We start from the raw sequence: 55,774 nt of genomic DNA, 5'->3' as shown, positions 1-55,774 counted from the left end.
CACACTGACTGTATATACAGATGATAGCACCTGCTGTATATACAGAACAACCCCAAAAGCACAGCAACAGAACCACACCCAGGAAGTAGACGACACCGATGGCATGGGAGAACAACCGCGGCAGGAGCGGCGGCTACGTATCGCCAAAAGTCAAAGAGACGGTGCGCAAGCGCGACAAGCGCTGTGTGCTCGCCTATCCGGGCTGCGCTGGCGCCATCGAAGAGTTTCACCATCCGACCGGGCTCGCCGAGAGCGGGCGCCGCGGATCAGTGCTCGACGGGAAGCAAGTGGTCGGAGTCTGATCGAGCTGTCACACCATCGAAACCCGGAAACAGATCAGCGCCAACCGCAACGCGTGGAAGCGCAAACCAGAACGACACCCCGGACTCAAATGGTGACCACCGGCCGGGCGACACCGACCGCCGCCGCCGACGCGCGCGCGAACGCCGAGCATCTACCGCGGCACGCGGTTTTAACCTGCCAGAGAAGCGGTACTCAATGAGTTCCATCTCGCACGGGCACGCGCATCAAGGGGCGACGTCATGCGCAACAGCACGAATGACCGGCACACCCACCATAGCGATAGTCACAACCGAAAAGCGCCAGACGAAATTCTGTGCGAAGTTGCTGAAACAATCCATCGCGCACAACTGGCGCGCTCCCGGTCCACAGAGGTGCGCATCGTCGCCAACCATCGCGTCGTCGAAGCAAAAGCACTACGAAAGCGTGCAAGCGTACTTCGGCGAACAGCCGAGACACACCGAATACAGCTTTAAACCTCGACGCGCCGCCGGTGGAAGCGCGCCGGCGCCCATCGCCCGAGCCGACGCGCAGCGCTGGCTGACGTCAACCATGCGACCATCGTCGCAGGTCAAAGCGTCGACACCCAGGGGTGGCACCCGTCGCCCCGGGCCGTGCCGGCCACCGGGACGCGCTGTGGCTAGCGTTCTGAGCACGCTCGACGCTGGCTCGCTGTCACGGTTTCGCGGCCCGCGCGGAACCCTTCTCGAGGACGAAACGCGTTGGATGGAGCACTGATGGGCGCGGCCAAGAAAAAGTGTGCAAGCTGCGGAGATGGCTTCATCGGTCGCTCTAATGCGTCGTACTGTTCGCAGACGTGTCGGCAGCGCGCGCACCGCGGAAACCGTGACAGTAACCGTGACACTTCGGGTGTCACGGTTTTGCAGACTAAGAGCCGACGGCAGCGCAGGAGGTCGAGTTCGGCTGAGGCGGAAGCGGTGCTGCGCTCGCTTGACGAACAGTTGGCGTTGGTGGGGGAAGAGCGCGGCGAGGCGTTGGAGTGGTCGCCGCAGGAGCGGTTCCAGTTGGACTTGCTGGCCGCTGAGATCGATCGAACTGTCGACCTGGCGGCGATGTACGAGCAGTGCGGCGATGACGTAAAGCTGCGGGTCAAGCTCTCAGCCGAGTTGCGGCTGCTGCGGCAGTCGACGTCGCGGATGGTGCAGGCGATCCGGACCGAACTGCCGGAGCGTCCTTCGCCGACAACGAGGAAGGCGCGGCGGGCCGCGCATGCTCGTTGGGGCCGCAGGGGTGATCCAGATGCCGCAAGTTAAGCGGGGCAGTCGGGGCGCTGGTCTGCACATGCCGGGCATCTATGACGCGCTCTTGGTATACGAGCGTGAGAGGTATGACCGCCGCGGCGGTGAGCCACTCGTGATCGACGGCATTGAGATAGGGAAGAAGCGGCCGGCAGGCGTGAATGAGCACGGTAGGGAGGGGTTCTTCCTCTACCCGCGGCGGGGTTCACTTAATGCGCTCGAGGCCGGTAAGACGGTAGGGGTTGGCGTCGGGCGGCTCGAGGATGCGCTGTGGTCTCGCGATCGTGAGCGGGACCCTTCGGCGCCGCGGCCGCGGTTGCCGTTCGGCCCCGGCGCACGGCGGCGGGTGCGAGTGACGTCGGACGATCGGCTCTTACCTGTTGCCGGAGAAGCGGTTTCGTGAAGCGCGTTTTCGCGGATGCGCAGAGGCGCCCGCTGTAGCCTCTAGTGCAGAAATTGGGGGCAGTAGGCGGTGATTGCGGCGTTGACGACAGCAGTGGCGTGTTCGGGAGTCAGTCCGGTGTTGTTCGTGGTCTTAACGGCAGCATCGGCAGGGCTCTCCTTTCCGCTTTGAAGGTCGGCGCACATGGCGTGGGCGCTGGCGATTGCCGCTGCTTGGTCGGTGAGGTGTATTCCGGGGATTTGTGAAAAGAGAGTGAGGAAGACCTGGTCTGCGTCGGATTCTGGCTGCGGTGGCGTTGCTGCGCCGCCGCAGGGGCACCGCTGGGCGACGCCGCCGTTGTTCGAGCATGTGCCGCTGCGTGATTCGCTGTGCGAGTACTTTCCATCGCCGCAGAGTGCGACTGCACCGACTGGGTTGTCGTCTGGTCTCTCCACGCAGGTGCTGTGAGCTTTGGACCAGTAGTAGCCGGGCGGGCATTCGTCGGCCGTCGCGGTCGACGGCGCGGCGAGCGCGATAATGCTGTAACCGACTGCGACGATGACGACGGCAATGATTGATCGCATGGGCGCCCCATCCTTTGCGATGATTCGAAAAGGAATTTTGCCCCGAGGACAACGCTCGCGCTGGAAAATCGGGCATAGTCGTCGCATGCGACACGGGAGTCGCCGGTTGTCGGGTTAGAGCGCCGCAGCGATCGTTGAAGGGCGGTAGCGTTAAACGAACCGTGCAGACCGGGTCAACCAGTGGAACCAATGCGGGGGATAGCTGTTTGGGCGAATTGTTTGAGCGTGTCGCATGATTCGCCGTGCCAGCCCATTGCCTGATATAGCCGATTGCCGCTGAGAAGCACTTGCAAAAGCGCTGACTTTTTGTTGTCGCGCTCTGAGATGCCGCAGTATGCGCGGCCGGGGAGGCCACTTACCTCGCTTGAGTGCCAGGTCGCGGCGTCTATGTCTTGTTGAGTCTGCGCGTCCACCGCGAAGTAAGAAGGCAGTTGTAGCGCAGAGGTGACCATGTGAGAGCCGCTGTTGTATGTGCAAAACGGTTGCGACGCGCCGGGCTCGTCTGCGGTGGGCAGGACGGTTGATGATGAGTCGCCGAAAAACCTGGCCGCATCGTCTGCGGTGACCCAGTTGCACGGGTAGAACGCTGGCTGAGTGGGTGGCAAAGGTTCGGGGACAACGTGCGCGGTTATCACGTCTTTGCGTTGAATGGGGGTGCCAGGTGCGGGCGAGAGGTCGGTGATCCGATAGGCGACACCTTTATCCCCATCGTTGGGATTGTTTAAGGGGTCGTGACCGTCCGGTGCTATGGCCCTGACTTCGTCCCAGCATAAAAGTGCCCCTTGATCGCCAATTTCGACGCCTACGATGGCCGGTACTGGCCGCGGCCATGTCAGTTGATCGCATGCCTGTGCCTGGGTGGTTGGCCGTGGTCCGGTCATAGTCGCAGACACAGGCACGGTAGGCAGGGTGGGCGGCGATGATGACGACGACGCCGTCGTGTGGTTAGACCCGCATGCGACGATCAAAAGAGCGACCAGGAACAGTGAGGGAAGCTGTTTCATTCGATCCCCGATCCGCTGTGCTGGAATACATTTGCCTCGGCCGTGCGCGTGGCAGCGCTGGGCCGCGTCACGCGTTGTTGATATCTGACGAGTCGTCTTTGACGTCCATGGCGACACAGCTTACGCCGCGGTGATGGCGCGGCGGCGCCGCGTTAATCTGCGAATTCATCAGTAATAGACTCCGTGCCGAGCCCAGTTACTATTCTGAGCCGCGGGGCTGCTCCTGTGTCCCACGTTTCGGCGTCAATGGCCGACTTCATGTTTTCGACGCTCAAGCGTTCCCAACTGTCTTGAGTGGTCGCGAGGGCTATTTGATCCGCCACCAGGAGCTTGGCCGAGAGCACGCGTTTCCGTGCGGCGTCCATGCGTTCTGCGCGGTTCTTACCCAACGTCTTTGTGGTCTTTGCTTCCGCCGAGATCAATTGCCTGTCGACGAGCGCAAGTAAGTCTGTTTCAACCACGGGGTCGTCATTTCGGGTCAACTCAAACTCGGGCGCGTCAGTGAAGGCCCATTGGCTGTTTGCTCTAAGGTGGCGCGAGAGTAGTAGGGGCACATGGCCATTTGCGTCGGCTTGAAGGAAAGCACGTGCTGTTGGGTGTAGGTCATAGAACCATAGGGGTTCGTCGTCCACGGGTGGACGCCAACGTTCGCGCGTTAGGTAGTTTTCGGCGCCGCAGCGCTGACACGTTGTAGTTGTTGCAACGTTCTCGAGGCGGATGAACGCAACTTCTGCGCATTCAGCGCACTCGAGGATCAGTCCTCGGTGCAAAATTCCTGTGCGGACCAGTTGATCGATCTGGTTGCGGGCGGCCGCGTCGGACGGTATACCAGCTTTCTTGCACATGCCTCCAAAGCGTAGGAAAGCCTGCCTGCGTACGATCCAACCTTCGTTGTTGGAAAACGCATTTCGGTCTGTTGCATTGAAAGCCTGCAACGCCGAAAGTAGCTGTCCTGCAATGAGTTCCGCGAGATCGGCTCGACTTCCGAGAAGCTTGGCCAGAACCTCGGCCCTGTAACCTGCGGTCGATAATCTCGTGCTCATTCCGTGAACTTCTGCCCTGGCGTGAGCCCAGTCCAGGAGCGAAGGGTAGCGAATAAGCGGCCGTGCGAGTCGTTCTTCGATCGACGCGCCGGCCGGGATTATGAATGCGTCATGCGCTTCGAAGGAGATTCCGCGGCGTGAGGATCTGATCCGGATCGCGGGAGAAGATTGTTGTCCCGCAAGCAAATTCCGCTCGTGCAGCGCCGTTGTGGGGGGAATGTGTTGGCCGACGACGGCGATATCGACGTGCCATCGAGCATTAGCTTCGATCGTGTTAAAGTCCGGCACTCTAATGTCGGGAAGCGGTGGGAGCGTGGCAAACTCGACTGTGCCGGCCTTCTCATGGACGGCAGTCGACCACTGCGACGCGTTGCTGCGACCGATGGCGTACCAGCTCTTCTGGTATCGAGGGAATGGGATGGTTTCCACCGGATAGATAATGGCTTTTCTGGGAGGCAGGAGGAGTGGTTCGCCGAGGCGTCGTTCGCTCCCGGTGTTGCATCCGCGGAGTCGCTCTTGGAGTTGCCGTCGGCTGAGTGACGTTGAGGTGAAGTAGCATTCGCGGTGCAGCGGATAAAGCATACGTTCTGCCAGGGAGTTGATCCCCATGATCACCTGGGGGCGTAGTGCCCGGTTTCGCCACCACTCATCTGGTAGCCAAATCCCGTTCCCATAGGTCCGATCCCAGGCCATAGCGAGCGCGAAGTCGGCCGGGCTGTTGCCCCACACGACTATAGCCGGTGGCCAGCTTTCGGGTCCGTTCTCGTAAACGCTGCTCAGGCCGTAGGTAGTCCGGTGGAAATCTGTGATGAATGGACCCTGTGCCGTATCTCGAGTCGTCACGCCGACGAGGGAGCTGGCGATGGCCGAACCCGAAAGGAGCTGAAAAACAGCTCGGTTTCGCAGTTGATCATCGATCTGTGTTTCCGGTCGGGCGGGTGGATCGGAAAGTCCGAATCTTGCCGCCGCGGCCAATCCGATTGTGCCCCCGAGGGCAGGGTTGGCACCGATGGTGGCGTCGCCGCTGCCGGTCGACGGGTTGGCGAGAACATCGCTAAGTTGAGTGAGCGCACCGGGGCCACTCGTTGAGAAGTACGGTGCCCAAAGATGACGCGCGTTAGGCGAAACGATGGACGTCGCGATGGGCGATCGATAGTTCGCGCACGCAGTCGAGATAGCTTCCTGGGCATCGTGGAGCAGGTTCATATCGTTGCGTGCGACGAACGAGTTTGCTGGAGGGATCGCAATCTGATCGGGGTCGTATTCTCTGAGCGCTGCCAGGAGCGCCGGATGCACCTCGGCCGACGAAACAGGGACCACAAGCCAGCCAGCCCCTCCCCACATGGCTGTTATCGCGTGAATTCCGTTGCGGGCCATGGAGTGCCATTCGCCATCGCCGGGTACCAATAACACGACGCGAGGGGCACGTAGCCCCATCTGAGCGATTCGATGCGACAGCGTCTTCTGCGTGAGGGTCGATTCGCTCACGACGGCAATTTCCAGCAGTCCCTGTTGCTCGCCCCTTTGATCAGGTCGATGTCGGAGGGGGCGAGCGTTCCTCCCGGGAATGGCGGGATCATGGTCATCGCTGCGTGGACGCTACCTTGTTGGACTTGGTCCGGTTGCATCGCCAGCACAGAGTCTGCAAATTTTCCAGCGTGGACAGGCCACCCTTTGACAGCGGGATAACGTGGTCTACCTCGAGAAGCAAGTGAGGCTCAGCCGCAAGCGACACCGAGCAGTACCGACAGGTGTAGTTGTCACGCGTCTTTATTAGGTTGCGCAATTTAGAGGTCATCAGGGCGCGCTGGCCGGCGGCACTCTTGCTGAAACGGATCTTTTGCGACAGCGCCTCGATGAGCGCGTCGATCGTTGGGGTGTTCAACTTGACGGTTGCCCGCTGCGAACTGTTCCCACCGGCACTGACGTACTCAAAAACGTATGTGGGATACGGAACGCCGATTGGCGACAGCTCGACGCCGACGTGCTTCATAAACTCGTCCGCGTAGTACTTGAGGATGAAGGCAGGCGGATTGAATGACTTGGTGATACTCGCCTCCCGCTGCTCGAGGTTGTTGATGGCATTTTCGAGTCGGGTGATGTCCTCGCCCAGATTCTCCACGTCGGTGAGGCTGGCTTCGTCGGCTTTGATGTTGAAGTACTTCATCACGTACTTGACGGGGTCGGCGCTGGCGCTACGGACGACTTGCAGCGAGCAGTTGTGCACATTTGATGACTGGTAGTTCGCAACGTTCCGGTCCCGGCGATAATTGTGATGGCTGGTGTTCTCGAATGACGCCAGATGCGCCTGTGCGCCGGTGGACGACGCACCGAGACTGAACGATCCGCGGCTGCGAATCTCTGAGACGTACTCGGCAACGTCGTTGTGCTCGGCGACCACCGCTGCGATCTTGGCCTTGTGAGCCAAGAACTGTTCGCTGGCAAAGTACCGTTCCTTGAGGATATGCCTTATGACCCGCGGCAGGAACTTGGCCGCAAGCGCGATGACTACGATCGCCAGAATAACCGGCCAGAAGTCGACCAGCGTCTTGACCACAAGCACGATCAAGCCGATCACTATCGCGGTCGCTATAAGGGCTGGCATGGCTGTGGGCTCCCGTAGCTTTGAACTGGATTTCGCTAAAGCCTTCGCTGATGCTGACACATGTTGGAGGCTTCCAAGGTGGATTGCGACCGCGGAAGCCTAACCCGACCGTCAGCGAGCCGTTCGATAGATTCCGGATGCCTGAACCGAGGTCCGACGAGCGTACGTTTGGGCGTTGAAATGGCTTGGGGGATAGTCGCCGTAAACACCGCGATCGTCGCCGGCGAGCACTTGCGCGTTCTGGACGTCCGCGCGGTGAGCGGTCGCCGCGAGCACGTCGGCCCGGGCGCGGCGCCGCGCCTCCCACGACGCAAGCGAACGGTCGATGCGGCCGGCGAACCGCCACAGCGCGACAAAGAGCACCGCGATCGCCAACGCGCCGACAATCCACACCCAGAACCGGGCGATGGTGCCGAGCACCAGCACCAGCAGCACCAGACCGCCAATACCTCTCATCGCCGGGCGACCACCAACACACCCTTCATGGCTCTCATGGTGTGTGTCCTTTGGTGGACGTGACCCACTGGTCAAGCTGGTCGGCTATCTCGATCAGGGCGGCAGCGAGTTGGCGTGCCGCCGCGGTGCTGAACATTTCCGGCGGGTAGACGCTTATCTTTGGCGGCTCTATTTCGCCATCGACGCGGCCGTCGTTGAGCTGAATGGCCGACCCCTCGACCCACATCAAGCCGGTTGTGTCGTAGCGGTGGCAGTATGCGATGCGGTACGGCAGGGGGTAGGTCTCGTCGCGATCGATCCAGCCGCCGGAGGACTCACCGGCGCCGGCGGGAAGTGGGACGTCGGGACTTGGGTCGGTCGTGGTGCTCATGGCTAGCTACCTCTCAGACGGGTTGCTAGCTTGCTGTCGACCAGTTCACATGTAGTTCACGCGACCGGCTTGCTGTCTCAGATTACGCCTCTGAGCATTACGAACTCTGGTGCGCGATACTGGGATTGAACCAGTGACCTCTTCCGTGTCAGGGAAGCGCTCTCCCGCTGAGCTAATCGCGCCTGGGGGTAAAAACTTGGAGGTGGAGACGGGAATCGAACCCGTGTGCACGGCTTTGCAGGCCGTTGCCTCACCACTCGGCCACTCCACCGCGGGGGATTGATGCCACTTGCACCTTCGAGCGGACGACGGGATTCGAACCCGCGACCCTCACCTTGGCAAGGTGATGCGCTACCAACTGCGCTACGTCCGCGCGCAACGAGCGAGATCGTCGCCCGTCGCGAAGGACGACGATAGTCCACCCGAGCGGGCGCACACAAATCTCTTGGTTACGTTGCGGCTCTAGGCTAGCGCGCCCTCCGACGCACGCGGCGAGTTCGGCGCTGCCCGATTCGTGCTACCCTTCGACGTCGTTCGCCCGTCGGCGCCGGGTCCCGTGGCTCAGTGGAAGAGCGTCCGCTTCACACGCGGAAGGTCGCTGGTTCGATCCCAGCCGGGACCACCCTTCTGACCTGCACGAACACGGCTCGGGCACTCTATGATCCGTTGGATTCGTCCGGTTCTTGTTAAATCCACGATGCTTGGCGGACAAGACAATCCGTTGCCCCGGCCAGCCCTTGCCCGCACTATCGAGATTCGATCACCGACACCGTGTTGTCGCCGCCGTTGGTGACGAAAACGGTGTGGCTGCCCGGGTCTACCGCCACCTCGTGTGGTTGCTTGCCGACGGGCACGGTGGCGGTGGCGGTGCGCGTCGAGGCGTCGACCACCGACACCGTGTTGTCGGCGTTGTTGGCGACGTAGACCATGCGGGTGCCCGGATCCACTGCCACCCCGGCCGGGTTCTTGCCGACGGGCACGGTGGCGCTGACCGTGCGCGTCGAGGCGTCGATCACCGACACGGTCCCGTCGCCGCCGTTGGCGACGTAGACGGTGTGGGTGCCCGGATCCACCGCCAGGTCGCCCGGGTTCTTGCCGACGGGCACGGTGGCGACGACCGTACGCGTCGAAGCGTCGATCACCGACACCGTGTTGTCCGTGGCGTTGGTGGCGTAGACGGTGTGGCTGCCCGGATCCACCGCCACCTCGTGTGGTTGCTTGCCGACGGTCACGTCGGCGGTGACGGTGCGCGTCGGGGCGTCGATCACCGAGACCGTGCCGTCGTAGTTGCCGACGTGGGCAGCGGCCGTTCGAAGTCGACCGACGTAGACGGTGTGGGTGTCCGGGTCCACCGCCACCCCTGCCGGGTTCTCTTCCGGGCCCGTGCCGAGGTGCACAGTGGCGGTCACGGTGCGCGTTGAGGCGTCGATCACCGACACTGTGACGCCGTAGTTGGTGACGTAGACGGTGTGGGTACCCGGGTCCACCGCCACCCCCTCCGGGCCATAGAACGGCTTGCCGACGGGCACGGTGGCGCTGACGGTACGCGTCGAGGCGTCGATCACCGACATCGTGTCGTCGTCGCGGTTGGTGACGTAGACGGTGTGGGTGCCCGGGTCCACCGCCACCCCCGACGCCCACTTGCCGACGGGCACGGTGGCGCTAACCCGGTAAGTCGGAGGCGTCTTACTGCATCCGGTGGCGCCGATGACGGCAACGGCGAGCAGCGCGAGCGCGGCGACGGCGGTCGCGATGGAGAGCGCCGCGATTCTTGCGTTCTTCATATTTGCTTTCCTTTCCGCCGGGCGCGGCTCTCGTAGTCGTCACACCAAGGCTGCGGTGGGCACCTTGCGTGTTTCTTGCTTGGTTCTTGTGCCGGTTCGCTGTGGGTCGGCATGCGAAAGATATTGCAGCCCAGGCAGATAGCGAATCGGCGCGTCGACCCATCAGCCCGCCGCCAGCTTCACCACCTCGGCGTTGTCGCGGTCGGTCACGTAGACGGCGCCCGCCGTGTCCACCGCCACGCCCTGCGGGTCGCCGAGGCCGACGAACGGTAGGACCGTTTGGGTGTTCGAGCCGGCCGCGAGCTTCAGGACCCTCTTGTTGATGGAGTCGGCGACGTAGACGGCGCCCGCCGTGTCGACCGCCACGCCCCACGGATTTTTGAGGCCGGTGAACGGCAGGACCGTTGGCGTGTTCGACCCGGCCGCCAGCTTCAGGACCTTGTCGCCGTCGACGACGAAGACATCGCCGGCGGTGTCCACCGCCAGGCCGTCCGAGCCGGTGAGGTGGGTGAACGGCAGGACCGTTGGCGTGTTCGACCCGGCGGCCAACTTCAGCACCCGATCGTTGCGGTAATCGGTGACGAATACATCGCCCGCGGTGTCGACCGCAACAGCCCGGGGGGCGACGCCGGAAAACGGCAGCATGGTCTGGGTATTGGAGTCTGGCGTCAACTTCAACACTCGGTTGGTTTTGTTATCGACGACGTACGTGTTGCCGGCGGCGTCGACCGCCACGCTCTCGGGGAAGCCGAGGCCGGTGAACCGCAGGTCGGTTTGGGCGTTCGACCCGGCCGCCAACTTGACTACCCCGCTGCGGTTATCGCCCGAGGCGTTGTTGACGACATAGACATTGCCGGCGGTGTCCACCGCCACCGCCCACGGATCGTCGAGGCCGGTGAACGGCAGCACCGTCTGTCGGCACGCCGGCGGCGTCGTTGACGGTGCCGACGAGAGCTTTACGACTCTGTTGTTTTGGCCGTCGACCACATACACATTTCCGGCGGTGTCGACCGCCGCACTCTCGGGGCCGGTGAGGCCGGTGAACGGCAGCGCCGTCTGGGTGCACGATCCGGCCGCCAACGTCACCGCGGCGTTGTTGAAATAGTCTGTGACAGAAACCCTTCCGGCGGTGTCCACCGCCACCCCGACGGGGTCTTGGAGGCCGTCGAATGGCAGTACGGCCTGGGTGGTCGCCCCGGCCGCCAGCTTCACCACCCGCTTGCTGCCGAAGTCGGCGACGTAGACGGTGCCGGCGCCGTCCACCGCGACACCGCGCGGGAGGCCGAGGTGGGTGAATGGCAGCACCGTCTGGGTGGTCGACCCGGCGGCCAACTCGACCACCCGAGCATTGAGGTAGTCGGCGACATACACGGCGCCGGCCGAATCCACCGCCACGCCGTCCGGGCCGTTGAGGCCCGTGAACGGCAACACCGTCTGGGCGTTGGACCCGGCCGGCAGCTTCACCACCCGGTTGTTGTGGTCGTCAGTGGCGTAGACGGCGCCGGCTTTGTCCACCGCCACGCTGTCGGGGTAGTTGAGCCCGGTGAACGGCAGCACCGTCGGGCTGTTCGACCCGGGGGCCAACTTCAGTACTCGTTTGTTGCCGCTGTCGGCGACATACACCGCGCCGTTGGTATCCACCGCGACGCCGGCGGGGTGGTTGAGACCGCCTAGCGGCAGCACGGTTTGTTGGGGCGCCGGCGCCGACCGCGGCGACGAGTGGCACGCGGTGAGGCCGATGACGGCAACGGCGAGGGCGACGATCGTGGCGTTTCGGCGTTGCCGCCACAGCCGCTGGTGCGGTCGCATGCTACTTCTCGCCCGGGTAGGGCACCGCGCTGATTACCGCGCCGCCGTTGAGCGGGGGTCCCAGCAGAACGTTGGTGGTGCCGGCGGCGGGGTCGTACTCGAGCAGCGACTGGGCGGGTCCGCAGCCGGCGACCGTGGCTTTGAGGTCGAGGTTCCCGCCGTGGACGCCGATCACATAGATGCTGTGACTCGGATCGACGTTGGGCACCGCCACCTTGGACACCGTGCCGTCGGGGTTGAGCTTGCCGAGGTGGATGGCGCCGCATCCGCCCGCGTACTGGACATAGGTGCCGGCCGGCAGTTGCCACGCGCTGATGTCGCCGGTGTCGTGCGACGCCGGGTCCGTTATCGGCGCGGTCAGCGCGGTCGGTGCCGAACCGTCGATGGGGACCAGCCAGAGCCGTGAATGCTGGTTTGCGGCAGTGCAGTTGGCGAGGACGGTCTTCGCGCCGGCGTCCCACCATCGCACCGGTGAGCAGCTTCCTCCCGCAGATGACAGCTCCTTAACGACTGTTCCGTCGTTGCCCATCAGAGCAAGGCCGGATGCGGTACCCAGCACCAGCTGCGTGCCGTCCGGGGTTGAGAGGTACTGACCGTCGAAGGCGCTCGCGAGCTTGTCGGTCGGATAGGTCAGCTGCGGATTGCCGGCCAGGTCGACCCGCATCAGCTTTTTGTCCACAGTCAGCAGCAGCGCCTTGCCGTCGGGGCGGGTGAAGCGAGGGGCGACAGACGAGCCGTCAACGGTGAACGTGGTGCGGGCGCCGTTGTGCAGGTCGAGCTCGGTGATCACCGTCGATTTCCCGGGGCCCGCGGAGGCCCAAACGACGTGGCTGCCGTCGCCCGACCACTCGACCCCGCTGGGTCCGGCCTTCGGCGGAAAGGAGGTGATCGCATAGCGACCGCCCGCCGGGTCGACGAGGTAGAGGGTGACGGGGACCGTGTCGGGCGCGGGTGAGCCCGGAGGCGGCGACACGCCCGGGGGCACGCTGACGGCCGGGCTCCAGGTGGCGAGCATCCAGCCCGGACCGACTTGCGACCAGGGCACGTCGCCGATCGCTTTCTCGACACCATGAGCCGCCATCTCTGCGGCCGGGGCCGGCGTGGATGTCGTGGGGCTGCCCGGCGCTTGGTGCGATGCGGTCGCATCGTTCGACGAGCACCCGGCCGCCAGAACCGCGGCCAGCGCGACGAGGCCTGCGCGCCGTCGCCATGTGGAGTGGCGCGAACTCGTGATCATTTCGGTTCCTTTCCCGCGAGCGGTAAGCGGTCGGAGCAGTCACCGTTCACGGCTGCTCTCGTAATTGCGGCAACCATGTCGCTGATACCTTGCGTGATTCTTGCGCGGTTCTTGTGCGCGCGATTGCCAATCAAAGATCAGCCGACCGTCGTCCGACTGCTTGGCGATCTGCAGCCAGTCCGGGGCAGGGTTGTCTTTCGGCGGCAGTTGGGCGGGCGGCGGTGATGGGCCAACTGCAAAAGAGTTGGCCGGCCTCGCTGGGACCGGGCGCATCGACAACGGTCGCGTACCGCGCAATCCCTCCAGATTTGCAATTGCATATTGGGATTGGTTTCAAAGAAGACGCCGGTTACCTCTAGTACCAGGTGAACACAGATCGGCCGATCCGTGTCCCCCGCCAGGACGCGACCAGGCTGGCATCACATCAGAATTGTGAAAGTTGCTGAACCGCCTACCTATAATCGCTGCGAACGCTTATGCTCGCGTGCACATTGTTAGTAAGTCGGGCAGCTGAGGTGAGCTGTTGCTGCATTTCGTGGGCCCGTTTTGATCCGGGCTAAGGGTTGCCGACGGCAGGGTCGGATGATGCTTGGTTGGCGCGACAGCGCGTGTGACGCTAAAACGCGGGTGGTCGCCTCCAGAATCGGGACCCAGGCAGGCCGGTGAGGAATGGCGCGCATTTTTTTGAGCCATTCAAGCGTCAACAACGCCGAGGCCGTTGGTCTGTGCGACTGGCTTGCGGACGAGGGCTGGGACGACGTATTCCTTGACCTCGACCCCGATCGAGGCATTGTGGCCGGCGAACGTTGGGAGCGTGCGCTCAATGATGCCGCCGCGCGCTGTGAAGCCGTGCTGTTTTTGGTTTCGCGTGCGTGGTTGGGATCGAGCTGGTGCCACAAAGAGCTTTCGCTCGCGCACAAGCTCGGCAAACGTCTGTTCGGCGTCTTGATCGAGCCCTTTAGACCGGCGGAGTTACCGGCGGAGCTGAGCGATACGTGGCAAGTCGTCGACCTAGCGTCGGGACGAGACCACCGACCATTTAGAGTCACGTTGCCGCGCACCCATGAGGAATGCCACGTGACCTTCTCACAAGAAGGCCTCAAGCGGCTGCGTGCAGGCCTCGTCAAGGCGGGTTTAGACCCGCGGTTCTTTGAATGGCCGCCAGAAACCGAACCGGATCGCCCGCCCTATCGAGGTCTGCGGCCGTTGGAGGCTGACGATGCCGGCATCTTTTTCGGACGCGACGCGCCCATTTTCGAGGCGCTCGATCAGCTACGGGGATTGCGAGCAGACTCACCCCCGCGCCTTCTGGCGATTCTCGGGGCATCCGGTGCCGGCAAATCATCGTTTCTACGCGCCGGCCTATTCGCCCGGTTGACGCGCTACGATCGCGACTTTCTACCGCTGCCAATCGTCAGACCGGAACGCGCCGCCATTTCCGGTGACTACGGCTTATTGCGCGCACTCGAATCCGCACGGAATGCCGCGGGAATAGACCTGCCACGCAGCAGGATTCGAGCAGCGATCGACGGGGGTGCGGAGACACTGCGTATCGTCCTGCAAGCTCTTGTCGACGCGGCGACGCCAGACACTAACGACGCCGACGGTCCGGGGAAGCCACCGACGGTGGTCATCTCGATTGATCAGGGCGAAGAACTGTTCCGCGCTGAAGGCCACGAACAGGCCCAACAGCTGCTGAGCCTGCTGCGGGACTTGCTCGGCGAAGACAAACCTGCGCTGATCGTCGTGATCGCGATCCGGTCTGACTCGTATGCGCAACTTCAGGAAGTCAAGGCGCTCGAGGAGGTGCGGAAGGTCCCGTTCGATTTGGGACCCATGCCCCACGGATCCTATGTCGAGGTGATCAAGGGTCCGGCAACGAGATTGGAACACGCGACGCGGCGGCTGAAGATCGACGACGGGTTGGTCGGCGTGCTGCTCCGGGACATCGAGGTTGGCGGAGCGAAGGATGCGCTTCCTCTGCTCAGCTTCACAATGGAACGTCTCTATCTCGAAAACGGAGGAACCGGTCGCCTCACGGCTGCCGACTATCGCAACCTGGGGGGCATCAAAGGCTCGATTGAAGAAGCCGTCGAGCAGGCAATCACCGCGGACACGGCTCCGCCGGTGTCGAATGATCGCGCCGCTCGGCTGGCACTGCTGCGTCACGGGATGATCCCGTGGCTGGCAGACATCGATCCCGACACGGGCGCACCGCGGCGGCGTGTCGCACGTCTTTCGGAGATTCCAGGCGAGAGCCGGCCGCTTTTGCGGAACCTTGTGGAACAGCGTTTGCTGACTACCGATCGGCTGGCCCGGACCGGCGAGACCACCATCGAGCCGGCACACGAGGCTTTACTGCGGCAGTGGAGCCTTCTTGAAGGCTGGCTGACCGAGGATTCCGCTCTACTGGCAGTGCTGGAGGGCGTGAAGCGCGCATCGCGCGACTGGGCCAAGTCGGACAAAAGCACCGCCTGGCTCACTCATGCTGCGGATCGACTCGCAGCCGCGGAGCGGCTCAACCAGCGGCCGGACTTGGCTGCAAATTTGGACGAGACTGACCGCGAATATCTCGCAGCCTGCCGCGCACACGAGAACCAGCATCTGGCCGCCGAGAAACGACAACGTGAAGCCGAGTTGGAAGCGGCCAAAAAACTTGCGGCGGCAGAAACCGACCGTGCAGCCTTAGCTCAGGCCCACGCGCTAGTCCTGCGCAGACGCTCCCGAGTGCTGCGCGCCGTTCTGGTGTGTACGGTCGTCGTCGCCCTGGTGGCGGTGGGCCTGCTGATTACCGCGCGCGATGAGCAGCAACTAGCGAAGCGCAACGCCCAGGACGCAATCGCTCAGAAGCTGACTTCCGACGTTCAGGCGATCCTCGACCGTGGAGGCAATGCCACCACATCGAGCGCCGCCAACGTCGGTGACGATGTGCAAGCTTTTCAGGAGTTGTTAGCGGCGAACAAAATACAGACCAAGCCGAACGATGAGGCCCTGCTCGACGCCCTCGTCAAGAGGTCCAGCACTGACCTTATCTCGAATGGCGCTGCTCCTGTGGTGGGCGTCGCATTCGCCGACGTGAGCCACCGCTTGGCCGTGGCCGATACCGGCGGTCTGCGCATTTGGGACACCGATTCCCCGAAATGGCTGGAGAACCTCCGCCAGAGTGCATGTGCGGCAGGTCGAGGCGACGCCAACTCCGACAATCGGGGCTGCCGCTTGTTGCCCGTGCCCAACGTTCATCTCACCAACGTCGCGATCAGTGCGGACGGTCAAGTGGTCGCAGCGGGCAGTGAAGAAGGGGTCGTACAGGTTTGGAATCTCAACGATCAACACCCAATTCCGAAGTCTCTCCCGCGGCCGCACGAGGGACGCGTGGGCGGCATAGCCTTGAGTCGCGATGGCCAGCGCCTTGCCTCAGCCGGCGTCGACGGAGTCATCGAGATCTCGCGCCCCGACGGGGCCGATATGGCCCCAATCGGCACTGCCACAGCGGTTTTCACCGTCGCGTTCAACCGTGCGGCGGACAGGCTTGTGGCCGGTGGAGCGGACGGGGCCATCCGCGTCTGGAACGTCGTCAAAGTGGTGCCCTCGGGCGGAAACATACCGGCGGACGCCGTACAACCGAGCGCGCACGCCGGTGGGGTCATGAGTGTGACTTTCAGCCCGCATGATGAGCTGGTCGCGTCCGGTGGCGCGGACAACACGGTGCGTCTTTGGGACAGCGACAAGCTGGGCCCGGCTGGGCAATTGCCGATGCCTGGAGCTCCGGGCCACACGGCACCCGTGACCAGCGTCGCCTTCAACGCCGACGGAGCCAGTCTAGTGTCGGGCAGCAATGACAAGACGGTTCAGCTGTGGAATGTCGCGCAACGGAAGCGCATCGGCGACCCCATGATTGGACACCAAGGGCTGGTCCTGAGCGTCGCGATCGTCGATGGCGAAATCGTAAGCGGTGGAAACGAACACGCGTTGCGGTTCTGGAACGCCGTTGCTGGCCAACCACATAAAGGACCCCTGGTCGGCAGTCATGAGGGAGCTGTGACCAGTGTGGCGACGAGTCCAGTTGGCCACCAAATTGCGTCGGGAGGCGTGGATGGGACGGTACGGCTGTGGGACTCCTACACCGCTACCGAGATCAGGAGGATGCCCGAGCCCGCAGGAGTTGTCACCCGCGTTGCGTTCAACTGGACCGGCGACGCGGTCGCCTCCGGTAGTGCGGACGGCAAGATCCGGCTGTGGGACTTGACCACCAACACCGTCAAGACGATCGAGACTGGACGGCCGGTAACCACGATCGCGATGAATCCCGTCGCCAACCTGCTGGCCTCCGCGGGTATCGACGGGCAGATCACCATCTGGGACTTGTCGTCCCCGTCACCGCGAGCCACCCCGCTGGAAAATAGGGACCGCGCAATAGTTTTCGGCCTTTCATTTGACCCGCATGGCGATCGTTTGGCATCGGGTGGCGTAGCGGGGATCGTCCGCTTGTGGGATCTCACCGGCAAGGAGGTGTGGGAGGCCGTCGCGGCCGCCAAGATACCGAAACCGTTCAGCGAGCGATCGCACCTGGCGGTCAACCATCCGGGCGAAATTCTCGGTGTCAGTTTCAGTCCCGACGGACGGCGGTTGGCGACCGGCAGCACAGACTGGGGAACCGCCAGGCTCCACTTGGCCGTTGGGGTGATCCAGCGCTGGGATGTCAACGCCGGCACGCCGGTGGGAGACCCGGCCGAAATCGGCGACGCGGTCATGGGTTTGGCCTTCAGCTCCCAATCGACCGACTCATCGGAGGATCGTATAGTCGCGGGAAGCTTCGACCCCTACACCGTGCAGCTGTGGAGCGCCGCCAACGGAACCCAGTACACCTTCACTGGTCACCAAGCCCAAGTTGTCACCGTCGCAGTTAGCCGCGACAGCACCCTCATTGTCTCCGGGAGCGTCGACGGAACAATCCGGATCTGGCCGAACCCACACCGCGGAACGGTTTCTCCGGCGGATGCGTTGTGCGCCAAGCTGACTACAACGATGAGCAAGAAAGATTGGGCGAAATGGGTATCGCCGCACATCGCCGATCGGAAGCTGTGTGCCGGACTGCCGCCCACTCCCGACTAAGAACCAAGCGTGTTGTACAGGTATATGACGGCGGCGGCTCCACCCGTGCAGGTGGCGTAGGCGCCTGAATTGAAGCAGGCAAGCTTGTACCACTTAAAGGTAGCCGGACTGATCGCACTCAACTCGCTCGGGCCAGAGGTCGGCGTACTGTGCGCCGAATACTCCTTGCGCACTTGCTCAACGAAACTGCAGCTGGTCGCCGGCGTGCCTCGTGCACCGGCATTGAAAGGTCTCTGAACGTCCGTCTGAACACGTGGACACGCCGCCGCACCTGGCGGCAGGCCCCGGACCTGATCAGGAACGTTTGAAGCCGACTGTGATGTTGTCTGTGAGGATGAATGCGAGCGCGCCGCGTCGGCACGCATATAGCCGGCCACGGCGATCGCGGCGAGAACAATGACCGCGCCAGCCGCACCCACCGCGCGTTTCCACTGGGATCGCTTTGTTGGTGTATTAGTTTGCGGCCGCGGTTCGTGCGCAGGGGGATCGGCCGCGTCGGGCACTAGCACCTCACGAGCAGTCACCGCGCCTCCCGGTTTTTCGGTCATTATCGCTGGGATCGCGGGCTAACGGGTTGGTTTCGCCAGAATGTTTCGTGCCGTCAGTGAGGGCACTGACCGCTCGGCAGCATCGCGATGTGATCGGACAACCACTCACCGATCTGGCTGATCATCCCAATGCCGTTGGTGAACGAGCCCGAATTCGGCTTCAACAAAGTTTTTCTGTGTGTTGCGTTTGGGCCCCAGAAAAACGCTGTTGCGCAAGGATGGGGATGTGCCGACGCCCCCGCCGGATCTTGCGCCCGACGACTTCCCCGCCCTGCAACGTAGTGCAAGTCAGCAAGCGGCGCGTGCCCAGCGGTCGTTCCTGCTGTGGTCCAAGATCCGCTTAGGCGGGATTGTGCTCGCTGCCGTCGGCGGGGCGATCGGTTGGAAGGCCGGTCATCTGCATGTGGGGGGCATCATCGCGGTCGTTGCGTTTGGGGGCGCGCTCGGTGCCGAACTGCTCATGGCAATCCAGCGACCGGATCGAATTTGGTACGAGGGCCGGGCGGCTGCCGAATCGGCGAAAACGCTCGGCTGGCGCTACATGATGCGCGGCGAATCGTTCGAGAGCGACGTGACCGACGTGGATGCCAGGTTCCTCGCGGAAATAGCTGACCTCCTGCGAGACCTGGGCGACTTGCCAGTGCATGTTAGCTCGGGGAGCGATTGCCAAATCTCGGCCAAAATGCGCCACGTGCGGACGCTGCCTTTTGAGGACCGACGCTCCATCTACCTATCTCAGCGCATTCAAAAACAAGAGTGCTGGTATGCGATGAAGGCGGCGTGGAATGCTAAACGCGCCGACTTCTGGGTAGTGACTACCGTGGCCTTGGAGTTTCTCGGTTTGTTTGGTGGCATCGTGAAAGCCGTGGGGTGGGTCGATGTCGATCTGCTTGGGATTTTCGCTGCGGCCGCGGCCGGCACGACGGCGTGGCTGCAGGCTAAGCAGCATCAGAACTTGGCCACCGCGTACGCATTGACGAGCCAGGAGTTGGCGGCAGTCGCATCAGAGCTGGAAGCGGTCGACGAAACCAACTGGGCGCAGTTCGTCACTCACGCAGAGGAGGCAATCTCGCGCGAGCACACGCTGTGGCGCTCATCTCGCGGCGTTCGGACGGGCCCGCGTACCGATTGACTCGAGGCGGCCAAAGACTCGGATACGGCGTCCCATTGCGATCGATCGCCGCCTCGTTTGATCCACCGACCCGCCAACATCGGACGGCTTCATGACGCGTCAGGATGCCGTCGCGGCTCAGCGCCATTCCCGATACCGACTTGAAAACTGCGGACGTTGACCAGGTCGGCTGGTACCAACCCAGCCGGGACCACCACACAAATTCGTGTTCAAAGGCTAGCTGCCGAATCCGCCCGGGACCGGAGTGGTTCGCGCATTGATCAGGGTGGGACGGTCGCGGTCGGCGATGCCAGCTTGGACCAACTCGTACACTTCGTCAGAGCTGTGCGCTTCGTGGGCGTCGACGCCGTAGCTGGCCGCGGTGCCGACGATGTCGAGGCCGGGGATGTCGAGCCCGGGAACGTTAGGGGTCTTTTCCCAGACGCCGAATTCTTTGACCACGCCGTATTCGGCGTTGGACGCCACGACCACGGTGAGTGGGATGTTGTAGCGTGCCGCGCTCCACAGCGCGGTGATCGCATACTGGATAGAGCCGTCCCCCATGCACGACACCACCGGACGATCGGGAGCCGCGATTTGCGCGCCCACCGATGCCGGCAGGCCCCAGCCGAGTCCACCGCCGGCGGCCGACAGATGTGATCGCGGATTGCCCGGACGGATGCTTTCGGTCATGGTGATCTCGTTGCTGCCGGCTTCGCTGACCCACAATGTGTCCGCGGGTGCGGCGTGAGCGACGGCGGTCCAGAGATCTGCGGGCTTGAGCGGCACCTGCTCCGAGACCCGTTCGGGGACTGCGGCGCGCGGCGCGGGCGCGGAGCGCTGGGTGGGTTTCACCGCCGCCGCCAAGGCCCGGGTGGCGGCGCGAATGTCGGCGACGATCGCGTCACCGACGGGGGCGCGGGCGGCCTCGTCGGGATCGTTGGTGATCTGGATCAAGCGCGCGCCGCTGGGCAGGTAAGGCCCGGGCACCAATGGGTAATAGCGAAAGACCGGCGTCCCGATCGTCAGGATGAGGTCGTGCCCGCCGAGAATCTGTGAGATCCAGCCGGCGCCCGGAGGCAGCGCGCCGTGATAGAGCCGGTGATCCTCCGGGAAACCGCTCCAGCCGGTCAACGGCGCCGTGAACACCGGCGATTCGGTGCGTTCGGCCAGTTCGATCACCGCGTCATAGGCGTCGTAGCGGTCGATATCGCCGCCAACGACGATCGCTGGCGATGTCGCAGCGTCGAGTTGTGCACCGACCTGCTCGGCCAGCTCGGTCGGAAAACCCGTCGCATGGGTCACGGTGCGATTGCGCACCGCCGCGATATCGGCGAGCTGGTCGTCGGTCAGTTCGATCGGCATGTCGTCCATCGGCAGTGAGACGAAGACCGGTCCCATTGGCGGCGTGCTGGCCAGGTGGATCGCGCGGGCCAGTACGGCCGGGGCCTCGCTCGCGATCGCCGGCTCGGCCGCCCATTTCACGAAAGGCTTTGGTGTGGTGGTGGGTTCGTGATTAGTCAGCAGGCAGTACTGGTTTTGCATGTTGCGGCGTTGGTTTCCCGCTGTGATGATCAGCGGGGTCTTGTTGACGTAGGCGTTGTAAATCTGACCCTGCGCATTACCCATGCCCGGCGCGGTGTGCAGGTTGACCACGGCAGGCCGGCGGGTGACTTGCGCATATGCGTCGGCCATCCCGACCGGGATCATTTCCTGCAATCCGAGGAAGTATCGGAAGTCGTCGGGAAAGTCTTGCAGCAGAGCCAGTTCCGAAGAGCCGGGGTTGCCGAACCAGGTGGTCAGGTTGTGTGAGCGGAAGAGGTCAAGGATGGCGGCGCGCACCGTGGTCATAAATTGTCACTACTTTCGCGAGGGGTTGCAGAAGGAGTCAGTCGAGTTCCCCGGGCACGGGGTCAAGCGCCCAGGTCAAGGCGAAGTCGGCTACTTCTTCCCATCCTGGTGCGCCACAAGTGAAGTGGTCTCGCTCGGGAAATAGCTTGTAGGCGGTGATCGCGGTCGAGTGCTTGGCGTTTTTCGTGTAGTTCTCGTGCTGCACGGCAGGCGGCAGGATCTGGTCGCGTCCTCCGGCGATGAACAACAACGGCGCACGGTCGTCGTTGGCGAAGTTGTAAGTAGTAGCCGCGTTGTGGGTGAAGTTAGCCAATCCGCCTTGGAACAGGATCCGCGCCGGCACCGGAACTGCGTAACGCTCATAGGCGGTCTCGGACGCGGATTCGGTGAGTGTGTTGGTAAACGCGTAGTGGAATTGCGCGGCTGTGATGGCTACCGCGCGGTGCAGGTTCGCGGGATTTTTCAATACCGGGAATGTAGCCCGGATCTCTGAGAACGGCAGCGCGTTGATGCCCTTGACGGCCGCACCGTCGATGGACACACCGGCTCGCCCATAGCCGGCGTCGAGCAGGAGCTGTACGAAGGTGCCCCCGAAGGAGTGACCCATCAGTATCGGCGGTTCGGCGAGTTCGTCGATGAGCTCGGCGAGGTGATCGAAGACCTCTCGCACCCCGAGATCGGCTAAGGGCGTGGGATCCTCACGCAGCGCCGCAACCCCGGCCGGGCCGGGGTCCACGCCCGGGTAACCCGGCGTCAGGACGGTGAACCCGCGGGCTCGGTAACGCGCGCCCCAGTCCTCCCAGGCAAGCGGCGTCATCCACAGGCCGTGGATCAGAACGATGGTCTGCTCGGCGGGGGCATTCATGACAAGTATGGTGATCACTCGGTGCGGGCTTCACAATGAACCGCAGCCCAGATTCACCATCGCGGATGCTGTGCCCGCGCACAAAGGCGCGCTTCGCTCTACGATCCCGTGCATGGTGGAGCAACGACCGCTGACAGTCCTGGCCAACCGGGTCCGCCAGCAGTCGGATGCGATCGTCACCAGGGTCCTCATCCGGCTCCGCAGCGAAGTTCCCGACTACCTGCACAGCAGCGGAGACAGCGACGAGACCGTTCGCGAGAACATCGCCGACTACCTCGCCGAGATGCTCGAATGGATCGACCGGGGCGCTGAACCGGATCACGTCAGTTTCGACTCGGCCATCCTTTGGCGTGCCGGCGAGGGGCTAACCCTATCCAGTTTGTTGCACGCCTATCGCTTAGGAGCGGCGACCATCTGGGATGAGCTCGCGCGTCTGGCGGGCACAGATGAAATCGACAAGGAAGCGCTGATCGCGGCGACACCGTCCATCTTCGCGTGGATGAACACCAATTCGCTTCGCGCACATGCGGTTTTCCGCGAAATCGAGATCCGCGACGCGCGGCGCAACGAGCAAGTGCGTGCCGCCCTGCTCGATACGGTGCTCTTCAACGAATCCAGCATCGGCGCAGCGTTCTGGGACGCTGTCGCCGCCCTCGGTCTGCCTCGGACCGGCCAGCTGACGGTGATCGCGGCCACCACCGCGGCGCCCATGGTCGAGCAGCCACCCCCCGATATCGAGGCACTGTTTTCTGCGCACCCCGCTGTCCAAGGTTCGTGGTTTCGCCTTGCATCGCACTCGCAAGTGGGGATCGTGGCCCTACGACCGAACCGCGCCGACGCGCTGGACGGCATCGCCGAGAACATCTGCGCCGACGTCCCGATCTTGATCGGCCTCAGCAGCCCCTTTACCGCTATCGCTGACTGCTCGAAAGCCCGCGCGCAGGCACAAGTCGCCACGTCCGCCTCCGCCAACGACCGACCGACCACCCGGTACAACCGCGACGTGCTGCCCGTATTACTCGCCAGCTCACCCGACGCCGCCGAGGCTGTCGTGGCCGCCACCCTAGGTCCGGTGCTCCAGCTACCATCCGAGCGAGCCCAGCCCCTCATCGCGACCGTCCAAAGTTGGTTACGACTGGGCCAATCCGTAGCAGCCACGGCAGACAAAATGCATTGTCATCGCAACACCGTGAACTACCGACTGCGTCGATTCGCCGAGCTCACCGGAAAGCCACTAACCGACAACATCTGGCTAGCCCAAGTCACCTTGGCGCTCGAAGCTATAGGCGCACAATCAACGCCACCCACGACCACTGCGCCGCCCGCTCTTTGAGCAGGTTGGGTCGCCGAACACGACGCCAATTCGGCAGTGCGACCCGACAAACGGCCTTGCTGGCGCAGCGATGCGCTCGGGGCGCCCTGTCCAGGACACCCCAATAACCCAAATATCGCAGCCTCCAACGGATCCGAACCCCGGGAAAATCCCGCCGGCCGGCGGCGGCAGTGCTCACCGACCTTCCCCGGCGGCGTGCTCGGCGATGCGGTAATGTCCTGACCGCCCGAGCGTGGAACTTGCGTTCCGTCGTGGGTGCGGCGCCGACATCCCGGCGCTCGGCGGTGGCGGTAGGGAGGAGATGGCAGGTGTATCGACTCTTCAAGAAGGTCTGGATCCCGCTACTTCTCGTTGTCGTCGTCGCGCTCGGCTCGTATGTCGTGCTGCGGGTCCGCGCCAGTTTCGGAGCAACCGCACACGCTGCCGCCCACGACGCCAACGCCGACGACACGAAGCCGTTCAACCCGAAACACATCACCTACGAGGTCACGTCGCCATCGGGGGGCAGCGTCAGCGCCAACTACCTCGACGAGAACGGGCAACCCCATCTCGTCGAGCACGCGCCGCTGCCGTGGTCGTACACGATCGTGACGACCCTGCCGTCGATGTCGGCCAACATCGTCGCCCAAGGTGACAAAGGCCTGCGCAACATCCGATGTCGGGTCATCGTCGACGGCCAAGTCCGCGACGACCGCACCATCGACGAATACGAACCCTTCATCTACTGCCTGGTGAAATCCGTATGAGTACCGACCCCGGCTCTCGCTCCCGCATCGCCCGCATGATCCGCGTCCTGGCGGTGCCGATCATCCTGCTTTGGCTGCTTGTCGCGCTCGGCACCACGCTGTTCACGCCCTCGCTCGGCGACGTCGCGGGCAGGCACTCGGTGCCCATGACCCCGCGGGACGCGACCGCATTCAAAGACATGATGAACATCGGCCACAAGTTCCAGGAGTTCGACACCGACTCCACGGCGATGGTCGTGTTGGAAGGCGACGACAAGCTCGGCGACAGCGCGCACGAGTTCTACAACAAGATCGTCGCCAAGCTCAAGGCCAGCAAGCATGTCCAGTTCCTGCAGGATTTCTGGAGTGACCCGCTGACCGCCGCCGGCTCCCAGAGCCCGGACGGTAAAGCCGCTTACGTGCAGGTCTTCCTCGACGGCGCGCAGGGCACCACCCCCGCCCACAGGTCAGTCGCCGAGGTCCGCAAGATCGTCAAGAGCGTGCCGCCGCCGCCGGGGGTCAAGGCCTACGTGGCCGGCAACACCGCGCTCAATACCGACACCCTGATCGCCGCGCACAACAGCATGGAACTGATGACGATGGTCACGATCGGCGTCATCTTCGTGATGCTGCTGATCATCTATCGCTCGCTGAAGAACGCGATCTTGGCGCTGATCCTGGTCCGCTTCGAGCTCTACGCCGCGGAAGGCATCGTGGCGACCGCCGGGAATCTGGACATCATCGGCCTGACCCCGTACGCCGTCAGCATGGTCACGATGCTGACCATCGCCACGGGAACCGATTACTTCATCTTCCTGTTGGGCCGCTATCACGAAGCCCGATCCCGCGGCGAGGATCGCGAGCAGGCGTACTACAGCGCCTACAACGGCGTCGTGCACGTCATCCTGGGGTCGGGTCTGACGATCGTGGGCGCCTGCCTGTGCCTGACCGCCACCAAGCTTCCGTACTTCCAGACGATGGGCATCCCGTGCGCCATCGCGCTGGTGGTGACGATGCTGGCGGGCCTGACGCTGGCTCCCGCGTTGCTCGCGGTCGCGTCCCGGTTCGGTTTCTTCGACCCGAAACGTCAAGTGTCGGAACGGGGTTGGCGCAAAGTCGGCACGATGGTGACGAGGTGGCCGGTACCCATCATCGTCGTGGCGTCCTTTGTCGCGGTGATCGGTTTCGTCAGTCTGACGACCTATGTCCCGACTTACAACGACAGGAAGTTCACCCCGCCGGACATCGCGGCGAACGTCGCGCAGACGGCGGCCGAGCGGCACTTCAGCCCGGCGCGGATGAATCCGGAACTGCTGATGGTTGAAGCCGACCATGATCTGCGCGATCCGGCGGACATGCTGATCATCGACAGAATCGCCAAGAGCGTCTTCCATGAACGCGGCATCGGGCGGGTCCAAACCATCACCCGCCCGCTGGGCGCGCCGATCGAGCACAGTTCGATCCCCTTCGTGATCGCCATGAACAGCTCCAGCACCTTGCAGACCGCGAAATTCATGAACGACAGCATGGCGTCGATGCTCGAGCAGGCCGACGAGATGGGCCGAACGATCAACGTCATGCAGCACATGTATGGCGTCATGCAGCAGATGACCGCCACGACCCACAGCATGGATCGCCGAACGCACGACCTGGTGGACACCACCAACGAGCTGCGGGACCGCATCGCAGACTTCGACGACTTCTGGCGGCCCATTCGCAGCTATTTCTATTGGGAGAGGCACTGTTTCGACATTCCCATGTGCTGGTCCTTGCGCTCCATCTTCGACGCGCTCGACGGCATCGACCAGATCTCCGACAAATTCGCCGGGCTCACAGTCGATTTCGACAAGCTGGACCAGTTGATGCCGCAGCTGCTCGCCGACTTTCCCAAAACCATCGAGTCGATGCAAAGAATGCGCGACTTCATGCTGTCCACGCACAGCTCGATGGCGGGCATCCAGCGGCATATGCAGGAAAATGCCGAAGGCTCGACGATGATGGGGAACTACTTCGACGAAGCCAAGAACGACGACAGCTTCTACCTTCCGCCCGAAGTCTTCAAAAACCCCGACTTCAAGCGCGGTTTGAAAATGTTCGTCTCGCCCGACGGTAAGGCGGTCCGTTTCATCATCACCCACCAGGGCGACCCCGCCTCGGTGGACGGGATCCAGCATGTGAAGGGCATCAAGCAGGCGGTTGCCGACGCGGTCAAGGGAACTCCCTTGGAGTCTGCGAAGGTGTCGCTGGCCGGCACCGCCTCGATGTACAGCGACATGCAGGACGGCGTGAAGATCGACCTGACGATCGCCGGCATCGCGACGCTGATCCTGATCTTCGGCATCATGCTGGTGATCACCCGTAGCCTGGTGGCCGCGCTGGTGATCGTTGGCACCGTGCTCGCGTCGCTGGGCACCGCGTGCGGTCTGTCCGTGCTGCTGTGGCAGGACATCCTCGGCGTGGGCCTGCAATGGATCGTGCTACCACTGACGGTGATCATCCTGCTGGCCGTCGGGTCCGACTACAACCTGCTGCTGGTCTCTCGCCTGAAGGAAGAAATCCCGGCCGGGCTCAACACCGGCATCATCCGGGGCATGGGAGCCTCCGGCCGGGTGGTGACCGCGGCCGGCCTGATTTTCGCGGCGACCATGGCGTCGATGATCGTCAGCGACCTGGTGGTGATCGGGCAGTTCGGCACCGCGATCGGGTTGGGTCTGCTCGTCGACACGTTCATCGTGCGGGCGTTCATGACGCCGGCGATCGCCGCCGCGCTGGGCCGCTGGTTCTGGTGGCCGCTGGACACCTTTGCCATGCGGAAGCGAAACGCCCCTAAGCCGGAGCCGGAGGGTGACACCGCGCCCGTCCCGCAACTGACGGGGGTGTGACGCAATGGAATCGAAGCTTCGCCAGCGCACGGATGGCCGCCTGGACCGGTCCCGTGATCCCGCGATCCTCAACGCCGCTCTTGCCGCACTGACCGAGAACGGGTACGACGCCACGAACATGGATGACATCGCCGCGCGGGCCGGCGTCGGCAAGGCCGCGATCTACCGGCGGTGGTCATCGAAAGCGGCGTTGATGACCGACGTCCTCGTCTACTGGCGGCCCGATCTGCGCAACGACGACGTTTACGACACCGGTAGCCTGGCCGGCGACTTGGACGCCCTGATCGAGCGCGCGGTGCGCAACGACAACGAGTTGATCACCAACGACCTGGTTCTCCGCGTTGCCCTGGAAGCGACGCACGACCCCGAACTCGCCACTGCCCTCGACGACCTGCTGTTGCTGCGGGGCCGACGCGTGATGACGACAATCTTGGCCCGCGCCGCCGCCCGCGGTGAGATCGCCGCCGACCGCGACTGGTCCCCGGTCGCCGACGTGCTCACCGCGATGAGTTTGTTTCGGGTGCTCAACGGCCAGACCGTCGACGCGGGTTACTTCCGGCAGGTCATCGACACGCTTGTGCTGCCCGCGCTGTCCACCTAGGGCTTGTCGCAGCCTCCTCGGGTATCGCGCGAGAGCTGTAACAGTTTCGTAATGAGGAAAACGGGCGCCCCGCTAGCCGGCGGAGCGGGCGTTACGCCGGCGGAAGAAATCCGTCCACGACACGACCTCGGGATGCTGTTTGAGCAAGGCCCTGCGCTGGCGCTCGGTCATCCCGCCCCAGATTCCGAACTCGACTTTGTTGTCGAGCGCCTCCGCCGCGCACTCCCGGAGCACGGGGCAGTGACGGCAGATAACGGCAGCCTTACGTTGTGCCGCCCCCCGCACGAACATTTCGTCGGGATCTGCGTCTCGGCACAGCGCCTCCATGACCCAGGTGCGATCGTCCGCCTCCATGGGGCGCGGAGCGCTGGTCACGGGCACAAGACTGATTGGCCGCACGGCCGTCGCTGATTCTGGCAATGAGCTATCCCTTCGTACCGGCCGGCCGAGCGCGTGCTCTGCGACCGCCTCCCCTGAGACCCCGTTGGGACGCGCGCCACATCGTGCCCGTTCGTGTGACCTAAATCCCCCCGTCCCAAAGTTAAGGGATTCAATATCGATTGCGCAACGTTTTGTGGCACATCCGTACCTTTTTTCTTGATTGGCTCGGAGCTTGGCGCCGGTGACCTCGGCGTTTGCCGGGGCGCCGCCGGGCCTGCCCGCGACGAACCCACGCACCTCCGACCGAAATCGTGATCGACTAGTCCCAGCCGCTACAGAGCAAGAGACAAGGATGGTGGACGATGGCAGCCAACCAAGAGGGCATCGGCGTGTTGAAGCTCGAATGCCCGCAACGCCACCCGGTGGGCAGGATCCTCAAGGAGGCCCCGCACCAGTCGGTCATGTACGACCCCGGCGCGATGGCCGGCGAGCGCCGATTCTGGCCGAACGAAGAGGACCAGCCGCAGTTCAAGACCCACTGCCGCTTCTGCGACAAGCCGGTGGCCGAGGCAACGACCACCCTGCAGGGCCAGTTGGCGTCCCTGGTCGGCGACGCCTCGCAGACCATCGGAACCGTCACGATGCAGTTCGCCTAGGGGGCGTTACAGTCTTGGGGCGCGATGTTAAGCGCCGACGCGTGAGAGGAGCCCCGTGGCGACACCGGACGACGCCCCCCGCCCGCCCGAAGGCGACTGGCTGGGCACCCCGTACCTGAAGTTTGACCGCCAGGGGCCGATCGCGGTGTGCACGATCGACCGCCCCGAAGCGCGCAACGCCCTGACCCCGGCGATGTACTTCGGGATCCGTTACGCCATAGGGCGTGTCAGCGAGGACCCGGACCTGGCCGGGCTGCTGATCACCGGAACCGGGGATGTCTTCGCGCCCGGCGGCGACATGGGCGGCGGGGGAGCCACCGACAACTGGATCACGTTCGGCTCGGCGCTGGGCATGGACGTCACGCCGTTCGACGCGGTGCGCACGTCGGCCAAGCCCGTCGTCTCCGCGGTCAACGGGCTGTGCCAGGGCGGCGGCATGCAGATCGCGCTGTGCAGCGACGTGTCCGTGGTCAGCGAGCGGGCGACCTTCCGGGTACCCGAGCTGTTCCGCGGCTACGCCGACACCTACTACAGCCAGATGCTCGTCCGCGTGATCGGGCCGGTCCGCACCCGCGACCTGATGTTCACCGGCCGGGTGCTGACCGCCGCCGAAGCCCTCGACTGGGGCCTGGTCACCCGGGTGGTGCCCCACGACGAGCTGCTCGCCACGGCCAAAGACCTGCTGGCGCAGGTGTGCCGGACCGCGCCGCGCGCCCGCGGCGTCATCAAGTCCAGCATCGACAACTACCTCGGCCTGTACGACCGCATCGGCATGACCGCCAGCCTCACCGACGCCGAGGCCCGCGACGGCTTCCGCGCGTTCAAGGAGCGCCGCTCGCCGGACTGGGTGCACCCCGAGCTGCGCACCGAGGGACGGCTATAGGTCGATCCACTCGCCGCGCGCCGCGACCCGCAGCACGACGGCGATCCCGGCCTGATCGAACGCCGCGGCGAATTCGTCGGCGCCCTCGCTGAAGTGGGCCCAGCCGTCGACGTGGGCCGGGATCACCACCTTGGCGCCGAGGACCTCGGCGGCGGCGGCCGCGCGCGCGGACGTCAGCGTCAACGGCCGGCCGCGCTCCTTCGCGGGCACGCGCGCCGCCCCCGCGAACAGCACCGCGACATCGACCTCGCCGACCCGATCGGCGACGGCCTTGACCGCGCTCATCGAGGCGTTGTCGCCGCTGAGATACACGGTGGGCAGGCCCGGCCCCGACAGCACGAACCCCGTCACCTCGCAATTGACGTGGCCGCCGGCGTCGCGCTGCCCGTCGGCCGGGCCGTGGACCGCCGGAACCGCTTGCGCCACAAGCAAACCCGAGCCGCCCGGCAGGTCATACGTCTCCCACGCCGGCACGCCCACCGCGGGCGGGCCCAGCCGCCCGGCGGCGCCGGGATTGGTGAGCACCAGCGGGGCGGCCAGCGCCATCCGACGGCCGTCGTCGTCGAGGTTGTCGGGATGCTGGTCATGACTGATCAACACCGCATCCACCGGACCCAACGCGTCGACGCCCACCGCCGGTCCCGCGAGCTTGGTCAGGTAGCCATGCTCACCGGGCGGATCGAAGGTCGGATCCATCACGATCCGGCGACCGGCGATGTCGATCACCGTCGTCGGCCCACCCAGCACCGTGATCGCAAAGTCGCGTCGCCGCGAGTCAAACATTTCGTGCCCGGCCTTCCCAATACGGTTCGCGCAGCGCGGTTTTGAGGATCTTGCCGCTCGCGTTGCGGGGGAGCGACGGCACGAAGTCTACGGTGCGCGGGCACTTGTAGCCCGCCAGGTGCCGCCGGCTGAACTCGATGATGTCGGCTGGGTCGACCTGCTCGGTGGTGACGACGATCGCCTTGACCGACTCGCCCCAGAAGTCGTCGGGCACACCGATCACGGCGGCGTCGGCGATGGCCGGGTGCTCGATCAGCACGCTTTCCACCTCGGGCCCGTACACGTTCTCGCCGCCGGTGATGATCATGTCCTTGAGCCGGTCCTCGATGTAGACGTAACCGTCGGCGTCGAGGCGCCCGATGTCGCCGGTCCGCACCCAGTCGTCGTCGGTGATCGTCTCGGCGGTCGCGTCGGGGCGGTTGAGGTAGCCGCTCATGTTCTGGTTGCTGCGCACCCAGATCTCGCCCGACTGCCCGACGGGCAGCACCTCGCCGGTTTCGGGGTCGACCACCCGAATCTCGGTGCCCAGCACGGGCTTTCCGGCCGACAGCTGCAGGTGGGGGCGGTCGGGGTCGCGGTGGTCATCGTCGCCGAGCGCCGTGACGGCCCCGCACAGTTCCGTCTGCCCGTACACCTGGACGAAGTTCGTCTCGGGCCAGGTTTCGAGCGCCCGGTGCAGCAGCGGCACCGGCATCGGCGCGGCCCCGTAGACGATGTATCGCAGGCCCGCGATCGCCGCGCTCGCCGCCTCGCCGGCGTCCAGGAACCGGGCGATGACCGGTGGCACGAAGAACGCATGCGTCGCGCCCGACCGCACCGCCCCGATCAACGCCGCGGCGTCGGGCTCGCGGGTCATGATCGTCGGCACCCCCGCCGCGATGCCGAACAGCGCGTACCCGATTCCGCCGACGTGGAAGAGGGGCATCGCCACCAAGTTCGCGTCCCCGTCGCCGAACGGGAACGCCGGCGCCAGGTTCGCCGCGTGATTGGCCAGCGCGCGCTGGCTCAGCAGCACACCTTTGGGTCGCCCGGTGGTGCCGGAGCTGTAGATCACCAGCGCGGTTTCGCCCTCGTCGACCTCGGCGACCGGCGCGGGTTGCGCTGCGGCGAGCAGGGATTCGTACTCGTCGTCGATCACCACGAGGCGGTCCAGGCCGTCGACCCGCGCGGCGGCCGGCTCGGCGGCGGGCCGCAGTTCCGCGCCGACGAACAGCAACCGCGGGCGGCTGTCGGCCAGCACGTGCGCGAGCTCGTCGCCCATCACCCGCCAGTTGACGACGGTCGTCACCGCGCCGATCGACGCCGCGGCGAACAGGATCTCCAGGCAGGCCGGGTGATTCTTGTCCAGGAACGCCACGCAATCACCGCGCCGCACGCCGGCGGCTTGCAGCGCCCCGGCCGCCCGCCGAATCCGCGACGCCCACTGCGCCCACGACCACTGCCGCTCGCCGTAGCGGATCGCGACGTCGTCGGGCCGCTGCCGGGCATGTCGCTCGACCAACCCGGCGAGCGTCGTGCTGTCCATAACCCCTCCGCAGAAGTCAATCTGTTCCACTCAGTGATACGCGGTCGCGCTCCCGCACGCCGCGGCGGGCCGCGGGTTCAGATTTACGCGAGCTGGCGAGGTAGCCGGCGGCAAGCACCAACGCACAACCGCCGAGCTGCAGCGCCGAGGGACGCTCGCCCAGCACAACGGCGCCCAGCGCGACGGCGCCCACCGGAGTCAGCAGGAGCAGCGCAGAGCTGACGGTGCTGGGGACGCGGGCCGAGAAGAAAGCCACGAACAGCCAGCCGAGCAACTGGCCGGTGACGGCGACCAGGATCAACCATCCGACGGCGTGCCAGCCGGGCCACAGCTCCAAGCCGTGCCACCAGGGCCCGACGGCGACCGCCAGTACCGCCGACGTCGCCAGCACGACCGCGTACGTCTGCATGGCTTGGCCGGCCTGCCCACCGCGTCGCAGCAGAAACAGGAATCCCGAATAGCACAGCGCGGCGCCGATCGCGTGCGCGGTGCCCAGCGCGGGGTTGCTGCCCGAGATTCCGTGTTCCAGCATCCCGCCGGCGAGCGCGACGCCGACCAAGAGCGCGGGCAGCGCCAGCAGGAACCGGGCCGAGACCCTCTCCCGGTCGACAAGCCAGCTCAACAGCGGAACGACGGCGACCTGGGTGTTGACCAGGACGGTCGACAGGCCCGCCCCCACCTCCGGAGTGGCCTGCGTCCACAGCAACATGTCACCGGCGAACAAGGCGCCGCAGCAGGCGGCCGACAGCAGGCCGCGTCGCGACAGAGCGCGGCCCCGTCGCGACTCCGGGATGGCGAGCACGACGACCACCGGCAGCACGAGCAGGCAGCGCGCGGCCGTCGCGGTCGCCGGAGTTGTCGCGGCCAGTTTCAGGAAGACGGCCGAGGCGGACACGCACAGGGCGCCGACGGCCAATCCGACTCTGTCTGCAGGTGTGCGCTTCATGTCGATGCGAGTACCCGGCGATCTAATGGTTAAATCGATATTTAGGAATTAGGCGGTGATGACTGATGGTGCGCTCGGAGGCGGCCGGACTCGACTTGCGTGGGGGTCATCCCGCGGTCGACCTGGTCAACACGGTGGCGTGGCGGGGCGACCCGGAGCGTAGTACGGAATACCTGGCGGACTATCTCGACCTGGTGGCGTGGGCGCGCCACGCCGGGGTGCTGTCGCCCGGTGAGGTGCGCGAGCTCGCCCAGTGGGCCGACTCGCACCGCGATGCCGCCGGGAAAGCGTTGCGTCAGACCGTCCGGCTCAGAGAGGCGCTGTATCGCATCTGGACGGGGTGCGAGTCGACCCGCGATGCCGACACGATCGCCGGCGCATACCGATCCGCGCTACGGGCCCAACGCCTCACGATCGACGGCGACGTCGTGGGGTGGCACGAGATGGCGCTGGACGCGCAAACGCCGCTGCATCGGCTGGCCGCCGAATCGGTGACGCTGTTGACCGCCATCCCGCTGTCGCGCATCAAGCGATGCGGCGACTCGGCGTGCGGCTGGCTGTTCCTCGACACCAGTCACCGGCAGAACCGCCGGTGGTGCAGCACCGCCGACTGCGGCAACCGCGCCCGGGTCCGACGGTTCTACGAGCGCGCCCGGGACGGCCGGCCCGATCGCTAATTCAGTGTGAACCGAGGGCTTTGCGTGTGCGCACAGGGCGGGAATTTGGCCGGTCCGCCGCCCCGGGCTCACCCGCGACGCCGTGGGCCCACACGCGGCGCCGTCGGCGCACACCGGGCGCCGGTGTGCCACTATCACTGCCATGGTCAACGCCGATCGCGCCCGGTCCCGCACCTTCGTCGTGACGGGGGCGGCGTCCGGCATCGGATTGGCCACCGCGCGGCGCCTGCTCGCCGAGGGCGGCACCGTCGTCGGCGCCGACGTGGCGGCCCCACCCGACCTGGGTGCCGAATTCCACTTCGTCACCGCTGACATCACCGACGAGGACGCCATCGCCGCGGTGCTCGCCGCCGTCCCCGACCGCCTCGACGGCGTGTTCCATGCCGCGGGCGTCGCCGGCGGCGGGCCGGTGCACCTGCTCGACCGCAAGGAATGGGAGCGGGTGATCGGCATCAACCTGACCGGCACGTTCTTGGTGGCCAAGGCGGCCCTGGCGAAGATGATCGAGCAACCCCGCGTCGACGGGGAGCGGGGCTCGATCGTCACCGTCGCCAGCATCGAGGGGCTGGAGGGCACGGCCGGCGGCAGCTCCTACAACGCGGCCAAGGGCGGCGTCGTCCTGCTCACCAAAAACATCGCGCTCGACTACGGGCCCAGCGGCATCCGCGCCAACGCCATCTGCCCCGGCTTCATCGAAACCCCCATGGCCCAAGGCGTTTTCGGGCTGCCGGGGATGGAGGGTCCGCTGGCCTCGATCACCGAGGAGCACGCCCTGCAACGGTTCGGCCAGCCCGAGGAGGTCGCGGCGATGGCGGCGTTCCTGCTGTCGCCCGACGCCTCGTTCGTCAGCGGCCAGGCCATCGCCGTCGACGGCGGCTACACCGCCGGTCGCGATCACGGTGTCGTCAAACTCTTCGGCTTGCCTGACTAGCGCCTTAAGATTCGCGCATGGTCACTCCCGACGAGGCGATCGTGGCGATTCGAGGCACCGGCGGCGCGCAGCCGGGCTACCGGGCACTGCACGCCAAAGGCACGCTGTACCGCGGCACGTTCACCGCGACCCCCGATGCGGCGGGCCTTTCGCGCGCCAAGCACCTCGACGGCTCGACGGTGCCCGCGCTGATCCGCTTCTCCAACGGATCGGGCAACCCGTCCCAGCGCGACGGCGCTCCCGGGGTGCGGGGGCTCGCGGTGAAGTTCACGCTGCCCGACGGGTCCACCACCGACGTCTCGACGCAGACCGCCCGCCTGTTCGTCTCCAGCACGCCGGACGGATTCGTCGATCTGCTCAAGGCCATGCGGCCCAGCCCGACGACTCCGCTGCGCATGGCCAAGTACTTTCTGACCCATCCCCGGCTGTTCGGCGCGCTGCCCGTGCTGCGCGACGCCAACAAGGTCCCGACCAGCTACGCCACCATCGAATACCACGGCCTGCACGCCTTCCGCTGGGTCGCCGCCGACGGGAGCGCCAGATTCGTTCGCTACCACTGGGTTCCGGCCACCGAGTCCAAGGCGCCGGCCCCCCAAAGTGACGGACCGGACTTTCTCACCGACGAACTGAACGCGCGCCTGGCAACCGGTCCCGTCCGGTTCGACTTCCGCGTCCAGATCGCCGGACCGGACGACTCGACGGTCGACCCGTCGGCGGCCTGGCAGAGCACCCAGATCGTCACCGTCGGCACGCTGCAGATCGACGGCCTGGACACGCAGCGCGAACACGGCGGCGACATCGTTGTGTTCGACCCGATGCGCGTCACCGACGGCATCGAACCCTCCGACGATCCGGTGCTGCACTTCCGCAGCATCGCGTATTCGGCATCGGTCAAGCTGCGCACCGGCGTGGACCGCGGGCCCGAAGCGCCGCCCGTCTAAGGCCGACTAAACTTCGCGGGAGTGCTGCTCTCCCATATGGTTTTGATCGTCGTGGCCGGGTTCGCCGCCGGCGCCATCAACGCCCTCGTCGGATCGGGCACCCTGGTCACCTTCCCGACGCTCGTCGCCCTCGGCTATCCGCCCGTCACCGCCACCATGTCGAACGCGGTCGGCCTGGTGGCGGGCAGCGTATCGGGCACCTGGGGCTATCGCGCCGAGCTGGCCGGGCAGTGGGATCGGCTGCGCTGGCAGCTGCCGGCGTCGCTGGCCGGTGCGGTGCTGGGCGCCTTCCTGCTGCTGCACCTGCCCCCGACGGTGTTCGCCCGGGTCGTTCCGGTGCTGTTGGTGCTGGCACTGGTGCTGGTGGTGATCGGGCCGAAGCTGCAGACGTGGGCGGCCCAGCGCGCGGAAGAGGCGGGGCGTTCGCCCGAGCACATCACGCCGGCACGCAAGGCCTTACTGGTGTTCGGGACGTTCGCCGTCGCGGTCTACGGTGGCTACTTCACCGCCGCGCAGGGCATCCTGCTGGTCGGTGTCATGGGCGCGCTGCTGCCCGAATCGGTGCAGCGCATGAACGCCGCCAAGAATTTGCTGACCCTGGTGGTGAACGTCGTTGCGGCGGTGAGCTATTCGCTGGTGGCGTTCGGTCGGATCAGCTGGCCGGTCGCCGGGTTGATCGCGGCGGGCTCGCTGGTCGGGGGACTGGTCGGGGCGCGCTACGGGCGCCGGCTGTCGCCGACGGCGCTGCGCTCGACGATCGTGGTGGTCGGGCTGATCGGCCTGTACCGCCTGCTCACCGTGGGTTGACGACGGCTTCGGCGATGACGTCCATCACGTCGTGGCGCTTCTGCCACGCCCGCAGCTGACGCATCGCCCCGTTGCCCTGCGCGGCGACGCGGTCGAGTTCGGTTGTGACGCGGTCGTATTCACCGAGCGCGTCCAGCGCCGGGCGCACCCGCTGCACCAGTGCGCCCAACATCTGGCGCACCGGCACCGCCCCACTTCCGTGGATCAGGTCGAGCGTGCGTCCCGCGAGCCCGTCGTGCGCGGCCTTCCAGTACGCGGCCCGCAGCGCCGCGGGCGGCAGGCGCTCGTTGCCCCCGCTTCGCTCGTCCAGCGCCGTCATCACCGCGGCCCTGACCAACGTGGCCAGCAGCACCGTCTCGTCGACCGTGGCCGGCACGTCGGCCACCCGGATCTCGACGGTCGGGAAGTTCTCCGACGGGCGCACGTCCCAATAGACCATCTTGTGGTCGAGGATGACCTCGCTGTCGATCAGCATGCGCACCGTGCGGTCGTACTCCTCGGGCGCGGGGAAGAACGGCGGCGGCCCGGCCACCGGCCAGCGCCGCCACAGCACACTGCGCCAGCTCGCGTAACCGCTGTCGGCGCTGCGATACACCCGCGAATTGGCCGACAGCGCCAGCAGCGACGGCAGCCACGGCCGCAGCCAGTTGCTGACCCGGATCGCGGCGGCCCGGTCGGGCACCTCCACATGGACGTGACACCCGCAGATGCCCTGCTCGTGCGCGACCATCCCGTACGCCTCGCCGATACGCCGATACCGGGGTGTGTCGGTGAGAGGAAACTCGTGCGGCGTGCTGGGCGGGAGGCCGGTAGCGAGCAGCTGCACCCCCGCGGCCTCGGCTGCCTCGGCGGCGGCGCGGCGCAGCCGGGTGAGCTGCTCGCCCAGTTCCGCGCTGGTCGCCGTGACGCTGGAGTTGGTCTCGACCTGGCAGCTGCTCAGTTCCAGTTGCAGGGTCGCGCCCCGCCGCTCGGCTTCTTCGGCCACCGCGGCGTTGCGGGGGGCCGGTTCACCGGTATGCGGGTCGACGAGGAGGAATTCCTCCTCCGCACCGAAGGTGGGAAGCCCGCTCATTCAGCCGATTATCGGCCGATTGACTCGGGGCGGCTTACCAGCGAGCGGTCGACGCGAGCGCGGTGTCCGCGGTCGGGTAAACCGGCAGCAGGCGGCCCAACCCGCAGGCGTCGACGATGCGGGCGACGAACGGTTCGCAACTCACCAGGCGCAATTCGGTGCCGCGCTCTCGACACCGTTGCGCCTGCTCGGCCAGCACCCCGAACGCGCAGCAGCCCATGAATTCGAGGCCACTGACGTCGATGACGAGGGGACCGGGCGGGATGACGATGCTGGCGGCCTCGCTGACCAGGCGGCGCCAGGTGTGCTCGTTGCAGGCGTCGACCTCGCCGCCGGCGTTGATGATCACCGCCGCGCCGTTGCGGTCAGTGGTCGCCCGCAGCGTGCTGCGCGGGTCACCCAGCTCGTGGACCAGGCGCGTGCTGAGGGTTGGGTGTGGAGTCGATATCGATTCCGCAGTAATCGGGCTCATGAGGGACTCCCTAATCTACCGACGCCGGGCGCCGGGATGGATGCCCGTCCTTCTGTCTGAAGACAGACGCTGCGCGAAGCTCATTTGTATAACGAGACAGGGCGGTCTGTCTACATTAGCCTGTTAAGAGTATGGTAAGGCCCGGTATGACAAGCGACGATGTCACTCCTGTCATCAGCTCGGCCCGCGAACGCATCCTGACCGCGGCGTATGAGCTGTTCAGCCGGCGTGGGATCCGCGCCGTGGGCACCGACGAGGTGATCGTGCGGGCCGGCGTGGCCAGGGCGACCCTCTACCGCCACTTTCCGACCAAGGACGCGCTGGTGCTGGCGGTGCTGCAGCGCCGCGAGGAGGTCTGGACGCACGGCCTGATTGAGCAGCAATCCCACCAGCGGGGCAACACCCCCGAGGAACAGCTGCTCGCGATCTTCGACGTGCTGCACGACTGGTTCCAGTCGCGCGACGGCTACGAGGGCTGTTCGTTCATCAACGTGCTCCTGGAATTGGGCGTCGACCATCCCGCCGGCCAGGCCTGCATCGCCCACATCGACCACGTCCGCGACATCGTGCGCCGCCGCGCCGTCGCGGCCGGGCTGACCGACGTCGAGGAGTTCGCGTCGTCCTGGCACATCCTGATGAAGGGCGCGATGATCCTCGCGGTGGTGGGGGACCTGGACGCCGCCCAGCGCGCCCGCAAGATGGGCCTCTCGCTCATCGAGGAGCACCGCCCGGTCGAGCCGATCGACATCGGCGAGGCGGTGGGTTAAGCGGCGTTGGCTCAGGGCCTTGAGTGTGAATCCTGGGCTTTCAGCGTGAGCTGATGGCGGGATCCGGGCGACTTTCCCACCCTGGACGCACGCGCAAAGCCATGGATTCACGCTAAACGGCCACGGAGCAGAGCGCGCGCTCGTCCGCCCGGGTTAAGCCGCGTCGGTGGCTTCGGCTTTGCGGTGGTGCTCTTCTTCCAGCTCGGCGATCATCCGCGACGTGCGTTCGCGCAGCAGGATCGCGGCGGTGATGCCGCACACGACGGCGACCACCAGCCCGATCCAGGAGAACCGCTCCAGCCAACGTTCGGCGGCCATTCCGGCGAAGTACACGAGCGCGGTGGTGCCGCCCGCCCAGCAGATGCCGCCGGAGACGTTGGCCGCCAGGAAGCGCGGGTACGGCATCTTGAGCGCGCCGGCGAGCGGCCCGGCAAAGATCCGCAGCAGGGCGATGAAGCGGCCGAAGAACACCGCGCGGACGCCCCATCGGTTGAACAGCTTTTCGGCGAGCGCGACGTGCCCCGGGCCGAAGTGTTTGGGGAACCGCCGGCCGAGCCGGTCAAAGAGCGGCAGCCCGTACCGGCGCCCAACCGAATAGCCGATCGAGTCGCCGACCACCGCGCCGATCACCGCGGCGGCGCCGACGCCGACGGGATTGACCGCCAGGTCGTGGTGCGACGACATCAGCGCCGCGCTCACCAGCACGATCTCACCCGGAAGGGGAACGCCCAGGCTCTCCACCCCGACCACACCGCCGACTACCAGATAGACGAGCAGCGGTGGAATCGACTGCAGCAAAGCCTCCACATTCATGGGTCAAGGATGCCTGACTGACGGACAAACCGCGCCGCACTTGGTGCGGTGACCGGTTCCAGGCGCGGGCGCTTGGGCACCCGCCCGTCGGCCGAGGACTTGCCGCGCATGCGCCGCCACACCCACGGCATGAACTTCTCCTGCGTCCAGCGCAGCTGCCCGTAGGTTCGGGTCCGGAACGGCAGCCGCGTGGGGCTGCCGCTCGCCTCGGCCCAATCATGGTTGCTGCCGGGCAGATTCAGGGCCTCGGCCGCCGCGGCGGCAAACAGGATGTGGCCCTTGGTGGACGCGTGCACGCGGTCGACGTCCCAGGTGTCCAGGTCGCGCATCGAGGGCGCGTCGTAGAGGTCGACCAGCCGGAAGCCGTATTGGTCGGCGGCGGCCCGGATCGCGTCGTTGATGCGGGCGAGCCGCCCGGAGACGAGCCGGCCGAGCGGGAGGAACTGCGCGACGTTGGGGAAGGTGGTGGTCACCACCGTCGCCCCGGATTCGGCGAGCGCGGCGTGCATGTGATCGAGGTTGGCCAGCGCCCGGCCGAACGAGTTTCCCGGCTGGATGACGTCGTTCATCCCGACGCACACGGTGATCAGGTCCGGCCGCATGGCGAGCGCCGGCGGGAGCTGCTCGTGCAGCACGTCGGCCACCAGCTTGCCGCGAATCGCCAGGTTGGCGTAGTGCAGGCCGGGGTAGTGCGAATCGATCATTGCGGCGAGCCGGTCGGCGAACCCGAGGAAGCCGACGGTGTCGTTACCGTCCCACAGGCCCTCGGTCTGGCTGTCCCCGATGGCGACGTATCGGCTGTATCCGGTCTCGGTAGCCCCGTACACGATGCCGAGACTAACCGGTAAGTCCGTTTTCGGCGGCCATCGCGTGGCGTGGCGCGGGCGATCCCTCGGGCCCGTCGGCCCCGGTGGGCGCTTCCAGAGGTTGTCCGTTAGCGTCATGCGCGTGGCGCTGCCATTGAGTGTCAATGCAATTCGCTCGCCTGGCCGCGCGGGTGTGGCGATAGGCGCCGTCGCCACGGCAGCGGTGTTCGTGACGGGGCTGCTGTGGGCCAAGTGGACGCCGTATGCGACGAAAGCGCTGAGGGCCCAGCGAACCCATCACTGGCCGGGATCGAACATCCTCACCGTGGGCGGCGTGCACAGTGGCGACGCCCCGACCTGGCATGCCGCCACGACGTTCTTCCACGCCTACGTCCTGTCCATTTGGCAGGCGCTGGTGGTGGCGCTGCTGATCAGCGCGTCAGTTCAGGCGTTCATACCGCGCTCCTGGTTGCCCCGCGTGCTGAACCGGCGCCGCCTGGTCTCCAGCGCGGTGGCCGGCGGCCTTGCCGGCATGCCGTCGATGATGTGCACGTGCTGCGCCGCCCCGGTCGCCGTCACCTTGCGGCGCAACGGGGTCAGCCCGGTCGCCGCGATCGCGTATTGGTTGGGAAACCCCGTGCTGAATCCGGCGGTGCTGGCCTTCCTGGTGTTCGTCGCGCCGTGGCAGTGGGCGCTGACCAGGCTGGTGGTCGGGATTGCCGCGGTGGTCGGCGTCGCGACTGTCGTCGGCCTGATGACGCGGTCGCGTCGGGTTTCACCGCCCGAGACGCCCGCGCCGCAGCCTTGGGCGCCCGCCCGAAGCTTCGCGGGAGCCCTGCTGCGCTTGTGCCTGGTCCTGCTGCCCGAGTACGCGGTCCTGGTGCTTGCACTGGGTGCGTTCCGCGGCTGGCTGCTGTCCCTGAGCCGCCTGCAGCAGGGCGGCCTGCTGGTCGTGGTGCTGGCGGCGGTCGTCGGCACGCTCATCGTGATCCCGACGGCGGGCGAGATCCCGATCCTGCAGGGCCTGGCGCTGTTCGGCGTCTCGTCGGGAACCCTCGGCGCGCTGTTGATCACCCTTCCGGCCGTCAGCGTCCCGGGTGCGGTGATGGTTGCCCGCAGCTTCGGCTGGCGGGCCGTCGCGACGGCGGCGGTCGTAATGATCGCGGCCGGCCTGCTGGGCGCGGCATTCCTGACCCTGATCTGAATCGCGTCCCGAGTACCGTCACTGCCATGAGCAGCAGGCAACGGACGGGAAGCGAGCCGTCCGCCGAACCGCTTGCGCCGCAGTACCCGATCGAGTCGGTCGACAACGCGCTGAAGCTGCTGCTGTTGCTGGGGGAGCGGCCCGAGATCCGGCTGAGCGAGGCCACCCGATACCTGGGTGTCGCGCCGTCGACCGCGCACCGGCTGCTGGCGATGCTGGCCTACCGCGGCTTCGTGCGCCAAGACCCGGTGTCCAAGGCGTACCTGCCGGGTCCCTCGCTCACCGGCGTCGCGTTCGCGGTCTTCGGCCGGCTCGACATCCAGCGGTCCGCCGCGCCCATCATGCGTGCGCTGAGCGAGCAACTGCGCGAATCGATTCACGTCGGGATGCTTGACGGCGCCGACGTCCACTTCGTTGCCGCGATCGAGGGTCCGGCGGCGGTCCGGGTGGCGTCCCGGCTGGGGCGCACCATGCCGGCACACTGCACCTCGACCGGCAAGGTGATGCTCGCCCAGCTGCCCGAACACGAACTGCGCCAATTATTTCCGAATGAAGAGCTGGAACGGGTCACCTCGCATTCGATCGGCAGCCGCACCGAGCTGGAGGCCGAGCTGTCGCGGATCCGCGAGCGGGGCTACGCCATCAACCGCGAGGAGAGCGAGGACGGTGTCGCCTCGGTCGCGGTGCCGATCCCGACGCGGGCGCCGGGCGTGCGGCTCGCGCTCAACGCCGCAGCGCCGCAGGACCGGCTCGACGGCGACCGCTACCCATCGGTGGTGGCCGCGCTTGTCAAGGCGGCCAAGGAGATTGGCGATCAGATCGGCTGAGGCTGATTTAGCCGGTGAAATGCGCTGTGCGGTGCGGGATTTCGGGCTTCAGGAAGACGTCGTTGAGCGTCACGGTGCGCAGCCTGCGGGCCCGGATGATGTCCACCAGCTGCTTGTAAACGTGGGTGATCGGCGCGTGGTTGAGGTGACCGATCACGATGTTCTGCCGGGTGAAGGACAGGTCGGCCAACTTCACGATCTGGTCTTCGGACAGCAGCGCCGAATCCCGCAGGTCCCCGGACCACAGCGTGGGCACCTGGTAGCCCAGATCGGCGGCCACCGCGTCCACCACGGCGTTGTGGTGACCGTAGGGCGGCCGGAAGTACGGGGTGGCATCCACGCCGTACGTGCTGCGCAGGAACTGATCGGTGCGACCGAGCTCGTCGGCCACCTGGTTCGGCGTGAGTTTCGTCAGGTCCGGATGCGACCAGGTGTGGTTGGCCAGCTGGATCTGCCCGGATTCGACGAGCGGGCGAAGCACTGCGGCGTTGTCGGACCACGACCGATAGGAGCCGGTGACGAAATAGGTGAGCCGCACGCCGGTGTCCCTGGCGAATTCGGTATAGAGCCGGACCACATCGGTGTCGACGCCGTCGTCGACCGTCCAGGCCAGCAGGTCACCGTCGCCGGGAAGCTTGGTCAGCACCGCGCCGCCGGGCAGCGCGACTCGCGCTGCCCGGTCGGGGGGCGACAGCAGCGGCGGCAGGGCCGGGGCGGCGGGGGTCGGCGCGGGCCCGGGGACCTCGGCGCGTGCCACCGTCTCCTTGGGCCCGGCGTCCGAGCACCACGAGATCCCGGTGACCGCCACCGTCGCGGCCACCGCGACCAGGAAGCGCCTCCGGTCCAGTTCGCTCACGTCGGCCAGGTTAAGCCCGCCGCCGCCGCGATCCGGGCAGGGCGCGCGCCCGATATCAACCTGTGACTTCGCCCAACCGCGCGATCTCGTGTCGCCAGGCCGCGTCGGTGTGCAAGCCCGGGCCCAGGTCCGGGAGGTCGTCCCAGTCGGTGTCGTCGATGTCGCGCAACGTGCCACCGGCCGCGCGCACTCGCAACGCCATCCGCGCCAGGGAGTCGAGGCTGATCGCCTGCAGCACCGCCTGTTGAATTGTGTTGGCGGCGCTCGTGATCCCGTGGCCGCGCAGGATCACCACCGGCCGACCGCGCATCGCCTCGACCATTTCCTTGCTCAGCTTGGAGTTTCGGATCAGCACCGCGCGCTCGTAGACCGGCACGCCGCCGCGTGCCAGCCACGCGCCGGGGATGTCGAACGCGCCGTAGACCGGCCTCAGCGCGATATCGGCGAGGTCGGCGGCGACGACGGCGGGCGGGTGCAGGTGCGCGACGGCCCGGTGCCCGGGATCGGCGCGCATGGTTTCGACATGGATGGGCAGCTCGTTGGGCACCCGGTAGCCGTCGAGTTCGCCTGCGGCGCCTGCGGTTCCGTCGAATTTGACGAGCCGGATGTCGCTGGGGCGGGTGAACGCCACCCCGGTGTCGGTGTCGCTGCGGCAGCGCACGAGCAGGCGTTCGTCGTCGACGCGCAGGCTCAGGTGTCCGAGGATGCCGTCGACCAAGCCGCGCGCCGCCGCGACGCGGCAGCCCTGCGCCACTAGCTCGCGCTGCTCGTCAAGGCGCGTCATCGCGGTGCGCCCAAACCGAATCCGCCGTCGGGATGGACGGTTTCGCCGGTGACGCCGCGGGAGCGGTCCGACGCCAGGAACACGAAGCTCCAGGCGTGGTCCCCGCCTGTGAGCGCGACGCCGAGCGGGCTGCGCGCCGCCACATCGCGCGCCCGGTCGGGGTTGTCGTCGAGCCGCACGCCGTCGAGCCCCAGGCTGGCGAGGCCGCGCAGGTCGGTGTTCAGCGTGCCACCCGGCGCCACCCCGTTGACCCGAATCTGCGGTGCCAGTTCGTGAGCCAGCGTGGCCACCAGCCCGCGAACGGCGAACTTCGACGACACGTACAGCGCGCCGCCCCGCCCGGGATAGTAGGCGGACGTCGATTCGGTCAACACGATCGACGACCCGCTCGCGGCCCGTAGCGCGGGCAGCGCCGCCTTGACCGACTGCAGGTGGCTCAACACGTTGGTGCGAAACATCTCGTCGAACGCGCCCGACAGATCACCCGCGTCGATGTCGCCGATGCTCCGGTAGAAATCGAAGATTCCGACGCAGTTGACCAGCGTGTCCAGCCCGCCGAATTCGTCCGCCGCCGCGGCGACGGCGCGCTCGTTGGCCTCGCGGGTGACGGCATCGCCCTCCACCACCGGCACGTCGGGCGACTCCCGCCGCAACCGCTCGCACTTGTCGGAATCCCGTTCCAGCACCACGACTTTGGCGCCCTCGGCGCGAAACGCGTCGACCACGGCCCTGCCGATCCCCGAGCCGGCGCCCACCACCAGCGCCCGCTTGCCCTCGAGCCAGTCCGTCACGGCTGGTCCGGTTCGTCGGGCAGCAGCGGGCCATCGGGATTGCCGACCATGGCCGTCAGCGTACGGGTGTTCTGCCGGGTCAGCGCCTCGATCTCGAGCGCGTCGAGGGAGATCGAGCGTCCGGTCTTGGGCGCGCTGATCAGCAACCGCGACCCGTTGCGGGTGTCGATCCGCTGGATCACCACCTCGGTGAACTCGTTGGCTATTGTGATGGCTTCGCTCACAGGAACACCGCCAGGTTCTGCATCCGCAACACCGACTCGTCGACAAAGATGGTGCGGCGGGCCAGCTTCCAGCGATCGCCGCACCAACGCAGCAGGTCCTCGCGCCCGCACGACACCAGCGCGCTCTCGTTGACGTCGCCCCGGCTGCGGAAGAGCAGCTCGGCCGACTCGACGACGAGGTGTGTGTCGTCGTCGGCATACGTGCGCACGTTGGTGATGAAGTGACGCAACCGCGACGGCGGGTCCTCGGTCCAGGCGTGCTCGGTGGCGAAGCGAGCCGCCCGCTGGCTCAGGGAGTACTTGTCCTCGTCGAAGTGCGCCATGCCGGGTTTGGGAAAAGGTGAGGTGTTGAACCCGGCGCCGCGCGCCGTCGTCACCCGGACCGGCATGACGTAGCGGACGTCGTCGGTCAGCGTGTCCAGCCACGCGTCGTAGCGCTGGGCGTCCAGCAGGTAGGCCTCGTCGACCAGGAACTGATGCGCCTGGTGGTGCCGAAGGTCGCTAAAAGGCAGGCAGGGTAACGGCTTTCTCATTGCAGGTAATCCGCCCACAGCTTGAGCAATTCGCGCTGGTTGTGCTCGTTGTAGCCGACCTGAGCGCGCCCGGGCCCGTGGAAGGCGTCGGCGGGCAGGGCCGCAACGACGGGACTGTCGTCGCCGAGCAGTCCCATCCGGCTGTTCAGCAGCAGCCGCCGCGCCATCGAGCCGCCCGCGGTGGTGGTCAGCGACACCCAGTTCTCCACGTCGTCCTGCTCGAACATGCCCGTCGACCCGAAGCACATCAAATAGGCCTTGTAGGAGTCCTTCTTGAACTGTTCGGGTGCGGCGGAGTCCACCGCGAACCAGGAACACACCTCGGTTTCGTTCTCGCTGATCGGCTGCCACAGCCGGATCGAGATGAAGGGCAAGACTTCTTCTTTCTGGTCCTCCGGACCAGAGCGCACTTTCGGCCAGTTGTGCACGAAGCTGAGGTTGGGAAAGCAGGTCGCCGCCGAGATCATGAAGCCGTCCTCGCCGACCACCTGCTGCTGCCGCGGCGTCCAGGCCCGCTTGATGCGGCCGATCATCTCGTCCGGGTAGCCGACGTAGCGCATCCGTGCGCCGAAGTCACCCGGCGGGAGCTTGTAGGTGGTCCCGCCGCCGCGGTGCGCCCAATACGTCGCTCCGTCCTTGCGCTTCTGCGCTTTTGGCTCGCGGAACAGGCCGATGTCGACGATCGACGCGTGCGTGTGCGGCGTGTGGTACATGTCGCCGGCGAAGTTCTCGGCGCCGATCTTCCAGTTCGCCTTGATGCGCCAGCGCTGCGGCCCCCGCACCTCAAGGCCGGCCGGGCTCTGCTTGGTGTAGAAGTCCAGGTAGAACCGGAAGTCGCCGAGGAAATCCTCCAGCGGTTCGGCCGCCGGGTCCATGCTGATGAACATCAACCCGTTGTAGCTCGCGAAATTCGGTGCGGGGAGCAGGCTTTGGCCGTCCCGCGCGAGCCCGTCGTCGCCGCCGTAGGCCTCGCGGTGGAACGGCAGCCCGATCAGCCGGCCGTCGTTGCGATACGACCAGCCGTGGTACGGGCAGCGGAAGTTGGAGGCGTTGCCCAGCTCCGCGCGGCACACCTGCATCCCGCGGTGCCGGCACATGTTGAACATCGCGCGGATGCTGCCGGCCGAATTGGCGATGATGAACGAGTCGTCGAGAACCCGGCGCACCACGTAGTCGCCGTCGTGCGGGACTTCCGATTCGTGGCCCACGAACGTCCACGCCCGGCCGAAGAGGCGTTCCTTTTCCAACGCGAACAGCTCGGCGTCGTTGTAGACGTGGGCGGGGATCATTCCCCGTCGGACATTGTCGAAAACGCACTGAAGGTCGGTCACGCGATCCTCTGTTATTCAGAAATCATTTCTGCTAAATAGAATCCCCCACTCCCAAGTGCTGGTCAATCCCCACGGCCAGGGACCTCGGAGCATCCTTTTGGCTAACTCACAGGTGTTGGACAACCGCGGACCACGGCGGCGCGGTTACCGTGGTCACCGTGAGCTTACCGATGGTGTGAGCGCGAAGTAATGCTGCGGTAATCGCCGATTTTGCGGCCGTTATCGCCGTGCGATTTTTCACCTGAGGAAGGGCGGTGTCATGGTTGAACGGTCCCGGGGGGCCGGCGGCCGGCGGCGGGAACTCGGACCGCGAGTGCTGTCAGCTATCGGACGTCAGGAGTGGCTGGATCGGCCGAGCTACCGGTTCGAGCACCTCCTCAGCTTCGGCTACAACGCGCTGGGCGGGGCACGCGACAACGTCACCAACGCGCTGCACGGCGTCTGGCTCGGGCACCCCGTTCATCCGCCGCTGGCGTCGCTGACGAGCGGGGCGCTCGGCACCACCGTGGCGCTGGACGCGCTGAGCCTGCTGCCCGGCCAGCGGCCCAGCGAGGTTCGCGACGCATCCCGGTTCGCCTCCCGCGCGCTGGGGGTGGGAATCCTGGCGAGCATCGGGTCGGCGATCACCGGCACGACCGACTGGCAGCACACCCACGAGGAGGACCGCCGGGTCGGGCTGGTGCACGGTTTGGTGAACCTCGCCGCCACAGCGCTTTACGCCCAATCGTGGTGGGACCGCCGCCGTGGGCGCCATGGCCGCGGCATCGCGCTGACCGCCCTCGGCTACGCGATCACCCTCGGCGGCAGCTACCTCGGCGGGTCGCTGGTGTTCGAGTCCGGCATCGGCATCGACCGGTCGGGGGAGCGGTTGCGCGCGACGGAGTGGACGCCGGTGCTGCCGGTGAGCTCGCTAAACGGGAAGCCGGTGCGCGTCGAGGTCGACGGCGTGGGATTGGTTGTGTGCCAAACGAAGCCGGGCGAGGTGTCGGCGTTCGGGGAGTTCTGCCCGCACCTGGCCGCGCCGATGGCCGATGGCTGGGTCGATCGCGGGCGGGTGGTCTGCCCCTGGCACGGTTCGTGGTTCGCGGCCGAATCCGGCGAGGTGTTGCGCGGCCCGGCGGCGGCGCCGCTGCCGTGTTACGAGGCCAGGTTGGCCGACGGAATGGTTGAGGTGCGTGCCGAGGAGGTAGCGAAGTGAACGCGTACGACGTTTTGAAGGAGCACCACGTCGTGATCAAGGGCCTCGGCCGCAAGGTCAGCGAGGCGCCGGTGAATAGCGAAGAGCGCCATGATCTTTTCGACGAGATGCTGATCGAGCTCGATATTCACTTCCGCATCGAGGACGACCTGTACTACCCGGCGCTCAAGGATGCCAGCAAGCTGATCGCGGTCGCGCACGCCGAGCACCGACAGGTGGTCGACCAGCTTTCCGTGCTGCTCAAGACGCCGCAGAGCGCGCCCGGCTACGAAGACGAGTGGAACTCCTTCAAGACGGTGCTGGAAGCGCACGCCGACGAGGAGGAGCGCGACCTGATTCCCGCCCCGCCCGAGGTGAAGATCACCGACGCCGAACTCGAGGAGCTGGGCAACCAGATGGCCGAGAAGATGGAGCAGTACCGAGGCTCTGCGCTGCACCGGCTGCGCACCAAGGGCCGCGCGGCGCTGGTTCGCGCCCTCTAGGCGCAGGATCGGGAGTAGCCTCACGGCTCATGAGCGCCGAGGATGTCGCGTCCCAGGACGACATCACGGCGGAGATGGCCGCGATCGCGCGCACCGGCGGGCTCGGGGATCCGACCCGGCCGCGGCTCGACTATCCGCCCTATCGCAGCACCGCCCTGCGCCATCCGAAGCGCCCCGCGCTGACCGTCGACCCCGAGGAGCTGGAGCGCCACGCGCCGTGCTTCGGCGGCCGCGACGTTGACCCTCGTGACGCCGACCTGACGGCCGGCCATTCCGGTGAGCCGATCGGGGAGCGGATCGTCGTGGCGGGGCGGGTGCTCGACGACGCCGGCCGCCCGGTGGCGGGCCAGCTGATCGAGATCTGGCAAGCCAACGCCGCGGGCCGCTACTGCCACCCGGTCGACCAGCACCCGGCCCCGCTGGATCCGAACTTCGTCGGCGCCGGCCGTTGCCTCACCGGACCCGACGGGTCGTACCGCTTCCTGACCATCAAGCCCGGCCCCTACCCGTGGCGCAACCACCGCAACGCCTGGCGCCCGGCGCACATCCACTTCTCGGTATTCGGAACGGCTTTCACGCAACGCCTGGTCACCCAGATGTACTTCCCGGGCGATCCGCTGTTCGACCTGGACCCGATCTTCCAGTCGATCCCCGATCCCGCCGCCCGGGCGCGGCTGATCGCCCGCTACGACCACGACCTCACTCAGCCCGAGTACGCCACCGGCTACCGCTGGGACATCGTGCTCTGCGGCGCCCGCCGGACTTGGACCGGCGATGGCTGAATTCGCCTGCACCCCAGGGCAAACCGTCGGGCCCTTCCTTGGGCTGGGCTTGCCGTATCCCGGTGACAGCCAGCTGGTCGGCGACGGACATCCGCAGGCGGTCCGGTTGCACGGCACAGTCTACGACGGCGCCGGGCAAGCGGTGCCGGACGCGCTGGTCGAACTGTGGCAGGCCGACGGCGCCGGCCGCATCCCGCGGCTGGCCGGTTCCCTGCGGCGCGACGAAACATCGTTCACCGGATGGGGACGGTGCGCGACCGACGCCGCGGGCCGTTACTCGTTCACCACCGTGACACCCGGCCCGGCCGCACCCGGGCGGGCTCCGTTCTTCGCGCTCGCCGTCTTCGCGCGGGGCCTGCTGGATCGACTGTTCACCCGCGCCTACCTGCCGCGCGGCAATGCGGCGGTGGCGGGCCTGGTATGTGTCCCCGAAACCGGCTGCGCGGGATACCGTTTCGACATCCACCTGCAGGGTCCTGACGAGACCGTGTTCCTGGAGTACCGGCGATGACCAACCTGCTGTGGCCCGGCGACCAGCGGGCGGGGACGCACATGACGGACGCCGCGCTGCTGGAGGCGATGGTCACGGTGGAATCCGCCTGGCTGGGAGCGCTGACCGCCGCCGGCCTGGTGCCCGGCGAATGCGCCGGAGCCGACCTGGCGGCCCTGCTGCGGGACGGCGACGGCGAGTCGCTCGCGGCCGGAGCCGAGGGCGGCGGCAACCCGGTCATCGGCCTGGTCGACCTGCTGCGCGGGCGGGCCGCCCCGGCCATCGCGCCGTGGATCCACCGCGGCCTCACCAGCCAGGACGTTCTCGACACCGCCCTGATGCTGGGCGTGCGCGCCGCCGCCGACACCCTGACATCCGAACTCACGCAGCAGGTTTCGACGCTGTCGGACCTCGCCGCGGCGCACCGGGGCACGCCCATGGTGGCCCGCACCCTCACCCAGCACGCGGCGCCCACCACGTTCGGCGCCAAGGCGGCGCGCTGGCTGGACGGGGTCGTCGACGCCCACGAGCGGATCGCCGGGCTGATCACCCCCATTCAGGTCGGCGGCGCCGCCGGAACGCGGGCCGCGACCACGGAACTGGCCACGCTGATCGGGGGCGCTGCGGACCCGTCGGCGGTCTCCGATCGCCTGGCGCAAAGCGTTGCAACGTCTTTGGGGCTGAGCGACCGGTCACCATGGCACACGACGCGAACGCCGGTCACCGCGGCGGGGGACGCCTTCGTCGGATGCACCGACGCCTGGGGCCGCATCGCCTCGGACGTCGTCACCCTGGCCCGCCCGGAGATCGGCGAACTCGGCGAGCCGGCGGGCGAAAACCGCGGCGGGTCGTCGTCGATGCCGCACAAGCGCAACCCGGTGCTGTCCATCCTGATCCGGCGGGCCGCCGTCACGGCGCCGCAGTTGGCCTCGACGCTGCACACCGCCGCCGCGCTGGCCAACGACGAACGGCCCGACGGCCCCTGGCACGCCGAATGGGACACCCTGCGCACGCTGACCCGACGGACCGTGGTCGCGGGTTCGCAGTGCGGCGAACTGCTGGCCGGGCTTCAGGTGCATTCCGCACGGATGGCCGAAAACCTGCGCCTGGCAGACGTTTACGGCGAGCAGCGCACGATCGCGGAGCTGGCGGGCAAGGCCCCGTCGGCAACCTACTTCGGTGCCCCCGACCGCCTGATCGACCAGAGCCTGGACCGCGCCGCGCGGATCCTCAAAAACCGCTAGAGGCCAACGCCTCGGCGTCGGCCTTGTAGATGCTGGCCATCCAGATGTGCACCAGCATGTCGATCACGCGGTCCTCGGGTATCGCCGGCTCCTCGGCGGTGAACGTCGCGGCCATCACCCGCTCGCTCAACATGTTCAGCGCGACGGCCAGATCCTCGGCCGGGTAAGTATCGGGGGCGGCGCCGCGCCGACGCTCGGCCTTGATCGCCGCCGTGGTGTGCGAGATCCACTTCTGCATGAGCGTCGACCACAGCTGCCGGACCTCGGGGTTGGTGGCCTTCGCCGCGGCGCCCGCCACGGCGACCGCCCGATGCGAGCCCGACACCTCGAAGAACGCCTCGATGCGCGCCCGCCACAGCGCCGCGGGATCGCCGAACAGCTTGCCGCCCAACGCCGTAAGCGCCGCGTGCGCCTTACCGTTCATCTGGTCCAACAGCGACAGCAACACGGCGTTCTTCGACTGGAAATAAAAGTAGAAAGTGGGACGGGAAATGCCCGCGCCCTTCGCCAGATCATCGACCGAGAAGTCGGCCAGCGGCCGCTCCTGCAGGAGGCGCTCCGCGGTGGCCAGGATGGCTTGCTCGCGGTCGTCGCCCGAATGATGCGACGGACGGCGGCCGCGGGAGGCGTGCATCTACTCGGCCTGCGCGAGGTCGTCCACGAAAGTTACTTTATGGCCGCGTCGATATAAGTCAACGAATTGTTGATTACAACCAACAATATTGTCGATTAATATCGACGGTTTTTTTATCGACCAATTTGCTGAATGGTCGGCAGCCCGTCGAAAACTGTTTCACGCCCGTGCCGTGATTGCGCCGATCCCCGCGGGGTACCACTGGCTGCATGCCCTACATCGATCGGCGTGCGCTGCTGTGCGCCATCGCCGGAGGCGTGCTGGCCGCCATGACGCGCCCTCCGGTGGCCGCCGCGGGGGTGCTCACCCGGGCGCCCGGCGAGGACACCCGCATCGTGCTCACCGTCGACGACGGTGCCAGCAGCCCGGTGGTGGCCGCGTTCGCGCAATTCGCCCGGGACAGCGGAACCCGACTCACCTTTTTCGTCAACGGGGCCAATCCGTCCTGGTCGGACAATGCCGCGGCGCTTCGGCCCCTGCTGGATTCCGGTCAGGTTCAAATGGCCAACCACACGTGGTCGCACCCCAACCTCAATCGCATGGCGCTCACCGCCGTCGACGACCAGATCAGGCGCAACGCCGACTTCCTTCGGAACACCTACGGTACGGACGGCACACCGTTTTTCCGGCCGCCTTTCGGGGCGCACAACGCCGACGTCGACCGGGTGGCCGCCGACCAGGGCTACACCTCGATCACCCTGTGGAGCGGCGACGTCGGCGACTCCGCGCCGGAGAACGAGGCCAGCCTGGTGGCGCGCGCGACGAAGTCGTTCCAGCCGGGGCAGATCGTGCTGATGCACGCCAACCTGCCCACCATCACGCACTGCTACGGCCAACTGCTGGACCTCATCCACAGCCGCAACCTGCAGACCGCCACCCTCCGAGAGGTGTTCGCCTGACCGCGAATGCGCGCAGTGGTGACTTTCGCCCCTACTTCGCGGCATCCGCCGGTGGTCGCATCGAGGTGGGCTAATACCCGGCAAGACAAGGAGACTGGCGATGACCGGCAACGCTGACGGCACCAAGACCTGCCAAATCGACCTGGTGGTCGAGGAGCACGAAGAGCGCACTCGCGCCAAGGCGCGGCTGGCCTGGGCGGGCAGGAAGTTCGTCGGCGTGGGTCTGGCGCGGCTGGATCCCGCCGACCGGCCGGTCGCCCAGATCGGCGACGAACTGGCGATCGCCCGCGCGCTGTCCGATCTGTCGAATCAGCTGTTGGCCTTGACCTCAACCGATATCCAGGCCAGCACCCACGAACGCGTCACGGGTCTACACCGCTGACGCGCGACCGGAGAAGGGCAGCGCGGCGCTATCCGTAGAGAGCCGAGATGTCGTCCGCGGCCTTGCCGACGACCACCTTGCGGCGCAGCTTCATGCTGGGCGTCAGGTCGCCGGATTCGATGGACAGTTCGCGGTCCAGGATCGTGAATTTCTTGATCTGCTCCCAGCGATTCAGCTCCGCGTTGAGCTGGTCGATGTATCCGGCGATCAGTTCCCGGGTGCGCTCGTCGCGGGCGATCTCGGCGAAGGACTTGCCGGCCATGCCATGCTTTTCGGCCCAGTCCGTGATCGCCTCGCCGTCGAGGCTGACCAGCGCCACGCAGTAGGGCTTGGCCTCCCCGATGACCAGCAGCTCACCCGCGTACGGGCAGAGGCCCTTGAATCGCACCTCGATGGCCGCCGGCGCCACGTACTTGCCCTGCGACGTCTTGAACATGTCCTTCTTGCGGTCGGTGATGCGCAGGTAGCCGTCGGCGTCGATCTCGCCGATGTCGCCGGTGCGGAACCAGCCGTCTTCGTCCAGTGCCTCGGCGGTGGCCTCGGGCAGATCGTGATACGACGTCATCACCCCCGGGCCCCGCAGCATGATCTCGCCGTCGTCGGCGATATTCACCTCGGTGGCGGGGAACGGCCAGCCGACCGTCCCGAAGCGATAAGCGTTGGGGCGGTTGATGAATGACGCGGCGGAGGTCTCGGTGAGCCCATAGCCCTCGAGCACGGTGATGCCGACGGCGTCGAACCACTGCGCGACGTTGCGGTCCAGCGCGGCGGCGGCGGAGACGAAGAACCGCACCCGCCCGCCGAAGCGCTCCCGGATCGTGGAGAACACCAGCCGGTCCGCCACCCGGTAGGCGAGCGACGCCGCCAGCGAAGGCTTTTCGCCGGCCTGCCTGGCCGCGGACACCTTCAGGCCCACCCGGATCGACCAGTCGAAGATCCGCTTCTTCAGGCCGCCCTCCTCGGCGATCATCTGCTCGATGCGGGCGTGTGCCTTCTCGAAGATCCGCGGCGCGGCGCCCATGACGGTCGGGTGCAGCACCGCCAGGTTGTCGACGATCTTCTCGACGCGCCCGTCTATCGCGGTCGGGAAGCCGATCAACAGCGGGAGCGCCAGCATCACCTTGCCGAACGAGTGCGCCAAGGGCAGCCACAGGAAGTTGAGGTCGTCGGGGCCGAGCACGCCCAGCGAGTCGATGGCCGCGGCGGTGTAGGTCCAGGCGCCGTGGGTCAGCCGCACCCCCTTCGGCCGCCCGGTGGTTCCGGAGGTGTAGATGAGGCTGGCCAGCTGGTCCGGCCCGACGGCGGCGACCCGCTCCTCGACCGCGTGGGGCGAGTCGGCGAGAAGTTGCTTGCCGCGCTGTTCGAGCTCGCCCAGGGTGATGACCCAGTCGCCGTCGCCGTTGCCGTCGACGATCACCACCTGGGTCACGTCGGGCAGCTCGGCGCGGTGCTCGACGAGTTTGTCGACCTGCGCCTGGTTTTCGGCGACCACCACCCGGCTTCCCGAGTTGGCCACGATGTAGGCGACGTCGGCGGCGATGGTCGTCGGGTACACCGTCGTCGTCGCGGCGCCGGCGCACAAGACGCCGAAATCGACGAGCACCCACTCGTATCGCGTCGCCGATGCCAGCGCCACCCGGTCCTCCGGCTGGATGCCCAAGGCGATCAGGCCGGCGGCGATGCGCTGCACCCGCTCGCCGACCTGCCGCCAGGTCACACGCTCCCAGCCGCCGTTCTGCGGATACCGGAACGCTTCGGTGTCCGGAGTGGCGGCGACGCGCTCGACGAACATCCGTGCCACCGACGGCGCCCGGTTCTCGATCTTGGAGAGGTCGGGCTTTTCCAGTGCGGCGAGTGTTGCTGTCATGTCTTCGATCCATTGGTGACGGGCTTAAAAACCTCACTGTTCTGCGGCTCTTCGGCGGGGGATAGGGGAGAAAGTCCCTTACCCGCCGCGGTGCCCTACGCGCAGCATTGAGCCATGAAGTCGCTTATCGTCTGCGTTTCGAAGTCGCACGGCAACACCCGTCGGGTTGCCGATCGGATGGCAGAGGTCCTTGGCGCCGAGGTCGTCGAACCCGAATCGGTGGACCCCGAGAAGCTCTGCGAATACGACCTCGTCGGCTTCGGGTCCGGCATCTACTACATGAGCGTGGACGCCAGGCTGCGGGCGTTGATCCGCCGACTGCCGCGCGTTCGCGGATCGCGCGCCTTCACGTTCTTCACCAGCGGCGCGAGCGAGATCCCGTTGCTGGACTACAACAAGCCGGTTCGAAACCAGTTGGCGGCCAAGGGCTTCGAGGTACTCGATGCGTTCTCCTGCCGCGGGTTCGACACCATGGGGCCGTTCGGATTCATCGGCGGCATCAACCGCGGACGCCCCAACGACCACGACCTCGACCGGGCCGCGGCCTTCGCCGCGCACCTGCGCGAGCGCGTCGCGGGCTCGCCGGCCGCCTCGTGATCGCCGCGGGCGAAGGCTATTTGCTCATCGCCTCGCCGGCGCTACGCACCACGCTGCGGAAGAACTCCATCCGCGCGGCCACCAAGTCGTCGGCCAGGTTGAGGGCCGCGTCGACGACTGCTTTGCGTCGGGACTGCTCGGGCAACACGGGTCCCACCTCGTCGACGAACTTGCGGACGGCCTCGATCGCCTGCTTACGGCCGGCCTCGACCGACTCGAGCACCTCGTCGGACAATTCCGCCCAGCGGGGCTCGGATTTTTTCGGTTTCTTTTCCGATGCCTTTGCCATTTCAAGCTCCTTGAACTCGGCGCTTCGGCATGCTGCCGA

Annotated in this window: 52 protein-coding genes and 4 tRNA genes; 26 read left to right on the top strand and 30 right to left on the bottom strand. The window is 66.4% G+C overall.

The window, feature by feature from the left end; genetic code table 11:
* Positions 1-98 precede the first annotated feature (98 nt).
* Positions 99-302, top strand: coding sequence for a hypothetical protein (locus AWB92_RS29685; protein WP_142282311.1), 204 nt, complete (start codon positions 99-101; stop codon positions 300-302).
* A gap of 936 nt (positions 303-1,238) precedes the next feature.
* Positions 1,239-1,574 carry a hypothetical protein gene (locus tag AWB92_RS25580; RefSeq protein ID WP_241523577.1) on the top strand — a complete coding sequence of 112 codons (336 nt, stop codon included), beginning with the start codon at positions 1,239-1,241 and terminating at the stop codon, positions 1,572-1,574.
* A 429-nt stretch (positions 1,575-2,003) separates the two neighbouring features.
* On the opposite strand, the gene AWB92_RS29905 is transcribed toward AWB92_RS25580, so the two are convergent.
* From AWB92_RS29905 to AWB92_RS25540, 8 genes are all read right to left on the bottom strand, one after another.
* On the bottom strand, positions 2,004-2,525 hold the full coding sequence (locus tag AWB92_RS29905) for a DUF732 domain-containing protein (protein WP_158090408.1): 522 nt from the start codon (positions 2,523-2,525) through the stop codon (positions 2,004-2,006).
* Between the two features lie 1,156 nt (positions 2,526-3,681).
* A complete protein-coding gene (locus AWB92_RS29680; RefSeq protein ID WP_142282310.1) occupies positions 3,682-6,060 on the bottom strand; it encodes a hypothetical protein in 2,379 nt (792 codons plus the stop codon).
* Positions 6,061-6,154: 94 nt separating this feature from the next.
* A complete protein-coding gene (locus AWB92_RS25565; RefSeq protein ID WP_346962960.1) occupies positions 6,155-7,141 on the bottom strand; it encodes an HNH endonuclease signature motif containing protein in 987 nt (328 codons plus the stop codon).
* A 147-nt stretch (positions 7,142-7,288) separates the two neighbouring features.
* Positions 7,289-7,633 (bottom strand): hypothetical protein, encoded by a 345-nt coding sequence (locus AWB92_RS25560; RefSeq protein ID WP_142282309.1) that lies wholly within the window; start codon positions 7,631-7,633, stop codon positions 7,289-7,291.
* A 34-nt stretch (positions 7,634-7,667) separates the two neighbouring features.
* Entirely contained in the window at positions 7,668-8,003 is a 336-nt protein-coding gene (locus tag AWB92_RS25555) for a hypothetical protein (protein ID WP_085190648.1), read from the bottom strand.
* A 107-nt stretch (positions 8,004-8,110) separates the two neighbouring features.
* Positions 8,111-8,185: transfer RNA gene (locus tag AWB92_RS25550), tRNA-Val, on the bottom strand.
* 15 nt (positions 8,186-8,200) lie between these two features.
* Positions 8,201-8,274, bottom strand: a tRNA-Cys gene (locus AWB92_RS25545).
* A gap of 29 nt (positions 8,275-8,303) precedes the next feature.
* Positions 8,304-8,376, bottom strand: a tRNA-Gly gene (locus AWB92_RS25540).
* A gap of 177 nt (positions 8,377-8,553) precedes the next feature.
* Here AWB92_RS25540 and AWB92_RS25535 point away from each other — a divergent pair.
* Positions 8,554-8,625: transfer RNA gene (locus AWB92_RS25535), tRNA-Val, on the top strand.
* Between the two features lie 124 nt (positions 8,626-8,749).
* Here AWB92_RS25535 and AWB92_RS25530 read toward each other — a convergent pair.
* From AWB92_RS25530 to AWB92_RS25520, 3 genes are all read right to left on the bottom strand, one after another.
* Positions 8,750-9,787 carry a YncE family protein gene (locus AWB92_RS25530; protein ID WP_085190646.1) on the bottom strand — a complete coding sequence of 346 codons (1,038 nt, stop codon included), beginning with the start codon at positions 9,785-9,787 and terminating at the stop codon, positions 8,750-8,752.
* 162 nt (positions 9,788-9,949) lie between these two features.
* Positions 9,950-11,596 (bottom strand): NHL repeat-containing protein, encoded by a 1,647-nt coding sequence (locus AWB92_RS31190; protein ID WP_085190644.1) that lies wholly within the window; start codon positions 11,594-11,596, stop codon positions 9,950-9,952.
* A 1-nt stretch (position 11,597) separates the two neighbouring features.
* Positions 11,598-12,833: a hypothetical protein gene (locus AWB92_RS25520; protein ID WP_085190642.1), complete on the bottom strand. Its 1,236-nt coding sequence runs from the start codon at positions 12,831-12,833 to the stop codon at positions 11,598-11,600.
* A 669-nt stretch (positions 12,834-13,502) separates the two neighbouring features.
* Here AWB92_RS25520 and AWB92_RS25515 point away from each other — a divergent pair.
* Together AWB92_RS25515 and AWB92_RS25510 are read left to right on the top strand one after the other, a co-directional pair.
* The gene (locus AWB92_RS25515) at positions 13,503-17,945 is read left to right on the top strand and encodes a TIR domain-containing protein (protein WP_085190640.1); all 4,443 of its coding nucleotides are present in this window, start codon (positions 13,503-13,505) and stop codon (positions 17,943-17,945) included.
* Between the two features lie 774 nt (positions 17,946-18,719).
* Positions 18,720-19,625, top strand: coding sequence for a DUF4231 domain-containing protein (locus tag AWB92_RS25510; protein WP_158090407.1), 906 nt, complete (start codon positions 18,720-18,722; stop codon positions 19,623-19,625).
* 216 nt (positions 19,626-19,841) lie between these two features.
* Here AWB92_RS25510 and mdlC read toward each other — a convergent pair whose 3' ends face one another.
* Together mdlC and AWB92_RS25500 are read right to left on the bottom strand one after the other, a co-directional pair.
* Positions 19,842-21,455, bottom strand: a complete 1,614-nt coding sequence (mdlC, locus tag AWB92_RS25505) for a benzoylformate decarboxylase (RefSeq protein ID WP_085190636.1) — start codon at positions 21,453-21,455, stop codon at positions 19,842-19,844.
* A 37-nt stretch (positions 21,456-21,492) separates the two neighbouring features.
* Positions 21,493-22,320, bottom strand: a complete 828-nt coding sequence (locus AWB92_RS25500) for an alpha/beta hydrolase (RefSeq protein ID WP_085190634.1) — start codon at positions 22,318-22,320, stop codon at positions 21,493-21,495.
* Positions 22,321-22,432: 112 nt separating this feature from the next.
* Here AWB92_RS25500 and AWB92_RS25495 point away from each other — a divergent pair, with 112 nt between their 5' ends.
* The 4 genes from AWB92_RS25495 (at position 22,433) to AWB92_RS25480 (ending at position 27,861) form a co-directional block, all read left to right on the top strand.
* Positions 22,433-23,653, top strand: coding sequence for a helix-turn-helix domain-containing protein (locus tag AWB92_RS25495; RefSeq protein ID WP_158090406.1), 1,221 nt, complete (start codon positions 22,433-22,435; stop codon positions 23,651-23,653).
* A 308-nt stretch (positions 23,654-23,961) separates the two neighbouring features.
* The gene (locus AWB92_RS25490) at positions 23,962-24,399 is read left to right on the top strand and encodes an MmpS family transport accessory protein (RefSeq protein WP_142282308.1); all 438 of its coding nucleotides are present in this window, start codon (positions 23,962-23,964) and stop codon (positions 24,397-24,399) included.
* The gene (locus tag AWB92_RS25485; RefSeq protein WP_085190630.1) at positions 24,396-27,260 is read left to right on the top strand and encodes an MMPL family transporter; all 2,865 of its coding nucleotides are present in this window, start codon (positions 24,396-24,398) and stop codon (positions 27,258-27,260) included. Before AWB92_RS25490 ends, AWB92_RS25485 begins: the two co-directional genes overlap by 4 nt.
* Before the next feature lie 4 nt (positions 27,261-27,264).
* Positions 27,265-27,861 carry a TetR/AcrR family transcriptional regulator gene (locus tag AWB92_RS25480; protein ID WP_085190628.1) on the top strand — a complete coding sequence of 199 codons (597 nt, stop codon included), beginning with the start codon at positions 27,265-27,267 and terminating at the stop codon, positions 27,859-27,861.
* Between the two features lie 72 nt (positions 27,862-27,933).
* Here the strand turns inward: AWB92_RS25480 and AWB92_RS25475 are convergent, their stop codons facing one another.
* A complete protein-coding gene (locus AWB92_RS25475) occupies positions 27,934-28,236 on the bottom strand; it encodes a WhiB family transcriptional regulator (RefSeq protein ID WP_277622335.1) in 303 nt (100 codons plus the stop codon).
* 368 nt (positions 28,237-28,604) lie between these two features.
* Here AWB92_RS25475 and AWB92_RS25470 point away from each other — a divergent pair, with 368 nt between their 5' ends.
* Both AWB92_RS25470 and AWB92_RS25465 read left to right on the top strand, forming a co-directional pair.
* Positions 28,605-28,898 (top strand): hypothetical protein, encoded by a 294-nt coding sequence (locus AWB92_RS25470; protein WP_085190626.1) that lies wholly within the window; start codon positions 28,605-28,607, stop codon positions 28,896-28,898.
* 55 nt (positions 28,899-28,953) lie between these two features.
* A complete protein-coding gene (locus tag AWB92_RS25465) occupies positions 28,954-29,781 on the top strand; it encodes an enoyl-CoA hydratase/isomerase family protein (RefSeq protein WP_085190624.1) in 828 nt (275 codons plus the stop codon).
* Here the strand turns inward: AWB92_RS25465 and AWB92_RS25460 are convergent.
* From AWB92_RS25460 to AWB92_RS25450, 3 genes are read right to left on the bottom strand one after another with little or no spacing between them, the layout of a single operon-like run.
* On the bottom strand, positions 29,776-30,564 hold the full coding sequence (locus tag AWB92_RS25460; protein ID WP_085190622.1) for an MBL fold metallo-hydrolase: 789 nt from the start codon (positions 30,562-30,564) through the stop codon (positions 29,776-29,778). The two genes, AWB92_RS25465 and AWB92_RS25460, sit on opposite strands and share 6 nt — an antisense overlap.
* Positions 30,557-32,089, bottom strand: a complete 1,533-nt coding sequence (locus AWB92_RS25455; protein ID WP_085190620.1) for a long-chain-fatty-acid--CoA ligase — start codon at positions 32,087-32,089, stop codon at positions 30,557-30,559. The genes AWB92_RS25460 and AWB92_RS25455 overlap by 8 nt, the downstream gene beginning before the upstream one ends.
* A gap of 16 nt (positions 32,090-32,105) precedes the next feature.
* On the bottom strand, positions 32,106-33,035 hold the full coding sequence (locus tag AWB92_RS25450; protein ID WP_085190618.1) for a DMT family transporter: 930 nt from the start codon (positions 33,033-33,035) through the stop codon (positions 32,106-32,108).
* A gap of 65 nt (positions 33,036-33,100) precedes the next feature.
* On the opposite strand from AWB92_RS25450, the gene AWB92_RS25445 reads away from it, so the two are divergent.
* The 4 genes from AWB92_RS25445 to AWB92_RS25430 all read left to right on the top strand — a co-directional run bounded on the left by AWB92_RS25445 (position 33,101) and on the right by AWB92_RS25430 (position 36,391).
* Positions 33,101-33,712 (top strand): CGNR zinc finger domain-containing protein, encoded by a 612-nt coding sequence (locus AWB92_RS25445; RefSeq protein WP_085190616.1) that lies wholly within the window; start codon positions 33,101-33,103, stop codon positions 33,710-33,712.
* 142 nt (positions 33,713-33,854) lie between these two features.
* Positions 33,855-34,643 carry an SDR family NAD(P)-dependent oxidoreductase gene (locus AWB92_RS25440; RefSeq protein WP_068108210.1) on the top strand — a complete coding sequence of 263 codons (789 nt, stop codon included), beginning with the start codon at positions 33,855-33,857 and terminating at the stop codon, positions 34,641-34,643.
* A 17-nt stretch (positions 34,644-34,660) separates the two neighbouring features.
* Entirely contained in the window at positions 34,661-35,584 is a 924-nt protein-coding gene (locus tag AWB92_RS25435; RefSeq protein ID WP_085190614.1) for a catalase family peroxidase, read from the top strand.
* A gap of 36 nt (positions 35,585-35,620) precedes the next feature.
* Positions 35,621-36,391 (top strand): sulfite exporter TauE/SafE family protein, encoded by a 771-nt coding sequence (locus tag AWB92_RS25430; protein WP_068129694.1) that lies wholly within the window; start codon positions 35,621-35,623, stop codon positions 36,389-36,391.
* Here the strand turns inward: AWB92_RS25430 and AWB92_RS25425 are convergent.
* Both AWB92_RS25425 and AWB92_RS25420 read right to left on the bottom strand, forming a co-directional pair.
* A complete protein-coding gene (locus tag AWB92_RS25425; protein ID WP_085190612.1) occupies positions 36,378-37,463 on the bottom strand; it encodes a glutamate--cysteine ligase in 1,086 nt (361 codons plus the stop codon). The genes AWB92_RS25430 and AWB92_RS25425 overlap by 14 nt on opposite strands.
* Before the next feature lie 34 nt (positions 37,464-37,497).
* Positions 37,498-37,935: an anti-sigma factor antagonist gene (locus AWB92_RS25420; protein WP_085190610.1), complete on the bottom strand. Its 438-nt coding sequence runs from the start codon at positions 37,933-37,935 to the stop codon at positions 37,498-37,500.
* A gap of 146 nt (positions 37,936-38,081) precedes the next feature.
* Here AWB92_RS25420 and AWB92_RS25415 point away from each other — a divergent pair, with 146 nt between their 5' ends.
* Complete coding sequence (locus tag AWB92_RS25415) at positions 38,082-38,702, top strand: TetR/AcrR family transcriptional regulator (protein WP_085190608.1); 621 nt, start codon at positions 38,082-38,084, stop codon at positions 38,700-38,702.
* Between the two features lie 153 nt (positions 38,703-38,855).
* Here AWB92_RS25415 and AWB92_RS25410 read toward each other — a convergent pair whose 3' ends face one another.
* Both AWB92_RS25410 and AWB92_RS25405 read right to left on the bottom strand, forming a co-directional pair.
* Positions 38,856-39,515, bottom strand: a complete 660-nt coding sequence (locus AWB92_RS25410; protein WP_068101702.1) for a DedA family protein — start codon at positions 39,513-39,515, stop codon at positions 38,856-38,858.
* Positions 39,512-40,342: an SGNH/GDSL hydrolase family protein gene (locus AWB92_RS25405; protein WP_241523576.1), complete on the bottom strand. Its 831-nt coding sequence runs from the start codon at positions 40,340-40,342 to the stop codon at positions 39,512-39,514. The genes AWB92_RS25410 and AWB92_RS25405 overlap by 4 nt, the downstream gene beginning before the upstream one ends.
* A 121-nt stretch (positions 40,343-40,463) precedes the next feature.
* Between AWB92_RS25405 and AWB92_RS25400 the strand changes: the two genes are divergently transcribed.
* Entirely contained in the window at positions 40,464-41,525 is a 1,062-nt protein-coding gene (locus AWB92_RS25400; RefSeq protein WP_241523575.1) for a permease, read from the top strand.
* A gap of 26 nt (positions 41,526-41,551) precedes the next feature.
* Positions 41,552-42,352: an IclR family transcriptional regulator gene (locus AWB92_RS25395; protein WP_085190602.1), complete on the top strand. Its 801-nt coding sequence runs from the start codon at positions 41,552-41,554 to the stop codon at positions 42,350-42,352.
* A gap of 7 nt (positions 42,353-42,359) precedes the next feature.
* On the opposite strand, the gene AWB92_RS25390 is transcribed toward AWB92_RS25395, so the two are convergent.
* From AWB92_RS25390 to AWB92_RS25365, 6 genes are all read right to left on the bottom strand, one after another.
* Positions 42,360-43,199: a polysaccharide deacetylase family protein gene (locus AWB92_RS25390; protein WP_085190681.1), complete on the bottom strand. Its 840-nt coding sequence runs from the start codon at positions 43,197-43,199 to the stop codon at positions 42,360-42,362.
* A 64-nt stretch (positions 43,200-43,263) separates the two neighbouring features.
* Positions 43,264-43,992: a class II aldolase/adducin family protein gene (locus tag AWB92_RS25385; protein ID WP_085190600.1), complete on the bottom strand. Its 729-nt coding sequence runs from the start codon at positions 43,990-43,992 to the stop codon at positions 43,264-43,266.
* Positions 43,989-44,783 carry a 3-(cis-5,6-dihydroxycyclohexa-1,3-dien-1-yl)propanoate dehydrogenase gene (gene hcaB, locus AWB92_RS25380; protein WP_085190598.1) on the bottom strand — a complete coding sequence of 265 codons (795 nt, stop codon included), beginning with the start codon at positions 44,781-44,783 and terminating at the stop codon, positions 43,989-43,991. The genes AWB92_RS25385 and hcaB overlap by 4 nt, the downstream gene beginning before the upstream one ends.
* Entirely contained in the window at positions 44,780-45,007 is a 228-nt protein-coding gene (locus tag AWB92_RS25375; RefSeq protein WP_085190596.1) for a dihydrodiol dehydrogenase, read from the bottom strand. The genes hcaB and AWB92_RS25375 overlap by 4 nt, the downstream gene beginning before the upstream one ends.
* Positions 45,004-45,540: a 3-phenylpropionate/cinnamic acid dioxygenase subunit beta gene (locus AWB92_RS25370; RefSeq protein ID WP_085190594.1), complete on the bottom strand. Its 537-nt coding sequence runs from the start codon at positions 45,538-45,540 to the stop codon at positions 45,004-45,006. Before AWB92_RS25370 ends, AWB92_RS25375 begins: the two co-directional genes overlap by 4 nt.
* Entirely contained in the window at positions 45,537-46,829 is a 1,293-nt protein-coding gene (locus tag AWB92_RS25365) for an aromatic ring-hydroxylating dioxygenase subunit alpha (protein WP_085190592.1), read from the bottom strand. Before AWB92_RS25365 ends, AWB92_RS25370 begins: the two co-directional genes overlap by 4 nt.
* A 301-nt stretch (positions 46,830-47,130) precedes the next feature.
* Between AWB92_RS25365 and AWB92_RS25360 the strand changes: the two genes are divergently transcribed.
* The 5 genes from AWB92_RS25360 to AWB92_RS25340 are packed head-to-tail and all read left to right on the top strand — an operon-like array spanning position 47,131 to position 51,067.
* On the top strand, positions 47,131-48,069 hold the full coding sequence (locus AWB92_RS25360) for a Rieske 2Fe-2S domain-containing protein (RefSeq protein ID WP_085190590.1): 939 nt from the start codon (positions 47,131-47,133) through the stop codon (positions 48,067-48,069).
* Positions 48,066-48,551: a hemerythrin domain-containing protein gene (locus AWB92_RS25355; protein ID WP_085190588.1), complete on the top strand. Its 486-nt coding sequence runs from the start codon at positions 48,066-48,068 to the stop codon at positions 48,549-48,551. The genes AWB92_RS25360 and AWB92_RS25355 overlap by 4 nt, the downstream gene beginning before the upstream one ends.
* Positions 48,552-48,580: 29 nt before the next feature.
* Positions 48,581-49,333, top strand: a complete 753-nt coding sequence (gene pcaH / locus AWB92_RS25350) for a protocatechuate 3,4-dioxygenase subunit beta (protein WP_085190586.1) — start codon at positions 48,581-48,583, stop codon at positions 49,331-49,333.
* Positions 49,326-49,844 (top strand): protocatechuate 3,4-dioxygenase subunit alpha, encoded by a 519-nt coding sequence (pcaG, locus tag AWB92_RS25345; protein WP_085190584.1) that lies wholly within the window; start codon positions 49,326-49,328, stop codon positions 49,842-49,844. Before pcaH ends, pcaG begins: the two co-directional genes overlap by 8 nt.
* A complete protein-coding gene (locus AWB92_RS25340; RefSeq protein ID WP_085190582.1) occupies positions 49,841-51,067 on the top strand; it encodes a lyase family protein in 1,227 nt (408 codons plus the stop codon). The genes pcaG and AWB92_RS25340 overlap by 4 nt, the downstream gene beginning before the upstream one ends.
* Here AWB92_RS25340 and AWB92_RS25335 read toward each other — a convergent pair.
* Positions 51,054-51,701: a TetR/AcrR family transcriptional regulator gene (locus tag AWB92_RS25335; protein ID WP_085190580.1), complete on the bottom strand. Its 648-nt coding sequence runs from the start codon at positions 51,699-51,701 to the stop codon at positions 51,054-51,056. The genes AWB92_RS25340 and AWB92_RS25335 overlap by 14 nt on opposite strands.
* Positions 51,702-51,910: 209 nt before the next feature.
* On the opposite strand from AWB92_RS25335, the gene AWB92_RS25330 reads away from it, so the two are divergent.
* Together AWB92_RS25330 and AWB92_RS25325 are read left to right on the top strand one after the other, a co-directional pair.
* On the top strand, positions 51,911-52,600 hold the full coding sequence (locus AWB92_RS25330) for a polysaccharide deacetylase family protein (RefSeq protein WP_085190578.1): 690 nt from the start codon (positions 51,911-51,913) through the stop codon (positions 52,598-52,600).
* A 100-nt stretch (positions 52,601-52,700) separates the two neighbouring features.
* Positions 52,701-52,982, top strand: coding sequence for a DUF1876 domain-containing protein (locus tag AWB92_RS25325; RefSeq protein ID WP_085190576.1), 282 nt, complete (start codon positions 52,701-52,703; stop codon positions 52,980-52,982).
* Between the two features lie 28 nt (positions 52,983-53,010).
* Here AWB92_RS25325 and AWB92_RS25320 read toward each other — a convergent pair whose 3' ends face one another.
* Positions 53,011-54,849, bottom strand: coding sequence for a long-chain fatty acid--CoA ligase (locus AWB92_RS25320; protein WP_085190574.1), 1,839 nt, complete (start codon positions 54,847-54,849; stop codon positions 53,011-53,013).
* Positions 54,850-54,963: 114 nt separating this feature from the next.
* Between AWB92_RS25320 and AWB92_RS25315 the strand changes: the two genes are divergently transcribed.
* Complete coding sequence (locus AWB92_RS25315) at positions 54,964-55,446, top strand: flavodoxin family protein (RefSeq protein ID WP_085190572.1); 483 nt, start codon at positions 54,964-54,966, stop codon at positions 55,444-55,446.
* A gap of 16 nt (positions 55,447-55,462) precedes the next feature.
* Here the strand turns inward: AWB92_RS25315 and AWB92_RS25310 are convergent, their stop codons facing one another.
* Positions 55,463-55,735: a hypothetical protein gene (locus AWB92_RS25310; RefSeq protein WP_068183114.1), complete on the bottom strand. Its 273-nt coding sequence runs from the start codon at positions 55,733-55,735 to the stop codon at positions 55,463-55,465.
* Positions 55,736-55,774 lie beyond the last annotated feature (39 nt).

Source organism: Mycobacterium sp. IEC1808 (assembly GCF_002101935.1).
Taxonomy (GTDB): Bacteria; Actinomycetota; Actinomycetes; order Mycobacteriales; family Mycobacteriaceae; genus Mycobacterium.
This window is presented reverse-complemented; position numbering and strand designations above follow the sequence as displayed.

What these genes read in the sequence shown, in the direction of transcription:
- AWB92_RS29685 (WP_142282311.1), top strand. Translation starts at nt 99, where the DNA reads ATGGCATGGGAGAACAACCGCGGCAGGAGCGGCGGCTACGTATCGCCA.
- AWB92_RS29905 (WP_158090408.1), bottom strand. Translation starts at nt 2,525, where the DNA reads ATGCGATCAATCATTGCCGTCGTCATCGTCGCAGTCGGTTACAGCATT.
- AWB92_RS25560 (WP_142282309.1), bottom strand. Translation starts at nt 7,633, where the DNA reads ATGAGAGGTATTGGCGGTCTGGTGCTGCTGGTGCTGGTGCTCGGCACC.
- AWB92_RS25555 (WP_085190648.1), bottom strand. Translation starts at nt 8,003, where the DNA reads ATGAGCACCACGACCGACCCAAGTCCCGACGTCCCACTTCCCGCCGGC.
- AWB92_RS25530 (WP_085190646.1), bottom strand. Translation starts at nt 9,787, where the DNA reads ATGAAGAACGCAAGAATCGCGGCGCTCTCCATCGCGACCGCCGTCGCC.
- AWB92_RS31190 (WP_085190644.1), bottom strand. Translation starts at nt 11,596, where the DNA reads ATGCGACCGCACCAGCGGCTGTGGCGGCAACGCCGAAACGCCACGATC.
- AWB92_RS25520 (WP_085190642.1), bottom strand. Translation starts at nt 12,833, where the DNA reads ATGATCACGAGTTCGCGCCACTCCACATGGCGACGGCGCGCAGGCCTC.
- AWB92_RS25515 (WP_085190640.1), top strand. Translation starts at nt 13,503, where the DNA reads ATGGCGCGCATTTTTTTGAGCCATTCAAGCGTCAACAACGCCGAGGCC.
- mdlC (WP_085190636.1), bottom strand. Translation starts at nt 21,455, where the DNA reads ATGACCACGGTGCGCGCCGCCATCCTTGACCTCTTCCGCTCACACAAC.
- AWB92_RS25500 (WP_085190634.1), bottom strand. Translation starts at nt 22,320, where the DNA reads ATGAATGCCCCCGCCGAGCAGACCATCGTTCTGATCCACGGCCTGTGG.
- AWB92_RS25495 (WP_158090406.1), top strand. Translation starts at nt 22,433, where the DNA reads ATGGTGGAGCAACGACCGCTGACAGTCCTGGCCAACCGGGTCCGCCAG.
- AWB92_RS25485 (WP_085190630.1), top strand. Translation starts at nt 24,396, where the DNA reads ATGAGTACCGACCCCGGCTCTCGCTCCCGCATCGCCCGCATGATCCGC.
- AWB92_RS25480 (WP_085190628.1), top strand. Translation starts at nt 27,265, where the DNA reads ATGGAATCGAAGCTTCGCCAGCGCACGGATGGCCGCCTGGACCGGTCC.
- AWB92_RS25470 (WP_085190626.1), top strand. Translation starts at nt 28,605, where the DNA reads ATGGCAGCCAACCAAGAGGGCATCGGCGTGTTGAAGCTCGAATGCCCG.
- AWB92_RS25460 (WP_085190622.1), bottom strand. Translation starts at nt 30,564, where the DNA reads ATGTTTGACTCGCGGCGACGCGACTTTGCGATCACGGTGCTGGGTGGG.
- AWB92_RS25455 (WP_085190620.1), bottom strand. Translation starts at nt 32,089, where the DNA reads ATGGACAGCACGACGCTCGCCGGGTTGGTCGAGCGACATGCCCGGCAG.
- AWB92_RS25450 (WP_085190618.1), bottom strand. Translation starts at nt 33,035, where the DNA reads ATGAAGCGCACACCTGCAGACAGAGTCGGATTGGCCGTCGGCGCCCTG.
- AWB92_RS25445 (WP_085190616.1), top strand. Translation starts at nt 33,101, where the DNA reads ATGGTGCGCTCGGAGGCGGCCGGACTCGACTTGCGTGGGGGTCATCCC.
- AWB92_RS25440 (WP_068108210.1), top strand. Translation starts at nt 33,855, where the DNA reads ATGGTCAACGCCGATCGCGCCCGGTCCCGCACCTTCGTCGTGACGGGG.
- AWB92_RS25435 (WP_085190614.1), top strand. Translation starts at nt 34,661, where the DNA reads ATGGTCACTCCCGACGAGGCGATCGTGGCGATTCGAGGCACCGGCGGC.
- AWB92_RS25430 (WP_068129694.1), top strand. Translation starts at nt 35,621, where the DNA reads ATGGTTTTGATCGTCGTGGCCGGGTTCGCCGCCGGCGCCATCAACGCC.
- AWB92_RS25425 (WP_085190612.1), bottom strand. Translation starts at nt 37,463, where the DNA reads ATGAGCGGGCTTCCCACCTTCGGTGCGGAGGAGGAATTCCTCCTCGTC.
- AWB92_RS25420 (WP_085190610.1), bottom strand. Translation starts at nt 37,935, where the DNA reads ATGAGCCCGATTACTGCGGAATCGATATCGACTCCACACCCAACCCTC.
- AWB92_RS25415 (WP_085190608.1), top strand. Translation starts at nt 38,082, where the DNA reads ATGACAAGCGACGATGTCACTCCTGTCATCAGCTCGGCCCGCGAACGC.
- AWB92_RS25410 (WP_068101702.1), bottom strand. Translation starts at nt 39,515, where the DNA reads ATGAATGTGGAGGCTTTGCTGCAGTCGATTCCACCGCTGCTCGTCTAT.
- AWB92_RS25395 (WP_085190602.1), top strand. Translation starts at nt 41,552, where the DNA reads ATGAGCAGCAGGCAACGGACGGGAAGCGAGCCGTCCGCCGAACCGCTT.
- AWB92_RS25385 (WP_085190600.1), bottom strand. Translation starts at nt 43,992, where the DNA reads ATGACGCGCCTTGACGAGCAGCGCGAGCTAGTGGCGCAGGGCTGCCGC.
- AWB92_RS25370 (WP_085190594.1), bottom strand. Translation starts at nt 45,540, where the DNA reads ATGAGAAAGCCGTTACCCTGCCTGCCTTTTAGCGACCTTCGGCACCAC.
- AWB92_RS25365 (WP_085190592.1), bottom strand. Translation starts at nt 46,829, where the DNA reads ATGATCCCCGCCCACGTCTACAACGACGCCGAGCTGTTCGCGTTGGAA.
- AWB92_RS25360 (WP_085190590.1), top strand. Translation starts at nt 47,131, where the DNA reads ATGGTTGAACGGTCCCGGGGGGCCGGCGGCCGGCGGCGGGAACTCGGA.
- pcaH (WP_085190586.1), top strand. Translation starts at nt 48,581, where the DNA reads ATGAGCGCCGAGGATGTCGCGTCCCAGGACGACATCACGGCGGAGATG.
- pcaG (WP_085190584.1), top strand. Translation starts at nt 49,326, where the DNA reads ATGGCTGAATTCGCCTGCACCCCAGGGCAAACCGTCGGGCCCTTCCTT.
- AWB92_RS25340 (WP_085190582.1), top strand. Translation starts at nt 49,841, where the DNA reads ATGACCAACCTGCTGTGGCCCGGCGACCAGCGGGCGGGGACGCACATG.
- AWB92_RS25335 (WP_085190580.1), bottom strand. Translation starts at nt 51,701, where the DNA reads ATGCACGCCTCCCGCGGCCGCCGTCCGTCGCATCATTCGGGCGACGAC.
- AWB92_RS25330 (WP_085190578.1), top strand. Translation starts at nt 51,911, where the DNA reads ATGCCCTACATCGATCGGCGTGCGCTGCTGTGCGCCATCGCCGGAGGC.
- AWB92_RS25325 (WP_085190576.1), top strand. Translation starts at nt 52,701, where the DNA reads ATGACCGGCAACGCTGACGGCACCAAGACCTGCCAAATCGACCTGGTG.
- AWB92_RS25320 (WP_085190574.1), bottom strand. Translation starts at nt 54,849, where the DNA reads ATGACAGCAACACTCGCCGCACTGGAAAAGCCCGACCTCTCCAAGATC.
- AWB92_RS25315 (WP_085190572.1), top strand. Translation starts at nt 54,964, where the DNA reads ATGAAGTCGCTTATCGTCTGCGTTTCGAAGTCGCACGGCAACACCCGT.
- AWB92_RS25310 (WP_068183114.1), bottom strand. Translation starts at nt 55,735, where the DNA reads ATGGCAAAGGCATCGGAAAAGAAACCGAAAAAATCCGAGCCCCGCTGG.